General features: G+C 60.8%; 51 protein-coding genes, 3 tRNA genes and 1 riboswitch (2 of these 55 only partly in view). Of the genes, 43 read left to right on the top strand and 11 right to left on the bottom strand.

Annotated elements, in window-relative coordinates; genetic code table 11:
• Positions 1 to 794, bottom strand: partial view of a class I SAM-dependent methyltransferase gene (locus AC1DIJ_RS19675; RefSeq protein WP_112389649.1) — the 5' portion only. The gene continues 52 nt to the left of window position 1, outside the view; 794 of the gene's 846 nt are visible here — the first part of the coding sequence; the start codon lies at positions 792 to 794; its stop codon lies off the left edge, out of view.
• A 122-nt stretch (positions 795 to 916) separates the two neighbouring features.
• Here AC1DIJ_RS19675 and AC1DIJ_RS19670 point away from each other — a divergent pair, with 122 nt between their 5' ends.
• The 3 genes from AC1DIJ_RS19670 (at position 917) to AC1DIJ_RS19660 (ending at position 3944) form a co-directional block, all read left to right on the top strand.
• Positions 917 to 2896 carry a transcriptional regulator gene (locus AC1DIJ_RS19670; protein ID WP_477831521.1) on the top strand — a complete coding sequence of 660 codons (1980 nt, stop codon included), beginning with the start codon at positions 917 to 919 and terminating at the stop codon, positions 2894 to 2896.
• 77 nt (positions 2897 to 2973) lie between these two features.
• A complete protein-coding gene (locus AC1DIJ_RS19665) occupies positions 2974 to 3591 on the top strand; it encodes a LysE family transporter (RefSeq protein ID WP_112389651.1) in 618 nt (205 codons plus the stop codon).
• An 8-nt stretch (positions 3592 to 3599) separates the two neighbouring features.
• A complete protein-coding gene (locus AC1DIJ_RS19660) occupies positions 3600 to 3944 on the top strand; it encodes a cupin domain-containing protein (RefSeq protein WP_112389652.1) in 345 nt (114 codons plus the stop codon).
• Between the two features lie 10 nt (positions 3945 to 3954).
• Here AC1DIJ_RS19660 and AC1DIJ_RS19655 read toward each other — a convergent pair whose 3' ends face one another.
• Entirely contained in the window at positions 3955 to 4416 is a 462-nt protein-coding gene (locus tag AC1DIJ_RS19655) for a MarR family transcriptional regulator (RefSeq protein WP_112389653.1), read from the bottom strand.
• A gap of 149 nt (positions 4417 to 4565) precedes the next feature.
• Between AC1DIJ_RS19655 and AC1DIJ_RS19650 the strand changes: the two genes are divergently transcribed.
• The 6 genes from AC1DIJ_RS19650 to AC1DIJ_RS19625 all read left to right on the top strand — a co-directional run bounded on the left by AC1DIJ_RS19650 (position 4566) and on the right by AC1DIJ_RS19625 (position 10269).
• Positions 4566 to 5363 (top strand): SDR family NAD(P)-dependent oxidoreductase, encoded by a 798-nt coding sequence (locus AC1DIJ_RS19650; protein ID WP_112389654.1) that lies wholly within the window; start codon positions 4566 to 4568, stop codon positions 5361 to 5363.
• A gap of 288 nt (positions 5364 to 5651) precedes the next feature.
• Positions 5652 to 6674 carry a phosphate ABC transporter substrate-binding protein PstS gene (gene pstS, locus AC1DIJ_RS19645; protein WP_112389655.1) on the top strand — a complete coding sequence of 341 codons (1023 nt, stop codon included), beginning with the start codon at positions 5652 to 5654 and terminating at the stop codon, positions 6672 to 6674.
• Positions 6675 to 6757: 83 nt separating this feature from the next.
• Positions 6758 to 7735, top strand: coding sequence for a phosphate ABC transporter permease subunit PstC (gene pstC, locus AC1DIJ_RS19640; protein WP_112389656.1), 978 nt, complete (start codon positions 6758 to 6760; stop codon positions 7733 to 7735).
• Position 7736: 1 nt separating this feature from the next.
• Positions 7737 to 8588 (top strand): phosphate ABC transporter permease PstA, encoded by an 852-nt coding sequence (gene pstA / locus AC1DIJ_RS19635; protein ID WP_112389657.1) that lies wholly within the window; start codon positions 7737 to 7739, stop codon positions 8586 to 8588.
• Positions 8588 to 9394 carry a phosphate ABC transporter ATP-binding protein PstB gene (gene pstB, locus AC1DIJ_RS19630; RefSeq protein WP_477831520.1) on the top strand — a complete coding sequence of 269 codons (807 nt, stop codon included), beginning with the start codon at positions 8588 to 8590 and terminating at the stop codon, positions 9392 to 9394. Before pstA ends, pstB begins: the two co-directional genes overlap by 1 nt.
• 119 nt (positions 9395 to 9513) lie before the next feature.
• Positions 9514 to 10269: a DUF1194 domain-containing protein gene (locus AC1DIJ_RS19625; protein WP_162706059.1), complete on the top strand. Its 756-nt coding sequence runs from the start codon at positions 9514 to 9516 to the stop codon at positions 10267 to 10269.
• Positions 10270 to 10271: 2 nt separating this feature from the next.
• On the opposite strand, the gene AC1DIJ_RS19620 is transcribed toward AC1DIJ_RS19625, so the two are convergent.
• Together AC1DIJ_RS19620 and AC1DIJ_RS19615 are read right to left on the bottom strand one after the other, a co-directional pair.
• Positions 10272 to 11516 carry a cytochrome P450 gene (locus tag AC1DIJ_RS19620; RefSeq protein ID WP_112389660.1) on the bottom strand — a complete coding sequence of 415 codons (1245 nt, stop codon included), beginning with the start codon at positions 11514 to 11516 and terminating at the stop codon, positions 10272 to 10274.
• 57 nt (positions 11517 to 11573) lie between these two features.
• The gene (locus tag AC1DIJ_RS19615) at positions 11574 to 12827 is read right to left on the bottom strand and encodes a GGDEF domain-containing protein (RefSeq protein WP_112389748.1); all 1254 of its coding nucleotides are present in this window, start codon (positions 12825 to 12827) and stop codon (positions 11574 to 11576) included.
• A 378-nt stretch (positions 12828 to 13205) separates the two neighbouring features.
• Between AC1DIJ_RS19615 and clpP the strand changes: the two genes are divergently transcribed.
• The 6 genes from clpP (at position 13206) to AC1DIJ_RS19585 (ending at position 22275) form a co-directional block, all read left to right on the top strand.
• Positions 13206 to 13838 carry an ATP-dependent Clp endopeptidase proteolytic subunit ClpP gene (gene clpP / locus AC1DIJ_RS19610; RefSeq protein WP_112389661.1) on the top strand — a complete coding sequence of 211 codons (633 nt, stop codon included), beginning with the start codon at positions 13206 to 13208 and terminating at the stop codon, positions 13836 to 13838.
• A gap of 303 nt (positions 13839 to 14141) precedes the next feature.
• Positions 14142 to 15419: an ATP-dependent Clp protease ATP-binding subunit ClpX gene (gene clpX / locus AC1DIJ_RS19605; protein ID WP_112389662.1), complete on the top strand. Its 1278-nt coding sequence runs from the start codon at positions 14142 to 14144 to the stop codon at positions 15417 to 15419.
• 404 nt (positions 15420 to 15823) lie between these two features.
• Positions 15824 to 18241: an endopeptidase La gene (gene lon, locus AC1DIJ_RS19600; protein WP_112389663.1), complete on the top strand. Its 2418-nt coding sequence runs from the start codon at positions 15824 to 15826 to the stop codon at positions 18239 to 18241.
• 204 nt (positions 18242 to 18445) lie between these two features.
• Entirely contained in the window at positions 18446 to 18721 is a 276-nt protein-coding gene (gene hupB, locus AC1DIJ_RS19595; protein WP_112389664.1) for a DNA-binding protein HupB, read from the top strand.
• A 123-nt stretch (positions 18722 to 18844) separates the two neighbouring features.
• Positions 18845 to 18993, top strand: a riboswitch (FMN riboswitch).
• Positions 18994 to 19072: 79 nt separating this feature from the next.
• Complete coding sequence (locus tag AC1DIJ_RS19590) at positions 19073 to 19981, top strand: DMT family transporter (RefSeq protein WP_112389665.1); 909 nt, start codon at positions 19073 to 19075, stop codon at positions 19979 to 19981.
• A gap of 83 nt (positions 19982 to 20064) precedes the next feature.
• Entirely contained in the window at positions 20065 to 22275 is a 2211-nt protein-coding gene (locus AC1DIJ_RS19585) for an esterase-like activity of phytase family protein (protein WP_477831519.1), read from the top strand.
• 308 nt (positions 22276 to 22583) lie between these two features.
• Here AC1DIJ_RS19585 and AC1DIJ_RS19580 read toward each other — a convergent pair whose 3' ends face one another.
• Positions 22584 to 23570 carry an aldo/keto reductase gene (locus AC1DIJ_RS19580; protein ID WP_112389666.1) on the bottom strand — a complete coding sequence of 329 codons (987 nt, stop codon included), beginning with the start codon at positions 23568 to 23570 and terminating at the stop codon, positions 22584 to 22586.
• A gap of 91 nt (positions 23571 to 23661) precedes the next feature.
• Positions 23662 to 24168, bottom strand: a complete 507-nt coding sequence (locus AC1DIJ_RS19575) for a DUF3833 family protein (protein WP_112389667.1) — start codon at positions 24166 to 24168, stop codon at positions 23662 to 23664.
• 79 nt (positions 24169 to 24247) lie between these two features.
• Here AC1DIJ_RS19575 and AC1DIJ_RS19570 point away from each other — a divergent pair, with 79 nt between their 5' ends.
• Positions 24248 to 24670: a (R)-mandelonitrile lyase gene (locus tag AC1DIJ_RS19570; RefSeq protein WP_112389668.1), complete on the top strand. Its 423-nt coding sequence runs from the start codon at positions 24248 to 24250 to the stop codon at positions 24668 to 24670.
• A gap of 41 nt (positions 24671 to 24711) precedes the next feature.
• On the opposite strand, the gene AC1DIJ_RS19565 is transcribed toward AC1DIJ_RS19570, so the two are convergent.
• The gene (locus tag AC1DIJ_RS19565; protein WP_112389669.1) at positions 24712 to 25317 is read right to left on the bottom strand and encodes a class I SAM-dependent methyltransferase; all 606 of its coding nucleotides are present in this window, start codon (positions 25315 to 25317) and stop codon (positions 24712 to 24714) included.
• A gap of 123 nt (positions 25318 to 25440) precedes the next feature.
• A tRNA-Val gene (locus tag AC1DIJ_RS19560) sits at positions 25441 to 25516 on the bottom strand.
• Positions 25517 to 25915: 399 nt separating this feature from the next.
• Between AC1DIJ_RS19560 and AC1DIJ_RS19555 the strand changes: the two genes are divergently transcribed.
• The 25 genes from AC1DIJ_RS19555 (at position 25916) to AC1DIJ_RS19435 (ending at position 49683) form a co-directional block, all read left to right on the top strand.
• A tRNA-Asp gene (locus tag AC1DIJ_RS19555) sits at positions 25916 to 25992 on the top strand.
• Positions 25993 to 26042: 50 nt separating this feature from the next.
• Positions 26043 to 26119: transfer RNA gene (locus AC1DIJ_RS19550), tRNA-Asp, on the top strand.
• Positions 26120 to 26365: 246 nt separating this feature from the next.
• Complete coding sequence (locus AC1DIJ_RS19545; protein WP_112389750.1) at positions 26366 to 26731, top strand: NADH-quinone oxidoreductase subunit A; 366 nt, start codon at positions 26366 to 26368, stop codon at positions 26729 to 26731.
• Positions 26722 to 27306: a NuoB/complex I 20 kDa subunit family protein gene (locus tag AC1DIJ_RS19540; RefSeq protein ID WP_112389670.1), complete on the top strand. Its 585-nt coding sequence runs from the start codon at positions 26722 to 26724 to the stop codon at positions 27304 to 27306. Before AC1DIJ_RS19545 ends, AC1DIJ_RS19540 begins: the two co-directional genes overlap by 10 nt.
• 18 nt (positions 27307 to 27324) lie before the next feature.
• The gene (locus tag AC1DIJ_RS19535; protein WP_112389671.1) at positions 27325 to 27927 is read left to right on the top strand and encodes an NADH-quinone oxidoreductase subunit C; all 603 of its coding nucleotides are present in this window, start codon (positions 27325 to 27327) and stop codon (positions 27925 to 27927) included.
• 68 nt (positions 27928 to 27995) lie between these two features.
• Positions 27996 to 29186, top strand: coding sequence for an NADH-quinone oxidoreductase subunit D (locus AC1DIJ_RS19530; protein WP_112389672.1), 1191 nt, complete (start codon positions 27996 to 27998; stop codon positions 29184 to 29186).
• Positions 29186 to 29461 (top strand): hypothetical protein, encoded by a 276-nt coding sequence (locus AC1DIJ_RS19525; RefSeq protein ID WP_112389673.1) that lies wholly within the window; start codon positions 29186 to 29188, stop codon positions 29459 to 29461. Before AC1DIJ_RS19530 ends, AC1DIJ_RS19525 begins: the two co-directional genes overlap by 1 nt.
• A gap of 16 nt (positions 29462 to 29477) precedes the next feature.
• Positions 29478 to 30605, top strand: a complete 1128-nt coding sequence (locus AC1DIJ_RS19520) for an NADH-quinone oxidoreductase subunit E (protein ID WP_112389674.1) — start codon at positions 29478 to 29480, stop codon at positions 30603 to 30605.
• Between the two features lie 10 nt (positions 30606 to 30615).
• Positions 30616 to 31920 carry an NADH-quinone oxidoreductase subunit NuoF gene (gene nuoF / locus AC1DIJ_RS19515; RefSeq protein WP_112389675.1) on the top strand — a complete coding sequence of 435 codons (1305 nt, stop codon included), beginning with the start codon at positions 30616 to 30618 and terminating at the stop codon, positions 31918 to 31920.
• Positions 31921 to 32538: a 5' DNA nuclease gene (locus AC1DIJ_RS19510; protein ID WP_112389676.1), complete on the top strand. Its 618-nt coding sequence runs from the start codon at positions 31921 to 31923 to the stop codon at positions 32536 to 32538. It abuts the gene before it with no gap.
• 224 nt (positions 32539 to 32762) lie between these two features.
• Positions 32763 to 34844 carry an NADH-quinone oxidoreductase subunit NuoG gene (gene nuoG, locus AC1DIJ_RS19505; RefSeq protein WP_112389677.1) on the top strand — a complete coding sequence of 694 codons (2082 nt, stop codon included), beginning with the start codon at positions 32763 to 32765 and terminating at the stop codon, positions 34842 to 34844.
• Between the two features lie 12 nt (positions 34845 to 34856).
• Positions 34857 to 35900: an NADH-quinone oxidoreductase subunit NuoH gene (gene nuoH, locus AC1DIJ_RS19500; protein WP_112389678.1), complete on the top strand. Its 1044-nt coding sequence runs from the start codon at positions 34857 to 34859 to the stop codon at positions 35898 to 35900.
• Positions 35901 to 35940: 40 nt separating this feature from the next.
• On the top strand, positions 35941 to 36432 hold the full coding sequence (gene nuoI, locus AC1DIJ_RS19495) for an NADH-quinone oxidoreductase subunit NuoI (protein WP_112389679.1): 492 nt from the start codon (positions 35941 to 35943) through the stop codon (positions 36430 to 36432).
• A 143-nt stretch (positions 36433 to 36575) separates the two neighbouring features.
• Positions 36576 to 37190 carry an NADH-quinone oxidoreductase subunit J gene (locus AC1DIJ_RS19490; RefSeq protein WP_112389680.1) on the top strand — a complete coding sequence of 205 codons (615 nt, stop codon included), beginning with the start codon at positions 36576 to 36578 and terminating at the stop codon, positions 37188 to 37190.
• A 24-nt stretch (positions 37191 to 37214) separates the two neighbouring features.
• On the top strand, positions 37215 to 37523 hold the full coding sequence (gene nuoK, locus AC1DIJ_RS19485; RefSeq protein WP_018900202.1) for an NADH-quinone oxidoreductase subunit NuoK: 309 nt from the start codon (positions 37215 to 37217) through the stop codon (positions 37521 to 37523).
• 7 nt (positions 37524 to 37530) lie between these two features.
• The gene (gene nuoL / locus AC1DIJ_RS19480) at positions 37531 to 39528 is read left to right on the top strand and encodes an NADH-quinone oxidoreductase subunit L (RefSeq protein WP_112389681.1); all 1998 of its coding nucleotides are present in this window, start codon (positions 37531 to 37533) and stop codon (positions 39526 to 39528) included.
• Positions 39528 to 41039 carry an NADH-quinone oxidoreductase subunit M gene (locus AC1DIJ_RS19475; protein WP_112389682.1) on the top strand — a complete coding sequence of 504 codons (1512 nt, stop codon included), beginning with the start codon at positions 39528 to 39530 and terminating at the stop codon, positions 41037 to 41039. The genes nuoL and AC1DIJ_RS19475 overlap by 1 nt, the downstream gene beginning before the upstream one ends.
• Before the next feature lie 18 nt (positions 41040 to 41057).
• Entirely contained in the window at positions 41058 to 42503 is a 1446-nt protein-coding gene (gene nuoN, locus AC1DIJ_RS19470) for an NADH-quinone oxidoreductase subunit NuoN (protein WP_112389751.1), read from the top strand.
• Positions 42503 to 43267, top strand: a complete 765-nt coding sequence (locus AC1DIJ_RS19465; RefSeq protein ID WP_112389683.1) for a biotin--[acetyl-CoA-carboxylase] ligase — start codon at positions 42503 to 42505, stop codon at positions 43265 to 43267. The genes nuoN and AC1DIJ_RS19465 overlap by 1 nt, the downstream gene beginning before the upstream one ends.
• Before the next feature lie 9 nt (positions 43268 to 43276).
• Positions 43277 to 44947 (top strand): ribonuclease J, encoded by a 1671-nt coding sequence (locus AC1DIJ_RS19460; protein ID WP_112389684.1) that lies wholly within the window; start codon positions 43277 to 43279, stop codon positions 44945 to 44947.
• A gap of 4 nt (positions 44948 to 44951) precedes the next feature.
• Positions 44952 to 45356, top strand: a complete 405-nt coding sequence (gene mce / locus AC1DIJ_RS19455) for a methylmalonyl-CoA epimerase (protein ID WP_112389685.1) — start codon at positions 44952 to 44954, stop codon at positions 45354 to 45356.
• A gap of 118 nt (positions 45357 to 45474) precedes the next feature.
• Positions 45475 to 45756: a DUF1467 family protein gene (locus tag AC1DIJ_RS19450; RefSeq protein ID WP_112389686.1), complete on the top strand. Its 282-nt coding sequence runs from the start codon at positions 45475 to 45477 to the stop codon at positions 45754 to 45756.
• A gap of 584 nt (positions 45757 to 46340) precedes the next feature.
• On the top strand, positions 46341 to 47663 hold the full coding sequence (proS, locus tag AC1DIJ_RS19445; RefSeq protein ID WP_112389687.1) for a proline--tRNA ligase: 1323 nt from the start codon (positions 46341 to 46343) through the stop codon (positions 47661 to 47663).
• Positions 47664 to 47676: 13 nt separating this feature from the next.
• Positions 47677 to 48984, top strand: a complete 1308-nt coding sequence (locus AC1DIJ_RS19440; protein WP_112389688.1) for a lipoprotein-releasing ABC transporter permease subunit — start codon at positions 47677 to 47679, stop codon at positions 48982 to 48984.
• 15 nt (positions 48985 to 48999) lie between these two features.
• Positions 49000 to 49683, top strand: a complete 684-nt coding sequence (locus tag AC1DIJ_RS19435; RefSeq protein WP_112389752.1) for an ABC transporter ATP-binding protein — start codon at positions 49000 to 49002, stop codon at positions 49681 to 49683.
• Here AC1DIJ_RS19435 and AC1DIJ_RS19430 read toward each other — a convergent pair.
• Together AC1DIJ_RS19430 and AC1DIJ_RS19425 are read right to left on the bottom strand one after the other, a co-directional pair.
• Positions 49680 to 50144 (bottom strand): DUF5680 domain-containing protein, encoded by a 465-nt coding sequence (locus AC1DIJ_RS19430; protein ID WP_112389689.1) that lies wholly within the window; start codon positions 50142 to 50144, stop codon positions 49680 to 49682. The two genes, AC1DIJ_RS19435 and AC1DIJ_RS19430, sit on opposite strands and share 4 nt — an antisense overlap.
• 65 nt (positions 50145 to 50209) lie before the next feature.
• Entirely contained in the window at positions 50210 to 50785 is a 576-nt protein-coding gene (locus tag AC1DIJ_RS19425; protein ID WP_112389690.1) for a hypothetical protein, read from the bottom strand.
• A gap of 302 nt (positions 50786 to 51087) precedes the next feature.
• Between AC1DIJ_RS19425 and dnaE the strand changes: the two genes are divergently transcribed.
• On the top strand, positions 51088 to 54573 hold the full coding sequence (gene dnaE / locus AC1DIJ_RS19420; RefSeq protein ID WP_112389691.1) for a DNA polymerase III subunit alpha: 3486 nt from the start codon (positions 51088 to 51090) through the stop codon (positions 54571 to 54573).
• Here the strand turns inward: dnaE and AC1DIJ_RS19415 are convergent.
• Positions 54570 to 55808, bottom strand: a complete 1239-nt coding sequence (locus tag AC1DIJ_RS19415; RefSeq protein WP_112389692.1) for a L,D-transpeptidase family protein — start codon at positions 55806 to 55808, stop codon at positions 54570 to 54572. The genes dnaE and AC1DIJ_RS19415 overlap by 4 nt on opposite strands.
• Positions 55809 to 55981: 173 nt before the next feature.
• Here AC1DIJ_RS19415 and AC1DIJ_RS19410 point away from each other — a divergent pair, with 173 nt between their 5' ends.
• Positions 55982 to 56713, top strand: the beginning of a protein-coding gene (locus AC1DIJ_RS19410; RefSeq protein ID WP_162706060.1) for a GNAT family N-acetyltransferase. 1002 nt of this gene lie beyond the right edge of the window; only the first 732 of its 1734 coding nucleotides appear in the window; its start codon is at positions 55982 to 55984; the stop codon falls past the right edge of the window.

Raw genomic sequence — 56713 nt, 5'->3', positions numbered from 1 at the left:
CCGTCCTCGGCCCGGTTGAAACGGGCAGCAAGCTCCATGAGCTCGGCCGCCAGCGCCTTTTGCCCGGTGGCATCGAGCGTGCCGAAGGCCTTGAGAACCGGCCCGTAGAACGTCCGGAAGACATCCAGCCAATGCGCTGAGGACTTGTAGCGAAATACGAACTGGCGCGGCGTCGCGACGACCGATGCCTTGCTTGATGGAAACAGCTCCTCAAGCCGGGCACGCGTGCCCCAAAGCGCAGGCGAGCGGGCGCCTGTTGGTGGCGGCACGTGGCGTCCGATGGTCTTGAACAGCTGTCCGATGAAGCCGTCGGGCGTCCAGTTCGCAAGGCCGATCGATCCGCCGCTCTTGCAAACCCGCAGCAGTTCGGCGGCCGCGCGCTCCTGATCGGGGGTGAACATCACCCCGAAGATCGACATCGCATAGTCGAAGCTCTGGTCCGCGAAGGGCAGGTTCTCGGCATCCGCCTCCTGAAACTCCATCATCAGGCGATCGGCCTTTGCCCGTTCCTTCGCCTTTTCCAGGAGAGCCGGGACATAGTCGGTCGCCGTCACCGCACACCAGCGGCGCGCGGCGGCCAGCGAGCCGTTGCCGTTGCCGGCAGCGACGTCGAGAACCGTGGACCCGGCGCGCAGATCCAGCGCCTCGCACAGGCTTTCGCCGACGATCTGCAAGGTGGTGCCGACGACGGCGTAATCGCCCGAAGACCAGGCGCCCCGCTGGCGGGCCTTCAGGGCTGCGAGATCGGCCATCGGTTGAGCGGGTGTGCCGGCAAGAGCCGCGGAAGTGGACATTCTTCTCTCCCTGGATCAGATTGTTGAATTGTGAATGCCGCCGCCGTGCATCAAGCCGCCGGACGCTTCCGGTATAGGCGGTGACCATGGGGGACGCCGTGTCATCAGGCGTGGGAACAACCGTGGAAATATCCGGGCGGCACGAACGGCCGCCACTGGAAATCTGCCTTCTCGGGCCGATGACGGTCCGCCGCGACGGTGCCGAGGTGAAGCTGCCGGGGTCGCGAAAAGTCCGCGCCTTGCTCGCCTATCTGATCCTTTTGCCCTATGCGCAGGGCAGGGCACAGCTCTGCGACCTCTTCTGGGATGTCGCCGACGATCCGCGCGGCGAGTTGCGCTGGTGCCTGAGCCGCATCCGCGCCCTGATCGGCGAGCGCGTGATCGTGCAGGGCGATACGGTTGCCCTCGATCTCACCGGCTGTGCCATCGATGCGGTCGAGGTCGCCCTGGCGGCCCGCGCCGGGTTCGACGGCGTGCCGGTCGCAGCGCTGGCGTCACTTGCCGATCGCGCCTCGGGCGAGTTCCTGGATGGCCTCGCGATCGACAGACTTCCGGCCTTCGAAACATGGCTGAATTCCCAGCGCCGCCGCTTCCGCGACATGCAGGCGGATATCCTCGCCCATATCGTCGAGGTTTTGGCCGGTGCCGAACGGCTGCCTTATCTCGACCGCTGGATCGAGCTGGCACCCTTCGATCTCCGGCCTCACGAGTTGTTGTTGTCAACGCTCGCGACCGAGGGGCGGCTTCGCGATGCTGGCGAACATTTTGAGGCCACGTTGCGATCTTTTGCCACCGAGGGCATCGAGACCGCGTCTCTGCGCGCTCTCTGGGAAGACCTTCGCAGAAAACCTGCCAAACCTGCCGCCGTGGCATCCACGGCGCCTGAAACACCGCCATCGGAAACGCCTGCCGATAACCGCCGCCGCGCTTCGATCGCCGTCATGCCCTTCAACGACATGTCGGTGCTCGCCATACCCGGCGGCACGTCGGATGCGCTTGTCTATGACATCATTTCCCGGCTCGCGAAGCTCCGGACGCTAAAAGTCATTGCCCAGGGAACGATGTTTGCGCTGCGGGAGCGGATGCGCTCGCCCGAAGACATCGCCGCTGCCCTCAACGTCGATTACGTGGTCAACGGTATCTTCGAGCGCACCGGAACCCGCATCATCATCAGGCTGGAACTGATCGAGGCGCGGTCCAACACGATCGTATGGTCCGACGCGTTCGACCAGAATGCCGGAGAGACCCTTCTGCTGCTGGAGGAGATCGGTAGCCGCGTCGTCGCCTCGATCGAGCGGGAGATCGAAACGCAGGAGCGCAACCGCGCCTTCCTCAAACCGCCCAATTCGCTGGATGCCTGGGAAGCGCATCATCGCGGTCTCTGGCACATGTTCCGTTTCACCAAGGCCGACAACGATCAGGCGCAACAGTTTTTCGAACGGGCGATCAGCCTCGATCCCACCTTCGCCCGCGCCCATGCCGGGCTTTCTTTCACCCATTTCCAGAACGCCTTCCAGCATTGGGCGGACCGCGATGAACAGGCGGAACTGGCCTACCGGACGGCCAGCCAAGCATTGCTTGCCGACGACCGCGATCCGGCCGCCCACCTGTCGATCGGCCGGGCGCTATGGCTGCGCAAACTGCATGACCAGTCGATTGAGGAATTGCGCCAGTCCGTCGATCTCAGCCCGAGCTTTGCCTTCGCGCATTATTCACTGGCCTTCGTGCACTGCCAGTCCGGGGATCCGCAGGCCGCCATCCTTTCTGCAGACCAGTCGCAGTCCCTCAGCCCCTACGATCCGATGCTGTTTGGAATGCTGGCAAGCCGGGCGATCGCTCTGGTGCGCCTTGGTCGATACGAGGAGGCTGCCGATTGGGCCGCAAAGGCCGCGATGCGCCCCAACGCGCACGTGCATATCATGGCCATCGCCGCGCTCTGCCTTGCCGTTGGCGGGCGGCTTGATGAGGGGCGGGCGTATGTCGCGGCGATCCGCCGGCGGTATTCCGGCTATCATCTGGCCGATTTCTTCGCCGCTTTTCATCTCGTGCCGGTTGACCAGGCCTTGTTCCGGGAAGCCGCGACGCGCATCGGGCTGACGTGATTCCGTCCCACTTGGCCAAGCCATCCAAAGCCTCTAAGGTTCTGGTCTGAAACCATTTCCGCGAGTCTCATCAATCCATGTTTCTTCTCTCCGTTGCCGCAATCTGGGCGGTCGCCGCCATCACGCCGGGTCCGAATTTCTTCATCGTCGTGCGCACGGCGCTGGAGGGCTCGACGCGTGCCGCGGTCGCGGTCATCGCCGGGGTCATCCTCGGCACGGTCTGCTGGGGACTGGCCGGCTGGCTCGGCATCAGCGCCTTGTTCTCGGCCGCACCCTTTGCCTACCTGTTCCTGAAAATCGCCGGTGGTGCCTATCTTCTCTGGCTCGGCACCAAGCTTTTGTGGAAGACCTACAGCAAGTCCGCAACGCTGGGCGAACCTGTGGTCCGCCCCGCCATGAGCAGCCGGCAGGCCTTCTATTCCGGCCTGATAACCAATCTCGCCAATCCGAAATCGGCCGTCTTCGTCGCCAGTCTCTTTGCCGCCACCCTGCCTGCCGACCATTCCTGGGTGCATGGCGCTCTGGCCGTGGTGACGATGGTTCTGGTGTCCTCGCTTTGGTACACCTTCGTTCTGACGGTGTTGCGCAACCCCGCAGTCTCAGGCGCCTACGCGCGGGGACGCCGGCGCATCGACGCGATGGCCGGCATCATTTTCATGGGATTCGGCGTCAAGCTTCTGACATCTGCCCGATAGGAGACCGCATGCCGCATCAACTCGTATTCGACCCGGCGTCCGTCGAGCCCGAAGTGGGCGCGCCCGCCGCCGACCGCATCGTTTCCGGCAATCCGCAATTCCGCACCTGGAACCTGGAAGAAGCCGAAGGCGGACTCTACGCCGGCATTTGGGAAGCGACACCCGGTAAATGGCGGATTTCCTACGATGAGTGGGAATATTTCAACGTGCTGTCAGGCCATTCGATCGTCACAGAGGACGGCGGCGAGCCCGTGCATCTCAAGGCCGGCGACCGGATGATCCTCAAGCCCGGCTTCAACGGAACCTGGGAAGTCGTTGAAACGACTCGCAAGGATTATGTGATCCGGGTCTGAGTGCCGAACCTCAGCGCCTGAAACTCTCCGCGAAAGCAGGGGAGGAAATGCGGTTCAGGGTTTTGCGCAATTCTTCCGACGCTTCAGCGCCGAAGGCGTTTTCGAAGCGGTCGCGTGCTTCGGCCCAGAGACGGTTGGCTTCTTCCCATTTTGCCCGTCCGGCCTCCGTCAGCGTGGCCCGTTTGACGCGCTTGTCCTTTTCGTCGGGCACCAGCTCCACCAGCCCGTCCCGGATTAGCGGCTTCAGCGTGTGTCCGAGGGCGGAGAGGTCCATCACCAGCCCGTCGGCCAGGAATTTCAGCGACGGCTTGCCGTTCATATGGATCTGCGTCAGCAGCCCGAACTGCGTGCCTCTCAGCCCGCTTGGTGCAAAGACCTCCTCATAGAGCTGCCCGAGCTGGCGTGTCGCGCGGCGAAGCGCGCTGTTGCTGCAAACGGTCCAGCTTTCGAAGCCCGGTATTTTTTCGTCCATCGTCGTTCTCCTGATCCGGTGTCACCGGATTGCTGCCGGCCGTCAATCGTCTTCGATAATTTCTTCGGTGCGCCCTTGCGCAAGATGTCGTTGATCTCAATATAGTGGTATATGCCACTAATTGCCAACGCATCGAAAAGGATTTCACGATGTCAACTTCCTCCCTTGGTACAGCTCTCGTTACCGGCGCCTCCTCGGGTATCGGCGCCACCTATGCCGATCGTCTCGCAATGCGCGGATACGATCTGCTGCTGGTCGCCCGTGATGCAGCCCGTCTGAATGCCCTGGCTGAAAAGCTCACCACCGCTCACGGCATCAAGGCCGAGGTCCTGCAGGCGGATCTGACGAACAGGGAAGACGTGCGAAAGGTCGAGAAGCGCCTGCGCGAGGACGAGGCGATTACGCTGCTCGTCAACAATGCCGGTATCGGCCCTAAAGGCGCATTGCTCGAAGATGATATCGACTATCTCGAAACGATGATCGAGATCAACGTCGTGGCCGTCAATCGCCTCGGTGTCGCAGCGGCGCAGACCTTCGCGAAGCGCGGCAAGGGCGCCATCATCAACATTGCCTCGGTGGTCGCATTCCTCGCCGAACGCTTCCACGGCACTTACAATGCCAGCAAGGCCTTCGTGCTCAACCTGACCCAGTCGATTCATGCCGAGGCCAGCGCGAAGGGCGTCAAGGTTCAGGCCGTTCTTCCGGGCCTGACCCGCACCGAGATCTTCGAACGCGCTGGCGGCTCGGTTGATCAGCTGCCGCCGTCGATGGTGATGGACGTCACCGATCTCGTCGATGCGGCCCTTGCCGGCTTCGACCAGGGCGAACTCGTGACCATCCCGTCGCTGCCAGATCCTGCCGATTTCGAAGCGCTGAACGCCGCCCGCTATGCGCTCGGACCCAACCTCTCACACAACAAGCCGGCGAGCCGCTACGGCATCGCATAAGGCTCCGGTTTTTGCCGGGCTGCGTCAAACCAACGCAGTCCGACATTAACATTTTGTAATGTTTACAGAGCCTTACAGGTTAAATCCTTGATTTAGTGAACGAACAATCCTGCACGCTATGTGGGGCATCGGAGGCCGACTTCGAACTGTCGCAGAAATGTCATCAAACTGTAATGTGCAGCGCCTAGCCCGCCTTTGCGACGGGAATTTCAGCGCCCTTTGCCAGTGGATACCCCCTCCATGGCGCCGGTCTCGTCGATTGTTCGTTCCATTCAGGGAAGAGACCATATGCTCACCAAGACACTTCTTTCGGCCTGCCTCGGCGCCGGCCTGGTTGCTGCGCTCGCAGTGTCCGCTTCCGCCGCCGATATTACCGGCGCCGGCTCGACCTTCGTCTATCCGGTTCTGTCCAAGTGGTCCGCGGACTACAACAAGCAGACCGGTGACAAGCTGAACTACCAGTCGATCGGCTCGGGCGGCGGCATCGCCCAGATCAAGGCTGCGACCGTCGATTTCGGCGCTTCCGACGCCCCGATGAAGCCTGAAGACCTCAGCGCTGGCGGCTTCGGCCAGTTCCCGGTCGTCGTCGGCGGCATCGTCCCCGTCATCAACGTCAAGGGCATCAAGTCGGGCGAGCTGAAGCTCTCCGGCAAGGTTCTGGCCGACATCTATCTCGGCAACGTTACCAAGTGGAACGACAAGGCGATCGCCGACCTGAACCCGGGCCTCAAGCTGCCCGACAGCCAGATCGCTGTCGTTCACCGCTCGGACGGTTCGGGCACCTCGTTCAACTGGACGAACTTCTTCTCCAAGGTCAACCCGGACTGGAAGTCCAAGGTCGGTGAAGGCACTGCCGTCAACTGGCCGGTCGGCATCGGCGGCAAGGGCAACGAAGGCGTCGCTGCCTACGTCACCCGCGTGAAGGATTCGATCGGTTACGTCGAATACGCCTACGCCCTGCAGAACAAGCTGCCCTTCGTTCTCGTTCAGAACGCCTCCGGTCAGTATCCGAAGCCGAATGCAGATAGCTTCTCGGCTGCTGCTGCCAGCGCCGAATGGGGCAAGGCCCAGGACTTCTACCTGATCATGACCAACGCGCCTGGCGAAAAGGCCTGGCCGATCACCGCCACCACCTGGGCGATCATGTACAAGGAGCCGAAGGATGCCGAGCGCTCCAAGGCTGCTTTCGCCTTCTTCAAGTGGGCACTCGAGAACGGTCAGAAGGAAGCCTCTTCCCTCGATTACGTTCCGCTGCCGGCCACGCTGGTGAAGCAGATCGAAGACTACTGGACGGCGTCCTTCAAGGGTTAAGTCCTGGAAATGCCGGGGCAGGGAGCATTCGCTTTCTGCCCCGTTTGCTTTGACGCCCCCTCAAAAGCAAGTCGAGTATCGATATGAGTGAAGCACTGGCATCGCTGCCGGCCGTCGTGCCGGATGTGAAGCGCCGCGACGGCGCCAACGGCGACCGCATTTTCCATTGGATCGTGATGGGCTGCGGCCTGTTCGTTCTCGCCGCGCTCCTGGCGGCGGCAATCTCCATGGCATGGGGCGGCCTTCTCGCCTTCCGCACCTTCGGCTTCGGCTTCATCACCGGCACCGAATGGGATCCCGTTGCTCAGCATTTCGCAGGTCTGGTGCCGATCTACGGCACGCTGGTGACCTCCGCGCTCGCCATGCTGATCGGCGTCCCGATCAGTCTCGGTATTGCCGTCTTCGTCACCGAGGTGGCGCCGCGCTGGCTGCGCGGACCGATCGGCGGCGCCATTGAACTGCTCGCCGGCATTCCCTCGATCATCTACGGCATGTGGGGCCTCTTCACTTTCGCGCCCTTTATGTCGGATTACGTCCAGCCGGCGCTGATCGACTGGCTCGGCCCGATTCCCGGCATCGGCCTGCTGTTCTCGGGCGCCCCAATGGGCATCGGCATGCTGACGTCAGGCATCGTGCTGGCGATCATGATCATCCCCTACATCTCCTCGGTCATGCGCGATGTCTTCCTGGTCGTCCCGGCGCAGCTGAAGGAATCGGCCTATGCGCTGGGCTCGACCCGCTGGGAAGTGGTGCGCGACATCGTCATCCCGCACACCCGCACCGCCGTCGTCGGCGGCATCTTCCTCGGCCTCGGCCGTGCGCTCGGCGAAACGATGGCCGTCACCTTCGTGCTCGGTAATACCCACAATATCGCGGTCTCGCTGATGGAGCCCGGCAACTCGATCGCCGCCGCGATCGCCAACGAATTTACCGAAGCCGATACCGACATCTATCTCTCGTCGCTGATCGCGCTCGGTTTCATCCTCTTCGTCGTGACCTTCATCGTCCTTGCCGCTGCCAAGCTGATGCTGCTGCGCATGGCAAAGCAGAGAGGCGAATAAGATGACCGGCTCCAACTCCATCTATCGCAGCCGCCAGATCAAGAGCGGCATTGCACTGACGCTCTGCACCGGCGCCACCGGCCTCGGCCTGATCTTCCTCGTCTGGATCCTCTGGACAACGCTGGTCAACGGTCTCTTGGCGCTCAGCCTGAAGCTCGTCACCGAAATGACGCCGCCCCCTGGTGAAGACGGCGGCCTCGCCAATGCCTTCGCAGGCAGCCTGATGATGGTCGTGCTCGCCGTCATCATCGGCACGCCGATCGGCATTCTGGCCGGCACCTACCTGGCTGAATTCAGCCGCGGCAAGAAGATCGGCGCGGTCATCCGCTTCATGAACGACATTCTGCTTTCGGCGCCGTCGATCATCATCGGCCTGTTCGTCTATGAGCTCGTCGTCCGCCAGACTGGACACTTCTCGGGTTATGCCGGCGGCATCGCGCTCGCCTTCATCTTCCTGCCGGTGGTCGTGCGTACCACCGACGAGATGTTGCGCCTTGTACCGGACGTGATGCGCGAGGCAGCTCTTTCGCTCGGCATTCCGCGCTGGAAGGTCACGGTCGCCGTGCTCTATCGCGCCGCCTCGGCAGGTATCCTCACCGGCATTCTGCTCGCCGTCGCCCGCATCTCCGGCGAGACGGCGCCGCTGCTCTTCACTGCGTTGAACAACCAGTATTGGAGCACGGATATGTCCGAGCCGATGGCCAACATCCCGGTGGTGATCTTCCAGTACGCGATGAGCCCCTACGACGAATGGCATGTGCTCGCCTGGGCGGGCGCCTTCGTCATGACCGCAATTGTGCTGCTTCTGAGCGTGGGCTCCCGCGCCATTCTGAACCGTAAAGGTGGCAAATGATGCTGCAATCTTCCTCCACATTAGACACCCGCAGGACCGTGATGCCGATGGCCAACGACAAGCTCACCCTCGAAGATGTCAATTTCTACTATGGCGACGCGCATGCGATCCGTGGCGTCAGCCTGAATTTCCCCGAACGCCAGGTCTCGGCGCTGATCGGCCCGTCCGGCTGCGGCAAGTCCACGCTGCTGCGCATCCTCAACCGCATCTACATGCTCTATCCGAAGATGCGCGCGACGGGCACGGTGAAGCTCGATGGCGAAAACATCCTTGACCCGCGCTATTCGATGAACGAGCTGCGCGCCCGGGTCGGCATGGTGTTCCAGAAGCCGGTGCCGTTCCCGATGTCGATCTACGACAACATCGTCTACGGCATCCGCCATCACGAGCGGCTCGGCAAAGCTGACATGGATGTCCGTGTCGAGCAGGCGCTGCGCCAGGCAGCCCTCTGGGACGAGGTCAAGGACAAGCTGAAGGGCAGCGGTCTTGGCCTGTCCGGCGGGCAGCAGCAGCGTCTCTGCATTGCCCGCGCGGTGGCATTGCGCCCCGAAGTCCTGCTGCTCGACGAGCCGACCTCGGCACTCGATCCGATCTCGACGGCGAAGGTCGAGGAACTGGTGTCGCAGCTGAAGACCGATTTCACCATCGTCATCGTCACGCACAACATGCAGCAGGCGAGCCGCATCTCCGACAACACCGCCTTCATGTATCTGGGCGAACTCGTCGAATACGGCCCGACCTCGCAGATCTTCCAGGCACCGAAGAACAAGCGGACCGAGGATTACATTACCGGACGTTATGGCTGATACGCCCGGTAGCCCTTTTGCCCAATCCCTTTAGGTGTATCCGAATACGCTAATTTACCGGCGCCGGTCCTTTCCGGTAAGAGAGCCCGGTCGCGAGCGGCGCGATGCGGGAGGGCTTCATGTCTTCGGGAATGATCGGGCGGTGGCTTCCACAGGGAGCCATCGCGGGGCTTCTGTTTGCTATCTGCATGTCATCGGTCGCCTTTGCCGGCGAGAGGATCGATCTCGCGCTGGTGATCGCCGCCGACGTCTCGACGTCGATGGATCCGCGCGAGAAGGCGATGCAACAGGACGGCTTCGTCGCCGCCTTCCGCCAGCCCGAGATCATCGACGCGATCGGCAGCGGCAAATATGGCCGCATCGCCGTCACCTATATCGAATGGGGCGGCGACCGCGGTCAGCGGATGGTGGTTCCCTGGACATTGCTCAAGGATGAGGCCGATTGCTGGATGTTCTCGCTGCGGCTTGCCGAGAATTCTCCGACCAAATTGCGCCGCGGCACCTCGATCAGTGAGGCGCTTTCCTATTCGGCATCCCTGCTGCGCCAGAGCGGCTACGCATCCGACAGGCTGGTCGTCAATATCTCCAGCGACGGCGTCAACAGCATCGGCCGGGAGGTCGCGCCCGTGCGCCGGGAACTAATCGCCGACGGCATGACGATCAACGCCCTCGTCATCAGCGCCCAGGGCGAAGAAGACGATGAGGAGCCGAACCTCTCTCCGGAAGCACTGTTTTCCTATTTTCACCGCGAGGTCATCGGCGGCCCGGGCGCATTCGCCATGCCGGTCCGGTCCGCCGCCGACTACCCAAGCGCCATCTACCGCAAGCTACTGCGCGAGATCGGCGGCTTCGGCGAGATTGCAGAAAACCGCTGAAATCACCACGCTAAATCAAGTCGCTCCAGCCCGTGGAAGTGATAGACATCCTTCACCGCGGGCACCTTCGCCATCCGCAGGCCCGGCAGGCGCTTGAAGAGGATCGGCAGGACGACGTTGAGCTCCAGACGCGCCAGCGGCGCGCCGATGCAGAAGTGGATGCCGGCGCCGAAGGAAAGGTTGGGTGCCTCGTTGCGGCCGGGTTGGAAGGTGAGGGGATCGGTGAATTTCGCAGGGTCGAGATTGGCGGCCGCGAGAATGAGGCTCACCTTGTCGCCGCGCTGGAACGAAATGCCGTCGATCTCGACCGGCTCGAGCGCCCAGCGCTGGAAGATGTGAACCGGCGCGCAGATGCGCAGCGTCTCCTCGACCGTCCGCTCCGTCGTCGGCTCATTCTTGAAGAGTTCTGTAGGATTGCAGCCGTTGTCGAGGATGACGCGTACCGAATTGCCGATCTGGTGCACTGTCGCCTCGTGGCCGGCATTGAGCAGCACGATCGTCGTCGAGACGAGCTCCTCCTCGGTTAGATACTGACCCTTGTGCTCGGTATGGATCATGTGGCTGAGCAGATCGTCGCGCGGTTCGGCGCGGCGTTCGGCGATGACCGTCTTCACATAGTCGGAGAATTCCTTGGCGGCCTTCTCGGCACCGTCCTCGTCCTCGCGGGTGCGGCCAAAGAGATACATGCGGATATAGGCATGCGACCAGTCGAGAAGCTGCGGCCCCATCTCTTCGGGAATGCCGATCATCCGGGCGATCATCGTCACCGGAATGATATCGGCAAAAGCCGATAGTAGCTCGACCTCGCCCTTGTCCGCGAAGCCGTCGATCAGCCGGTTGGCGAGTTCTTCCAGCTCCGGCTTCATCCGCTCGACATGGCGGGAGACGAAGGCGCGGTTGACCAGCGTGCGCAGACGGGTGTGTTCAGGCGGCTCCAACTCAAGCAGGGAATAGCGCTCGGCCAGATCGAAATTGGCCACATGCTGGTCTGGCTCCGGCAGTCCTAGCTCTTCGCGGCTGGCGATGTGCAGGATCTGGCGGCCGAAGCGGCGGTCGCGCAACAGGCTGTTCACATGGTCGTAGCCTGTGCAGAACCACTGCTTCTGCTGTTCCCAATAGAAGGTCGGACAATGCTGGTGCAGCGCCGAATAGACGGCGTTCGGATTGCTATAGAACGCCGGATCGCTGCTATCGAGAGAAACGCGGCGGGTGGCGGGATCGATCGAGAGGAAGGGTGCTATCATCATGGCTTCGAGGCTTAGCGGATTTGCCAAGCCTCGAAAAGATGCAGCAACGGACGTGCGTCAACCGGCGCGGGAAAGCGAGCCCATGCGGCGCAACGCCTCGACCTGATCGTCGACGGTCGGAACCAGTTCGCCGGCATTCTGGTCCATCTTCGCCGGTGGCGGGGCAGCCGTTTCCTTTTCGCCGAAGATGACGCTGCAATTGCGCCCGGCGCCTTTGGCGGCGTAGAGCGCCCGGTCGGCGGCCGAGATCATCTTGTCGACATTGGCCTCGATCGGCGAGGCGATGGCCACGCCGATGCTGACGGTTGCCGGAACGATCGCTTCGCCGGTCGATATCGGCAGGCGGCAGAATTCGGTGCGGATCGACTCGGCCAGCGCTTCGGCTTCCGTCTGGTCGGCAACCGTTGCGAAGGCGGCGAATTCCTCGCCGCCCATGCGGCCGAAGACGTGGTTTGGCACGAACTGGCGGGCCGACAGCGCGAAAGCCGAGAGCACCGCGTCGCCTGCCTGATGGCCGAAGCGGTCGTTGACGCGCTTGAAATGGTCGAGGTCGAAGAGGAGCACTGCCACCTGACGCTTTTCGTCGAAGGCCTTTTCCTGGATGGCGCCGAAGCGGGCAAACAGGCCGCGGCGGTTCCAGACGCCGGTCAGCGAATCCGTGAGGCTCAACACGCGCAAGTGCCTTTCAGAGCGTTCCATGATCATGCGGCAAGTCAGTGCAAAGGCGATCGTCAGCAGGAAGGCGCTCACCATTGCTGCCACGCCGCCGTAATTGGTGGCCTGAGCATCGGTTGGCAAGGTCAGCGCCATCATCAATGCCACGGCAAAGCAAAACACGCCCTGGATGACGAACACGGCTGCCAGCTTGTTGCGCGTTCTTTCCTGGCGCATGTTGCCGGTGGCAACCGCCATGGCGAGCGCTGTCGCACCCGTGGCCGAGGCGAGATTATAGAGAATGACGCGGTTGCCGTAGTCGCCGCCGACCCATGGCAGGAAGACGCCGGCCAGCCAGATCGCGGGCGGCAGCAGCGCCCACCACTCGATCTTCCGGCGGTCGAGCGCCATGAAACCGGCGACCCAGGCGCTTTGGCCGGCCAGTGCCACGGCATTGCCGCCTTCGATAGAGAGAATATTCGGGATTTCACCGCGCAGCGCCACCATGGCAAAGCCCGCGCCGCTGAGCAGAAAGCCGAAGCTCCACAGCAGATAGGCCTTGTTGCGCGTATTATGGCGCCAGGCCATCAGCAGCAGCAAAGCGAGCGTCATGGCCTCCGAGCACCAGATCGCCAATCCTGTCGTAACACTAAACACGGCAATACCCCTTGAAGTCAGGGGCATACTCATCCGCCAATCTTCGCCAGTTGATTAATCGGGGGATCGGTGGCGGGGGATATTCGCGGTTAGGCTTTGTAAAGGGTAAACGTTTGAAAGCACTTGCCGATGGATTAAGCTTCCCTTCATCCTGTCGCCGAGAAAAGCTGTGCGGGTGCTTGCAGGTCACTCGCCGTTAAGCGGCAATTCGCAGATAGACGCTACATCGCAGCACAAGGCTTTTTCCACCGGTCCCCTTGCTTCTTAACGTTATCCTTATGCGTGTCTTGAAGTAGAGGGCAGGGACACTCTATGTAGGGATAAGGCATTTTTCTTTGATTCCCGGCCCGGCCGGCAAGACGTTGACAAAGGACGCACATGAGAAATCCAGTCGATACCGCTATGGCCCTCGTGCCGATGGTTGTTGAACAGACCAATCGCGGTGAACGCTCCTACGACATCTACTCCCGCCTGCTGAAGGAACGCATCATCTTCCTGACGGGTCCTGTCGAGGATCACATGGCGACGCTCGTCTGCGCCCAGCTGCTCTTCCTCGAGGCCGAAAACCCGAAGAAGGAAATCGCGCTTTACATCAATTCGCCAGGTGGCGTCGTCACCGCCGGCATGGCGATCTACGACACGATGCAGTTCATCAAGCCTGCCGTTTCGACGCTTTGCATCGGTCAGGCCGCTTCGATGGGTTCGCTGCTGCTGTGCGCCGGCGACAAGGACATGCGCTTCGCAACGCCGAACGCCCGCATCATGGTTCACCAGCCATCTGGCGGTTTCCAGGGCCAGGCTTCGGATATCGAGCGCCATGCACGCGACATCCTGAAGATGAAGCGCCGCCTGAACGAGGTTTATGTCAAGCATACCGGCCGCTCCTACGAGGAAGTCGAAAAGACGCTCGACCGCGATCACTTCATGACCGCTGACGAAGCCCGCGAATGGGGCGTCGTCGATAAGGTTCTGACGTCGCGCACCGAGATGGAAGGCGATGCTGCGGCATAGTGATTAATTGGGATGGTGTTTTCGCTGCCACAGTTCTATCCCAATTGTGATTGAACAAGGGGTTTAATCTCGGAGCGGACACGCTAAGAGTAAGTATTAATGCTATGTTGAATTTTCATGACATAGCATTCGGCATTCGAAGGGGAATTCGTTGCCGCCGGAACTTGAGCGTGTTTGGTTGAGTTCCGGTTCTTACCCCTTGAAGCTAGGCCGGCTGATGCTCCGGTGGCGGAGCGGGCTGGCGGGCCATTGAGTGGACCGCGATTTCACCTTTGAAATGCGGCGTGCTGGAAGGAAAGTGAAATGAGCAAGGTCAGCGGCAGCAACGGCGGCGACTCCAAAAATACCCTGTACTGCTCCTTCTGCGGAAAGAGCCAGCACGAAGTCCGGAAGCTGATTGCCGGGCCGACGGTGTTCATCTGCGATGAATGCGTCGAATTGTGCATGGACATCATTCGCGAGGAGAACAAGTCCTCGATGGTCAAGTCACGCGACGGCGTTCCGACGCCCCAGGACATCATCAAGGTTCTCGACGAATACGTCATCGGCCAGCGCCAGGCGAAGAAGATCCTGTCGGTTGCCGTTCACAACCATTACAAGCGCCTCGCGCATGCGACCAAGAACGGCGAAATCGAACTGGCGAAGTCGAACATCATGCTGGTCGGTCCGACCGGCTGCGGCAAGACCTATCTTGCCCAGACGCTCGCCCGCATCATCGACGTTCCCTTCACGATGGCCGATGCGACGACGCTGACGGAAGCCGGCTATGTCGGTGAAGACGTCGAAAACATCATCCTGAAGCTGCTGCAGTCTGCCGACTACAATGTCGAGCGCGCTCAGCGCGGTATCGTCTACATCGACGAAGTCGACAAGATTTCCCGCAAGTCGGACAATCCTTCGATCACCCGCGATGTGTCGGGCGAGGGCGTACAGCAGGCGCTTCTGAAGATCATGGAAGGCACCGTTGCCTCGGTACCGCCGCAGGGCGGCCGCAAGCATCCTCAGCAGGAATTCCTGCAGGTCGATACCACGAACATCCTGTTCATCTGCGGTGGCGCTTTCGCCGGCCTCGACAAGATCATCTCCGCCCGTGGCGAGAAGACCTCGATCGGCTTCGGCGCCAGTGTCAAGGCGCAGGATGACCGCCGCGTCGGCGAAGTGCTGCGCGAGCTCGAGCCCGAGGATCTGGTCAAGTTCGGCCTGATCCCCGAGTTCATCGGCCGTCTGCCGGTTCTGGCAACGCTCGAAGACCTCGATGAGGACGCGCTGATCCAGATCCTGTCGGAGCCGAAGAACGCGCTCATCAAGCAGTATCAGCGCCTGTTCGAGATGGAAGACGTGGAACTGACATTCCACGAGGATGCCCTTCGCGAAATCGCCCGCAAGGCGATCGTCCGCAAGACCGGCGCCCGCGGCCTTCGCTCGATCATGGAAAAGATCCTGCTCGACACGATGTTCGAACTGCCGGCGCTGGAAGGTGTCCGCGAAGTGGTCATCTCCGAGGAAGTGGCGCGCGGCTCGGCCCGCCCGCTCTACATCTACGCTGACCGTCAGGACGAGAAGGCCAACGCTTCTGCCTGATAGTCGTAGACGGCATGGTTAGATTTAGGGGCTTGCCTGCGGCGAGCCCCTTTCTATTTTGTGAACCGGGAGCCCTCCTGTTAATTATTGCAGAAGAAGCTTGAAAACGCTGTTCCTGACGTTGCGGAATGCTGCGTCCCCGGCAATGATGGAATGATTCCGTAGCGTGTTTTCCGGCCCAGTATTTTAGCCGGTTCGGAATTGGTAAGCGCCACTACAGTTACACGCGTCATAGTGTGGGCGTTCCTTTGTAATAAGTCTGTCACAAGCAGGGAGCGCGAGCGTTGGCGTGGCTTGAAAAGGGTAAGAAGAACCTCCACTTGTAACCCAAGTGAGAGTGCCGGCCGGGTCCCAAGCGGCCGCGCCAGAGAGCCCGGAAACGGGACGATGGAAAGGAATAAGAAATGACGAAGAAAACGTCTGTAGCGAGCAGTGTTGCCTATCCTGTTTTGCCCCTGCGCGACATCGTAGTCTTCCCACATATGATCGTGCCGCTGTTCGTCGGCCGCGAGAAGTCGATCCGTGCGCTTGAAGAAGTCATGGGCTCCGACAAGCAGATCATGCTCGTAACCCAGATCAACGCCAGCGACGACGATCCGGATCCGTCCGCGATCCACAATGTCGGCACCGTGGCCAATGTTCTGCAGTTGCTGAAGCTCCCCGACGGCACAGTCAAGGTTCTGGTCGAAGGCCGCGCGCGCGCCGAGATCGATGCCTATACGGCCCGCGAAGATTTCTACGAAGCCCTCGGCCATGTGCTCGAAGAGCCGCATGACGATCCGGTCGAGCTGGAAGCGCTGTCGCGCTCCGTCGTCTCGGAATTCGAGAGCTATGTGAAGCTCAACAAGAAGATCTCTCCTGAAGTCGTTGGCGCCGCCAGCCAGATCGACGACTACTCGAAGCTTGCCGATACGGTCGCATCGCATCTGTCGATCAAGATCACCGAGAAGCAGGAGATGCTGGAAACCACCAGCGTCAAGGCTCGCCTCGAAAAGGCGCTCGGCTTCATGGAAGGTGAGATTTCGGTTCTCCAGGTCGAGAAGCGCATTCGCTCGCGCGTCAAGCGCCAGATGGAGAAGACCCAGCGCGAATACTATCTGAACGAACAGATGAAGGCGATCCAGAAGGAGCTTGGCGACGGCGAGGAAGGCCGCGACGAGATGGCCGAACTGGAAGAGCGCATCTCCAAGACCAAGCTTTCGAAGGAAGCCAAGGAAAAGGCTGACGCCGAGCTGAAGAAGCTGCGCCAGATGAGCCCGATGTCGGCCGAAGCCACCGTCGTGCGCAATTATCTGGACTGGCTGCTCGGTATTCCCTGGGGCAAGAAGTCAAAGATCAAGTCCGATCTGAACAATGCCGAGAAGATCCTCGAAGCCGATCACTTCGGTCTCGACAAGGTCAAGGAACGCATCGTCGAGTATCTGGCAGTGCAGGCCCGTGCCACAAAGATCAAGGGTCCGATCCTGTGCCTCGTCGGCCCTCCGGGCGTCGGCAAGACCTCTCTCGCCCAGTCGATCGCCAAGGCGACCGGCCGCGAATACGTGCGCATGGCGCTCGGCGGCGTTCGTGACGAAGCTGAAATCCGCGGTCACCGCCGCACCTATATCGGTTCGATGCCCGGCAAGGTCATCCAGTCGATGAAGAAGGCGAAGAAGTCCAACCCGCTCTTCCTGCTCGATGAAATCGACAAGATGGGCCAGGATTTCCGCGGCGATCCGTCTTCGGCTCTGCTCGAAGTGCTCGATCCGGCGCAGAACTCGACCTTCATGGATCACTACCTGGAAGTCGAATACGACCTTTCGGACGTGATGTTCATCACCACGGCGAACACGCTGAATATCCCTGCGCCCCTGATGGATCGCATGGAAGTCATCCGTATCGCCGGCTATACCGAAGACGAAAAGCGCGAGATCGCCAAGCGGCACTTGCTGCCGAAGGCAATCAAGGAACATGCGCTGCAGCCGCAGGAATTCTCGGTCAGCGACGATGCCCTGATGGCGATCAGCCAGCAGTACACCCGCGAAGCCGGTGTTCGTAACTTCGAACGCGAACTGATGAAGCTCGCCCGCAAGGCGGTCACCGAGATCATCAAGGGCAAGACGAAGTCGGTTCATGTCACGGCTGAAAACATCGACACCTATCTGGGCGTCCCGCGCTTCCGCCATGGCGAAGCCGAACGCGAAGATCAGGTCGGCGTTGTCACCGGTCTTGCATGGACCGAGGTCGGCGGCGAATTGCTGACGATCGAAGGCGTGATGATGCCGGGCAAGGGCCGCATGACGGTCACCGGCAATCTGAAGGAAGTGATGAAGGAGTCGATTTCGGCTGCTGCATCCTACGTCCGCTCACGCGCCGTCGATTTCGGCATCGAGCCCCCGCGCTTCGACAAGTCGGACATTCACGTCCACGTGCCTGAGGGTGCGACGCCGAAGGATGGTCCGTCGGCTGGTGTTGCGATGGCAACCGCGATCGTCTCGATCATGACCGGTATTCCGGTCGACAAGAACGTGGCGATGACGGGTGAAATCACCCTGCGCGGCCGTGTCCTGCCGATCGGCGGTCTGAAGGAAAAGCTGCTCGCAGCACTTCGCGGCGGCATCAAAAAGGTGCTCATTCCGGAAGAGAACGCCAAGGATCTGGCGGAGATTCCGGATAACGTGAAGAACAACATGGAGATCATCCCGGTATCCCGCATGGGCGAGGTGATCAAACATGCTCTGATCCGCAGGCCGGAGCCGATCGAGTGGGATGGAACGGTTGAAACGCCGGTCATCGCAACGGTCGAAGGCCTTGACGACACAGGTGCTGGCATCGCTCATTGAGCGGCATTCGCCACATTTATGTCAAATTGCTGCAAATCCCCGAAAAGGCTGGCGTAAATCGCCAGCCTTTTTTGTGAAAACCTTATGGAGGTGCTTGCTTTTCCTTGATTTGCAGGGCTTTTGGGTTGCGGCGGGCCTGATGAAACCTATTCTGTGCCTGGCTTACAGATTGAGTCGTTTCAAACCATTGAAAGGGGTGGAAACATGAACAAGAATGAACTCGTGTCCGCAGTTGCTGAAAAAGCTGGCCTGACCAAGGCAGACGCTGCCTCTGCTGTCGACGCTGTTTTCGACGTTGTCCAGGGCGAACTGAAGAGCAAGGGTGACGTACGTCTCGCTGGCTTCGGCAGCTTCACCGTTTCTCATCGCGCTGCCACCAAGGGCCGCAATCCGTCCACCGGCGCTGAAGTCAATATTCCGGCTCGCAACGTGCCGAAGTTCACGCCCGGCAAGGGCCTGAAGGACGCCGTCAACGGCTAATCCGGTTTTGCTTGGCCGCCGGATAACGAGACCGGCAGGCGAAGTTTTGAAGGGTTCGGCGATAGCCGGACCCTTTTTGCATTTAGGACGGCTTGCAGGCGGAAGACCTTTGAACTACGGATCGGTTGTTCTCAGGGCGGGGTGAAAGTCCCCACCGGCGGTAAGGGTTTCGGCCCAAGCCCGCGAGCGCTTTGCCCCCAAAAGGGGCAGGGGTCAGCAGATCCGGTGCGATTCCGGAGCCGACGGTATAGTCCGGATGAAAGAGAATGATCGCGAGCCGTATGCGGGGCAGGGTCTGCCCGGCAGCCGTCTTGCGATCATGCGTCCTGATTTGTGTTGGTCCCTTTCTGGATGAAAGACATGAATCAGACTTCCCTCAGCTTTTCCTCGTCGCGTGCGATGGCCGGTGCCGCCTTCATGGTGCTGGCGGGCATCGCCTTTTCCATTCTTAATGTCGTCACCCAATGGGTGACGATGAAGATGGGTTTCTCCGCTGCGTCGGCCGCCTTCTGGCAATATGCTTTTGCGCTGGTCTTCTCGCTGCCGTTTCTGAAGCGCACTGGTCTGTCGGCCATGCGCACCGCCTATCCCTGGCGCCACATCGTTCGCGTGGGGCTCGCCGCACTCGGCGTCGAAGCCTGGGTCTCCGGCCTCGCCACAGTGCCGATCTGGCAAGCGATCGCGCTGGTCATGACCTCGCCATTCTTCATCATTCTCGGTGCCCGCCTGTTTCTCGGCGAGCGTGTCGGCCCGGCGCGCTGGGCAGCCACCGCCGCCGGTTTCGCCGGCGCGATGATCATCCTGCAGCCCTGGTCGGATGCCTTCACCTGGGCCGCCTTGCTGCCGATCCTCTCGGCGCTCTTCTGGGGCGCCTCGTCGCTGATTACCAAGAGCCTGACCGGCATCGAGAAGCCCGAAACGATCACTGTCTGGCTGCTGGTGCTGCTGACACCGATCAATGGCGTGCTTGCCGCTGCCGTTGGCTTCGAGTTGCCTGAGGGGTTCACCCTCGCGCTCTTTGTCTTTGCAGGTCTGCTGACGGTCTTTGCGCAATATCTGCTTACGCTCGCCTATACGGTGGCGGATGCCGCCTACGTTCAGCCCTTCGACGATCTGAAGCTGCCGCTCAATGTGCTCGCGGGCTGGCTGTTCTTCGGTTATGCGCCGGCAGGTTATCTCTGGCTCGGTGCAGCGCTGATTTTGACGGCTTCGCTGTTCATCATGCGCAACGAGATCAGACGCGAGCGGGCAGGGGCTTGATGCAAAGCGGTGCAAAACGCATCGCCTGTCATCCCTCTGTCATCCGCTTCCCTCAAAACCCCCATGTTTCGATTTTTCGACGCATGGGGGATTTCATGACTATTTCATCGCGCAAGGCAGCGCTCGCTGCCGTGCTTCTGGCTTCCGTTGCCTTTCCGGCAGCCGCCGAGCCTGTTTTCAACCGCATCGCATCCTTTCCGGTCGCCTCGAACCTGCCGGAAGGCAAGGACAAGCTTTCGACGACCTCTGCCGAAATCATCACCGCTACCGATGACGGCAACACGCTTGTCTACAGCGACAGCCCGCTCGGCGCGATCGGCTTCGTCGATATCACCGACGCCAAGGCCCCGAAGGCTCTTGGCGCGCTGATGATGGACGGTGAACCGACGTCGGTCACTTCGACGGCTGGCAAGGCGCTCGTCGCCGTCAACACCAGCGAGAGCAAGGTGAAGCCGTCGGGCCGTCTGGCGATCGTCGACGTTGCCACCAAGAAGATCGAGAACACATGTGATCTCGGCGGTCAGCCGGACTCGATCGCCCTCAACAAGGACAAGACGCTCGGCACCATCGCCATCGAAAACGAGCGTGATGAAGACGTCAACGACGGCAAGATCCCGCAGATGCCGGCAGGCGACCTGGTGATCTTCGAGGTCAAGGCCGGCGCCGTCGATTGCGGCACCATCAAGCACGTCACGCTGACGGGTCTCTCGGCTGTTGCGCCTGAGGATCCGGAGCCCGAATTCGTATCCTTCAACAGCCAGGACGAGATCGCCCTGACGCTGCAGGAAAACAACGAAATCGTCATCATCGACGGCAAGACCGGCACGGTGAAGACGCATTTCACCGCCGGCAGCACCGATCTCTCTGGTATCGACACCAAGAAGGACGGCCAGCTGAAGTTCACCGGCGAAGCGAAGGGCGTCCTTCGCGAGCCCGACGCCGTCAAGTGGCTGGACGACAACCGTCTCGTCGTTGCCAACGAAGGCGACTATGAAGGCGGCTCGCGCGGCTTCACCATCTTCGACAAGACGGGCAAGGTCCTCTACGAATCGGGCGCCTCCTTCGAGCGCGCCGTTGCCCATCTCGGCCACTATCCCGAGGGACGCTCCTCCTCGAAGGGCGTCGAGCCTGAAGGTCTGGAAGCCGCCAAATTCGGCGACGACCAGCTGTTCTTCCTGCTCGCCGAGCGCGCTTCCGTCGTCGGCGTCTTCAAGGACACCGGCGCTGATCCGGAACTCCTGCAGATCCTGCCGTCGGGCGTTTCGCCTGAGGGCGCAGTCGCCATCCCGAGCCGCAACCTGTTTGCCACCGCCAACGAAGTCGATCTCGGCGAAGATGGCGGCCCGCGTTCGCACGTCATGATCTATGAGCGTGCCGAAGGCGAGAAGGCCTACCCGCAGATCGTTTCGGCGGAAAAGGACGGCAACCCGATCGGCTTTGCAGCTCTTTCCGGTCTTGCCGCTGTTCCTGAAAAGGCTGGCCAGCTCTTCGCCGTCTCCGACAGTGTCCTCGGCAACCAGCCGACGATCTACACGATCGACGCCACGAAGAAGCCCGCTCTCATCACTGACGCGCTGACAGTCAAGCGCGATGGTGCGGCTGCCCAGAAGCTCGACATCGAAGGCATTGCCGTCGATGAAAAGGGCTGGTTCTGGTTGGCCTCCGAAGGCAACAGCGAGAAGCTGCTGCCGCACGCTCTCTACCACGTCAACCCGAAGGGCGAGATCAAGGAAGAGATTGCGCTGCCGAAGGAACTGACGGATAACGAGATCCGCTACGGCTTCGAAGGCGTGACGATCATCGGCTCCGGCGACGACGCAACGCTGTGGATGGCCGTTCAGCGCGAGTGGAAGGACGACAAGAAGGGCTTCGTCAAGCTCGTCTCCTACAATCCGAAGAGCAAGGAATGGGGTGCTGTTCGCTACCCGCTCGACAAGTCTGAAAACGGCTGGGTCGGCCTCTCGGAAATCTCCGCTCATGGCGACAGCGTCTACATCATCGAGCGCGACAACCTCGTGGGCGATGCTGCCAAGTTGAAGAAGCTCTACAAGGTCGCCATCTCCGACCTGAAGCCCGCCAAGCTCGGCGGCGAGCTGCCAGTCGTCAAGAAGACCGAAGYCCACGACTTCCTCGACGAGCTGAAGACGGCAACCAATGGCTACGTCCTCGACAAGCTTGAAGGCTTCGCCTTCGACGCCTCGGGCAAGCCCTACGCCGTCACCGATAACGACGGCGTCAGCGACTCCTCCGGCGAGACCCTGTTCTTCCCGGTCAACCTGGTCGGCACGAACTGAGCTGGCGATAGCTGGATAAAATAGGAAGGCCGGGCGAGAGTCCGGCATTTTTCTATGTTTGGGCTGAGCCATACGCTGATGTGGGTGATGGAAACTCAACCGGCACATCCCCCTCAACGCCCTCATCTCTGTGCTTGTCACAGAGATCCAGCCGGCTCAAGTCCTTGGGCCGAAAGGACTCCTCTCGCCGCGCAGACGCGCGGCGACTGGATTCCTGTGACAAGCACAGGAATGAGGGAAGGGCGGGTGCAAACAAAAAAACGGCCGGCAAATAACCCGGCCGTTCCTCACTAAACTCTCGCCAAATCCTACCAGCGATGATGCACATGCGGTGCGATCAGCCGCTCGTAGATCTCGCGTGTCGCCGCCATGACGTCGTGTGAGAGCGGCGCGAGGCTGGCAGCCGCTGCGTTGGCCTTCGCCTGTTCGCCATTGCGCGCGCCGGGGATGACCACGGTGACTGCCTCATGCATCAGGATCCAGCGCAGTGCGAAAGCCGCCATCGTAGCGCCCTCGGGCACCAGCTTGCGCACTTCCTCAACCGCCTGCAGGCCAACCTCGAAGGGAACGCCGGCAAAGGTCTCGCCGACATCGAAAGCTTCGCCGTTGCGGTTGAAGTTGCGGTGGTCGTCGCTCGCAAACTTCGTGTCGCGGGTGATCTTGCCGGACAGCAGGCCGCTGGCCAGCGGTACGCGGGCGATTACCGCGACATTCTTGCGACGGGCTTCCTGGAAGAACAGGTGATCAGGACGCTGGCGGAAGATGTTGTAGATAATCTGAATGCTTTCGACGCCCGGGAATTCGATCGCCTTCAGCGCTTCCTCGACCTTTTCGACGCTGACGCCGTAACCCTTGATCTTGCCGGCCTTCTGCAGCTCGTTCAGCCCTTCGAAGACTTCGGCGCGGTAGAGCACTTCCGTCGGCGGGCAGTGCAGTTGCACCAGGTCGAGGCTGTCGACCTCGAGATTTTTCAGGCTGCGATCGATGAAGCCTTCGAGATTGGCCTTCGTGTAACCGTCGGCGACATGCGGGTTGAGGCGGCGGCCGGCCTTGGTGGCGACCATCGGCCGTTTGCCGCCGCGGCTCTTCAAGACGTCGGCGACGATCTTTTCCGAGCGGCCGTCGCCATAGACGTCTGCGGTGTCGATGAAGGTCATGCCGGCATCGAGCGCCGCGTTCAGCGCCGCGCGTCCGTCAGCCTCGCTGATATCGCCCCAGGAACCGCCGATCTGCCAGGCACCGAAGCCGACATTGGTGACCGAAAACGGCATGCGGCCGAAACTATGTTCTTTCATGGAAATCTCCCTCGTGATGAAACTGCATCGCAACTAGCAGCCGCCGCAAATGGCGGCAAGCGTGCGACCGCAAGGGAAATAGGGCAGGGCGTCACTTCTTCGAGAAGGTCACGCGGACGGTGGCGACCGGGAAACCGAATTTGCTGACCCAGGCGGTGTTCAGCAGCGTGCCGTCAGGCTGGCGCCGGATCGTGTCGTGGAAGCGCACGATGTTCTGGTTCGGCCCCGGCGCGATGTCGACGAGATAGCTGTAGCGCGCCACCTCGCCATTGATGGTAACCTCGGCGGGACCAACGACATCCTCGCGCGTGCCGCTGTAGCGGCCGGGTGCCGTTTTGACGAATCGCCAGGTTTTGCGCTCGCGAACGCCATCCGCGTAGACAAAGTCTTCGCGAAGCGTGAGCCGCTTTCCGTTCCAGCGGCCGGTGAGCGCCACGCGGAACTTGCGATCGACGCCGTTGATCGCCTTGAACTCGCCATCGGCCACGCTTCTGCCGGCAAAGAAGTCCTCGAGCGCGAAATCGCGCGCGCTTGCCAGATGCGGCAGGGCGAAGATGACAAGTATGGCGGCGACAATGATGAGACCGGTGCGGCGCATGGTCTTCCTCCACTTCAAATCAGCCTGTTCCTGACCTACGTTTCGGCTAACGCACCGGATCAATCGCAGGAGAATCAAAATGGACATCAAGCAGGCCGGATCGCGGCCCTCGACCAGGCCATCCGCCGACTATTTCACCGGCACCGTCCGCCTCGATCCGATCGTCGAAGGCCCGGATCCGGCGCGGGTGCGCGCCGCCACCGTCACCTTCGAACCGGGCGCCCGCACGGCTTGGCATACGCACCCCCTCGGACAGACGCTAATCGTGACCTCGGGACGAGGCCTGTTACAGGTCTGGGGGCAGGACACCCGCGAAATCCGCACTGGCGACGTCGTCTGGTTCGAGCCCGGCGAAAAGCATTGGCATGGTGCAGCACCCGACACGGCGATGAGCCACATCGCCATCCAGGAGGCGCTGAACGGTTCCCCGGTCGATTGGATGGAGCATGTCAGCGACGATCAATATGCAGGAAAGAGCTGGACCGTCTCGCGCCAGGCCTAAAGCAAGAGGGCGATCGGCGGTCTGCCGATCGCCGCGCGGCGTCAGAGCCGCTTCAGGCAGTAGGAAAAATGAGCATGTGATTCGACGGTCAGGAACTCGAACTGCCAGCCATAATCCTTGCAGAACTTGGTGACCGCCTCGACGACGCCATAGACGATCGGCTTCACGGTATTGCCGGTGCAGAAATCATGCCCGGCAATCCGCCCCGTCCGCTTCACTTTCTTCTCGCAAAGCAGCAATTCCTGCCAGGTCAGCTCGAAGGAATGGTCGGTGTCGATATAGGCCCAGTCGAGAAACCCGTCCTCGAATTCGGCCAGCTTCTCCAGCGAGGTACCCTGCATCAGCTTGACCTGACCAGAGGCGATTTCGGCCTCGAACTTCGTGTGGACGTCGTGCAGGCCGGAGCTATAGCGGTCCATCCCCCAGGGATCGATGAGGAAAAGCTGCGACGGCCGATTCTTTTCAATGATCTCGGCGGTATATTCACCGAAGGCAACGCCCACCTCGACGCCGATTCCGCCATTCGGGATGCGGTAGAGCAGCTCGCCGCGATCCGGGAGAAGCCTGGCATTCTCCATATGGTGGGCCAAAAGCTGGGTCCGCGGCATCGCCGCACGCTGCGCCTGCCGTTCTTCGCGTGTCTTCATGATTCTCGCCTTATCCGGGGCAATTCTGCTTCACTGACTGCCAAGTAGCCGAAAGACGCGGGAGCGCCAACATCGGAGCCGCGATGTGAGATCAAATATCTGAGATTTCACTTGGGAAAAGAATGGTGGGCGATGAGAGACTCGAACTCCCGACATCCTCGGTGTAAACGAGGCGCTCTACCAACTGAGCTAATCGCCCTCGCGTCACGAAGCCTGTTCGGCCCGCCGCGTCGGTGGCCGTGATCTATGCGGATCGGGAAAAAACCGCAAGAGTGTTTGTGAAGATTTTTTGATTTTTTTGGAAAGGGCGCGCCAACGCAGGCTTTTCGGCTTGTGGAAAAGGGAAGGGGAGTGCGCGGGTGGGTACCGCCCGGTGGATCTCTATATAAGGATCAGTGCGAGAAGGCCCCGCGCGGCGTCTGCTTCGCGCGAACTTTCAGACACTTGCGCGCTGCATCCAAAACAATTTCCGTGCTGTCATGGATTTGTCTCCAAACCTGCTTGACACTCAAATGCGAACCCCTTAGTTAGCCGCTCATCGAAGCGGCGAGCCCGCCTCGGTAAGGAAGCGAAAGCCTCCGGATTGCTTGAAATGAATGCGGGTGTAGCTCAGTTGGTTAGAGTGCCGGCCTGTCACGCCGGAGGTCGCGGGTTCGAGCCCCGTCACTCGCGCCATTTCAAAGCAAGTGCTGAAAGGCACATTCCGGTCATCGCCTCCGCAATGCGCGGGTGTAGCTCAGTCGGTTAGAGTGCCGGCCTGTCACGCCGGAGGTCGCGGGTTCGAGCCCCGTCACTCGCGCCATTTTCTCCTCCAAGCCATGCAGAATTTCGTGGGCTGCCATGCAGCCTTCCGCAACCTAAGCGGATTTGTCGCGACATCGTTGCATCTGCTTGATAATGTCGCATCATCGTAGCTTGAATTGGTCTTCTAAAAGTCTTGCGCCGTGGCTCAGCCTGCGCTAACCACGGCTTGTTGCAACGCACGTTCGCTTGCCGGGCATTTGCCCATTGCGCCGCCCGGCGCAGCCGGCAAGCAGGGATGAACATGATGACTGAACTGCTCGGTAATTACATTCCGATCGCTATTTTCATTGGTATCGCTCTCGTTATCGGCCTGGCGCTTCTGATTGCGCCGTTCGCCGTTGCCTTCAAGGCACCTGATTCGGAAAAGCTCTCTGCTTACGAATGCGGTTTCAATGCCTTCGACGATGCCCGCATGAAGTTCGACATCCGCTTCTATCTCGTGTCGATTCTCTTCATCATCTTCGACCTCGAAGTCGCCTTCCTCTTTCCTTGGGCCGTTTCCTTCGGCGCCATCGGCTGGTTCGGCTTCTGGTCCATGATGGTCTTCCTCTTCGTGCTGACCATCGGCTTTATCTATGAATGGAAGAAGGGAGCCCTGGAATGGGAGTGACCCCCGCCGGCAATCAGCCGCTCGTTTCTCAGGCCCCGAAGGGGATCATCGATCCTTCGACCGGCAAGCCGATCGGCGCCAATGACGCCTTCTTCGGCGAAATCAACAACGAGCTCGCCGACAAGGGCTTTCTCGTCACCTCGACCGACGAGCTGATCAACTGGGCCCGTACCGGATCGTTGATGTGGATGACCTTCGGTCTCGCCTGCTGCGCCGTCGAAATGATGCAGTTGTCGATGCCGCGTTACGACGTCGAGCGCTTCGGCTTTGCGCCGCGCGCTTCGCCCCGCCAGTCCGACGTCATGATCGTCGCCGGTACGCTGACCAACAAGATGGCGCCTGCGCTCCGCAAGGTCTATGACCAGATGCCCGAGCCGCGTTACGTCATCTCGATGGGCTCCTGCGCCAATGGCGGCGGCTACTATCACTATTCCTATTCGGTTGTTCGCGGCTGCGACCGTGTCGTGCCGATCGACATCTACGTGCCGGGCTGTCCCCCCACGGCAGAGGCTCTGCTTTACGGCGTGCTCCTGCTGCAGAAGAAGATCCGGCGCACCGGCACGATTGAGCGGTAAGGGTTAAGGACAAGACATATGAGCGAAGCCCTCACTGAGCTGTCGTCCTATATCTCGGAAGCACGTGGCAACCTGGTTGCCGCGTCGCAGCTGAAGTTCGGCGAATTGACCCTGACGACGACGGGTGAAAACCTGATCGCGCTGCTGACGTTCCTGCGTGACGATGCCAAGTGCGGCTTCGTCAACATGATCGATATCTGCGGCGTCGACTGGCCGCAGCGCGAGCTGCGCTTCGATGTCGTCTATCACCTTCTGTCTCCGAAGCAGAACCTGCGCATCCGCATCAAGGTCGCGACCGACGAAGACACGCCGGTCCCCTCGGCCTGCGCCGTTTATCCAGGCGCCGACTGGTTCGAGCGCGAGACCTGGGACATGTACGGCGTTCTCTTCACCGGCCATCCAGACCTGCGCCGCATCCTGACCGACTACGGTTTCGAAGGTCACCCGCTGCGCAAGGACTTCCCGACGACCGGTTTCGTCGAAGTCCGCTATGACGACGCCGCCAAGCGCGTCGTTTACGAGCCGGTGGAGCTGAAGCAGGAATTCCGCAACTTCGACTTCATGTCGCCATGGGAAGGCACGGATTATGTGCTGCCGGGCGATGAAAAAGCGAAGCAGTAAATTTTGATAGTGGCTGGTGGGCAATCCCCGCCAGCTGCTGATTATCTGAGAACGCGAGCCCGATCGCCATGACAGAACATAACGTCCGCAACTTCAACATCAATTTCGGACCGCAGCATCCGGCGGCGCACGGCGTTCTTCGTCTTGTCCTGGAGCTTGACGGCGAAATTGTGGAGCGTGTTGATCCGCATATCGGCCTGCTGCATCGCGGCACCGAGAAGCTGATCGAGACCAAGACCTATCTGCAGGCCGTTCCGTATTTCGACCGTCTCGATTACGTAGCGCCGATGAACCAGGAGCATGCTTATGCACTGGCCGTCGAAAAGCTGCTCGGCATCGATATCCCGATCCGCGGCCAGCTGATCCGCGTTCTCTACTCGGAAATCGGCCGTATCCTTTCGCATCTGCTGAACGTCACGACGCAGGCCATGGACGTCGGCGCGCTGACGCCGCCGCTCTGGGGCTTCGAAGAGCGCGAAAAGCTGATGGTGTTCTACGAGCGTGCCTGCGGCGCGCGCATGCATGCTGCCTATTTCCGTCCGGGCGGCGTCCACCAGGATCTGCCGGAAGATCTCGTCGAGGATATCGGCAAGTGGTGCGACCAGTTCCCGGGCAAGCTCGACGACATCGACGATCTGCTCACCGGCAACCGCATCTTCAAGCAGCGTAACGTCGATATCGGAGTCGTTTCGCTGGAAGACTGCTGGGCCTGGGGCTTCTCGGGCGTCATGGTGCGCGGTTCGGGTGCTGCCTGGGACCTGCGCCGTTCGCAGCCCTACGAGTGCTATTCCGATCTCGAGTTCGATATCCCGATCGGCAAGAACGGCGACTGCTACGACCGCTACCTGATCCGCATGATCGAAATGCGCGAATCGGTCCGTATCATGAAGCAGTGCGTCAATCGCCTGCTTTCCGACGCGAAGACCGGTCCGTTCTCCTCCATCGACGGCAAGGTCGTGCCGCCCAAGCGTGGACAGATGAAGCGCTCGATGGAAGCGCTGATCCACCACTTCAAGCTCTACACCGAAGGCTATCACGTCCCGGCCGGCGAAGTTTACGCCGCCGTCGAAGCGCCGAAGGGCGAGTTCGGCGTCTACGTGGTCTCCGATGGCAGCAACAAGCCGTACCGCTGCAAGATCCGCGCCCCGGGCTATGCCCACCTTCAGGCGATGGACTTCATGTGCCGCGGCCACCAGCTGGCCGACGTCGCAGCCGTTCTCGGCTCGCTCGACATCGTCTTCGGTGAGGTTGACCGCTGATGAAGCTCACCGTGCTCTCGTCCGCCGCATTCCTCGTTGCTGCCTCGGCCTTCGCCCAGGACAATACGCAGGGATTCGGCCCGAAGCTCGGTGCGGAAGAGATAACGCCGCCAAGCGGTCAGGCCACGATCGGGGAGCTCGTTTCCAAGGGCTACCAGATCAAGGCCGCCGTTCCGAACGGCAAGAAATTCGTAGTGTTTTTGCAGAAAGACCAGTCGGCCTACGCTTGTGAGATGCAGTCTTTGACGGCCTCGCGGTGTGGGACCCTAAACTGACAAGGCGTGAGGAAGAATGTCCGTTCGTCGACTAGCCGAAGATCAATTCCAGCCTGCCGCATTCGCCTTCAATGACGAAAACGCGGTCTGGGCGGATAAGACGATCCAGAAATATCCCGCAGGCCGTCAGCAGTCCGCGGTCATTCCGCTGCTGATGCGAGCGCAGGAGCAGGACGGTTGGGTCACGCGCGCGGCGATCGAGAAGGTCGCCGACATGCTTGACATGGCCTATATCCGCGTCCTCGAAGTGGCTACCTTCTACACGCAGTTCCAGCTGGGTCCGGTCGGTACGCGCGCCCACGTTCAGGTTTGCGGCACCACGCCCTGCATGCTGCGCGGTTCGGAAAAGCTGATGGGCGTTTGCCGCAGCAAGATCCACCAGCACCCGTTCGAGCGCAACGCCGAGGGCACGCTGTCCTGGGAAGAGGTCGAGTGTCTCGGGGCCTGCGTCAATGCACCGATGATCATGATCGGCAAGGACACCTACGAAGATCTGACGCCGGAGCGTCTCGAAGAGATCATCGACACGTTCAATGCCGGCAACGGCGCGAGCGTTAAGCCCGGTCCGCAGATCGATCGTCACTTCTCGTCGCCGGAAGGCGGCCCGACCTCGCTTCTGACCGAAGAGCCGAAGGCGAAGGCAAAGACCTCTGCGAAGAAGGCCGATGCCGATGCCGTCAGTGTTCCGCCGTCGGAAGCTGCGCGTCCGAAGAGCACCGATGCAGAGACCAATGCCGCGCTGAAGACGCCTGTCACGGCGCCGAAGGCTGCTGCCAAGAACGCCGCTGCCGAGGCTGCACCCGCTGCCAATGAAAAGCCTGCCAAGGCTGCCGCTGCTCCGATCGCTGCCAAGCCCTCGCTGGAAGACAAGAACCGTCCGGCTGGCATCGCAAAGCCTGCTGCGCCTGACGATCTGAAACTGATCTCCGGCGTCGGTCCGAAGATCGAAGCTATTTTGAACGAACTCGGCATCTTCACCTTCGCGCAAGTCGGCGCGTGGAAGAAGGCTGAACGCGAATGGGTCGATGGATACTTGAATTTCAAGGGCCGCATCGAGCGCGACGACTGGGTCAAGCAGGCCAAGGCGCTCGCCAAGGGCGGTGAAGCGGAATATATCAAGGTCTTCGGCAAGAAGCCGCGGTAAGAGGTGAAGCATGTTACAAGATAAAGACCGCATCTTTACCAATATCTACGGCCTCAAGGACAAGTCCCTGAAGGGCGCGATGAGCCGCGGCCACTGGGATGGCACCAAGCAGATTCTCGAAAAGGGTCGCGACTGGATCATCAACGAGATGAAGGCTTCCGGCCTTCGCGGCCGTGGCGGCGCAGGCTTCCCGACTGGCCTCAAGTGGTCCTTCATGCCGAAGGAATCCGACGGCCGGCCGCACTACCTCGTCGTCAACGCCGACGAATCGGAACCCGGTACCTGCAAAGACCGCGATATCATGCGCCACGATCCGCATACGCTGATCGAAGGCTGCGTTATCGCGAGCTTCGCCATGGGCGCCAATGCTGCCTATATCTACGTCCGCGGCGAATATATCCGCGAGCGTGAAGCTCTCCAGGCTGCAATCGACGAGTGCTACGATGCCGGTCTGCTCGGCAAGAGCAACAAGCTCGGCTACCCGATGGACATCTACGTCCACCACGGCGCCGGTGCCTATATCTGCGGTGAAGAAACCGCGCTGCTCGAAAGCCTTGAAGGCAAGAAGGGCCAGCCGCGCCTGAAGCCGCCGTTCCCGGCGAACATGGGTCTCTACGGCTGCCCGACGACCGTCAACAACGTCGAATCGATCGCCGTTGCGCCGACCATCCTGCGCCGCGGCGCCGGTTGGTTCTCCTCGATCGGCCGTCCGAACAATGTCGGCACCAAGCTGTTCATGCTGTCGGGCCACGTCAACAAGCCGTGCACAGTCGAAGAAGAGATGGGCATCACCTTCCGTGAGCTCGTCGATCGCCACGCCGGCGGTATCCGCGGCGGCTGGGACAACCTGCTCGCCGTCATTCCGGGCGGCGCATCGTGCCCGATCGTGCCTGCCAAGGACATCATCGACTGCCCGATGGACTTCGATGGCCTTCGCGCCGTCGGCTCGTCCTTCGGTACGGCCGCCGCGATCGTCATGGACAAGTCCACGGACGTCATCAAGGCGATCGCCCGTATCTCTGCCTTCTTCAAGCATGAGAGCTGCGGCCAGTGCACGCCGTGCCGCGAAGGCACCGGCTGGATGTGGCGCGTCATGGAGCGCATGGCCAAGGGCAACGCCCAGAAGCGCGAAATCGACATGCTGTTCCAGGTCACCAAGCAGATCGAAGGCCACACCATCTGTGCGCTCGGCGATGCTGCTGCATGGCCGGTCCAGGGTCTGATCCGCAATTTCCGTCCGGAAATCGAAGCGCGTATCGATCAGTACACGGCAAGCGCCATGGATCATGGTGCGGTTCTGGAAGCTGCGGAGTAAATGATGGCCAAGGCATCTGGCGGCAATGACAAGGAAGGGGCAGCCGATTTCTCGGCTGACTTCGGCCGTCTTGCTGCCGAGATGCTGGAGAACGCAAAGGCGATGCCGATCCACCCGCTGATGGCCCATCCGGCCGCGGCGATGGCTGCGGCAACCGCCGTCGGCATCGGTTTCTCGACGCAGATCGCCGGTGCCTTCTTCGGAGCGCTGCAGGGCGCCTTCGAGGCGACCAGCCGGATTGCCGAGGCGCTCGACGAAACGCCGCCGCAGGCCGCAAAGCCCGAGGTGCGCATCAAGCCGGAAAATATCCGTCCGGCCGCGGTGCGCAAGGCGAAGCTCTCGATCGTCGCGGCCGAGGAGCCCAAGGCTCTGGTTGCGAAAAAGCCGGTCAGCCGTGCGAAGAAGGCTGACGACCTGAAGCTGATTTCGGGCATCGGTCCGAAGCTGGAGCAGGTTCTGAACGCCAGGGGCATCCGCACGTTCGCGGCGATTGCCGCCTGGAGCGACGCGGAAGCGGCAGGCGTTGATGCCGATCTCGGCTTCGACGGCCGGATCGCCCGCGACGACTGGCGCGGCCAGGCAAAGGCGCTCGCGGCGAAGGGCCGCAAGCGAAGCTGAATTTTTCCGGCTGACCCAAGCGGCCGGAGGGAATAAGGCAGGCATGGCGGGGCAGGGGCCTCGTTCACGCAAGCCGATCGGGTCTCGGGTTCCCCGGGGCCGGGGAAAGACAATTTGGGCGACGCCGATGCCTGCGGGGACGAAATCCCGCCTGGCAGCGGTCATGTTGCAGAATAGGTTTGTTTGCCGCCATCCGGCGAACGGGAAACAGGACTTGAGTGACGATGGCAAAACTGAAGATTGACGGCAACGAGATCGAGGTCCCGGATCACTACACGCTCATCCAGGCGTGTGAGGAAGCCGGCGCTGAAGTTCCGCGCTTCTGCTTCCATGAGCGGCTGTCGGTCGCCGGCAATTGCCGTATGTGCCTCGTCGAGGTGAAGGGTGGCCCGCCGAAGCCGCAGGCTTCCTGCGCCATGGGTGTGCGCGATATCCGCGGCGGCCCGAACGGCGAACTGCCTGAAGTTTTCACCAACACGCCGATGGTCAAGAAGGCCCGCGAAGGCGTGATGGAATTCCTGCTGATCAACCATCCGCTAGATTGCCCGATCTGCGACCAGGGCGGCGAGTGCGACTTGCAGGACCAGGCGATGGCCTTCGGCATCGACACCTCGCGCTATCAGGAAGACAAGCGCGCGGTCGAAGACAAGTATATCGGACCGCTCGTCAAGACGGTCATGAACCGCTGCATCCACTGCACGCGCTGCGTCCGCTTCACCACGGAAGTTGCCGGTATCTCCGAGCTGGGCCTGATCGGCCGCGGCGAAGATGCCGAAATCACCACCTATCTCGAGCAGGCGATGACCTCCGAGTTGCAGGGTAACGTCGTTGACCTCTGCCCGGTCGGCGCGCTGACCTCCAAGCCCTTCGCCTTCACGGCCCGTCCGTGGGAACTGAACAAGACGGAATCGATCGACGTCATGGACGCGCTCGGTTCGGCGATCCGCGTCGATACCCGCGGCCGCGAAGTCATGCGCGTCATGCCGCGCGTCAACGACCAGATCAACGAAGAGTGGATCTCCGACAAGAGCCGCTTCATCTGGGACGGCCTGAAGACGCAGCGCCTCGATCGTCCTTACGTCCGCAAGAGCGGCCGCCTGCAGCCGGCAACCTGGGCCGAAGCCTTCGGCGCCATCAAGACGGCAGTGGCTGGCACGACCGGCGAGAAGATCGGCGCGATTGCCGGCGACCTCTCCACGGTCGAAGAAATGTACGCTCTGCAGGAACTGGTAAAGTCGCTCGGTTCCGAGAACCTCGACTGTCGCCAGGATGGGACGGCACTTGATCCGTCGCTCGGCCGCGCAAGCTACCTCTTCAACCCGACGATCCAGGGCATCGAAGAAGCCGACGCGCTGCTGATCATCGGCGCCAACCCGCGCTTCGAAGCAGCCGTTCTCAACGCCCGCATCCGCAAGCGCTGGCGCCGCGGCGGTTTCCCGATCGGTGTGATCGGCGAAGCCGGCGACATGCGCTACGATTACGAATATCTCGGCGCTGGCCCGGATACGCTGAAGGATCTCGTCGATGGCAACCATGCCTTCGCCAAGGTTCTCGCTGATGCCAAGAAGCCGCTGATCATTATCGGCCAGGGTGCTCTCTCGCGTGTTGATGGCGCCGGTGTCCTCGCCAGCGCTGCCAAGCTCGCGGGCACGGTTGGCGCTGTCGCCGACGGCTGGAACGGTTTTGCGGTCCTGCATACGGCTGCTGCCCGCGTCGGCGGCCTCGACCTCGGTTTCGTTCCGGGCGCCAAGGGCGTCAACGCTGCGGATATGCTGTCCTCCATGGACGTGCTCTTCCTGCTCGGCGCAGACGAGCTCGATTTCACCAAGAAGACCGCGAAGTTCACGGTCTATATCGGCTCGCATGGCGACCAGGGCGCGCATAACGCCGACGTCATCCTTCCGGCTGCTGCCTATACCGAAAAGTCCGGTACCTGGGTCAACACCGAAGGCCGCGTCCAGATGGGCAACCGCGCCGGTTTCGCACCGGGCGATGCCCGCGAAGACTGGGCGATCCTGCGTGCGCTTTCCGACGTGCTCGGCAAGAAGCTTCCCTTTGATTCGCTTGGCGAATTGCGCGGCAAGCTCTACGCGGCATTCCCGCATTTCGCAGCCGTCGACGAGATCGCCGAAAGCGACAGCGCCAAAATTGCCGCAGTTGCGAAAAAAGCCGGGAAGATGAACAAATCCGGGTTTGCTTCACCGGTCAAAGACTTCTATTTGACGAACCCGATCGCGCGCGCCTCGGCTGTCATGGCCGAGTGCTCGGCATTGGCCCGCAACAACTTCAAAGTCGCGGCAGAGTAAGGGCAGGGGACTATGGAATCGTTTGTTTCAACTTATGTCTTGCCTGGCCTCATCATGGTCGGTCAGTCGCTGCTCATGCTCGTCTGCCTGCTGGTCTTCATCGCATACATCCTGCTTGCCGACCGTAAGATCTGGGCTGCCGTTCAGCTGCGCCGTGGACCCAATGTGGTTGGTCCCTTCGGTCTTTTCCAGTCCTTCGCCGACCTTTTGAAGTTTGTCTTCAAGGAGCCGGTCATTCCGGCCGGCGCCAACAAGGTCGTCTTCCTGCTGGCCCCGCTGGTCACCGTGCTTCTGGCGCTGTCGACCTGGGCGGTCGTGCCGGTTGCCAACGGCTGGGTCATTGCCAACATCAATGTCGGCATTCTCTACATTCTGGCGATCTCGTCGCTCGAAGTGTACGGCATCATCATGGGCGGCTGGGCTTCGAACTCGAAGTACCCGTTCCTCGGCGCGCTCCGCTCGGCAGCGCAAATGGTTTCGTATGAAGTCTCGATCGGCTTCGTCATCGTCACCGTTCTTCTCTGCGTGGGTTCGCTGAACCTGACGGATATCGTCATGTCGCAGCAGACCGGTCTCGGCACCAAGCTCGGCCTGCCCAGCTCGTTCCTCGACTGGCACTGGCTGTCGCTGTTCCCGATGTTCATCATCTTTTTCATCTCGGCGCTCGCTGAAACCAACCGTCCGCCCTTCGACCTTCCGGAAGCGGAATCGGAACTGGTTGCTGGCTTCATGGTCGAATATGGCTCCTCGCCATACATGATGTTCATGCTCGGCGAATATGCTGCCATCTGCCTGATGTGCTCGCTGACGACGATCCTGTTCCTCGGCGGCTGGCTGCCTCCGGTCGATTTCTGGCTGATCAATTGGGTCCCGGGCATCATCTGGTTCATGCTGAAGTCGTGCTTCGTGTTCTTCATGTTCGCGATGGTCAAGGCTTTCGTGCCGCGCTACCGCTATGACCAGCTGATGCGCCTCGGCTGGAAGGTCTTCCTTCCTCTGTCGCTCGCCATGGTCGTCATTGTTGCATTCGTGCTGAAGCTGATGGGATGGGCATGATCATGTCCTTCCTCGTTTCCAGCAAATTTGGAGGTTGAAGATGGCCAGCTTGTCCAACGCCGTCAGCTCGCTGTTCCTCAAGGAATTCGTCGGCGCATTCTTTCTGTCGATGCGCTACTTCTTCAAGCAGAAGGCGACGATCAACTACCCGTTCGAAAAGGGTCCGGTTTCTCCGCGCTTCCGCGGCGAACACGCACTGCGCCGTTATCCCAACGGTGAAGAGCGCTGCATCGCCTGCAAGCTCTGCGAAGCGATCTGTCCCGCTCAGGCGATCACCATCGAAGCCGGTCCGCGCCGCAACGACGGCACGCGCCGCACGGTGCGCTACGACATCGACATGGTGAAGTGCATCTATTGCGGCTTCTGCCAGGAAGCTTGCCCTGTTGATGCGATCGTCGAAGGCCCGAATTTCGAATTCGCCACCGAGACCCGCGAAGAGCTTTACTTCGACAAGCAGCGGCTCCTCGACAATGGCGACCGGTGGGAACGCGAAATCGCGCGCAATATCGCGATCGACGCTCCGTACCGTTGATTGAAATTTGAAATGCCGCAGGGCTGGCACTCGCCGCCCGCGGTCAACATGCACCGGAGCTTTGCCGGCCCTTCACGGGTGACGAAGCTTCATCGGGCAGGGAAACTCCCGGCTGCCCGGGGGAAGATGAAAAAGGCACCAACATGGGTCTGCAGGCTCTATTTTTCTATCTTTTCGCCTTCGTCGCGATAGCGTCGGCGTTCATGGTCATCTGGGCAAAGAACCCGGTTCACTCGGTTCTGTTCCTGATCCTGACCTTCTTTAACGCCGCGGGCCTCTTCCTGCTGCTCGGCGCCGAATTCCTGGCGATGATCCTGCTCGTCGTCTATGTCGGCGCGGTGGCGGTTCTCTTCCTCTTCGTGGTCATGATGCTCGATATCGACTTTACGGAGCTCAGGGCAGGCGTTCTGGAATATGCGCCGATCGGCGCGCTGATCGGACTGATCCTCGCAGCCGAACTGATCGTCGTAGTCGGCGGCAGCGTGATTTCGCCCGAGATCGCCAAGACCGTCGCCATGCCGATCCCGGCGCTGACGGAACGCACCAATACGGCGGCACTCGGCGACGTGCTCTATACGAACTACGTCTACTTCTTCCAGATCGCCGGCCTGGTGCTTCTGGTCGCCATGATCGGCGCGATCGTGCTGACGCTGAAGCATCGCACCAATATCCGCCGCCAGAATATTTCCCAGCAGGTTGCCCGCACGCCGGCGACCGCCGTCGAGGTGGTCACCGTCAAGCCGGGGCAGGGTGTCTAAGGACAGGTACAAGGAACAAAGAACATGGTCATCGGTCTTTCCCACTACCTGACGGTCAGCGCCATCCTCTTCACGCTCGGCGTCTTCGGCATCTTCCTGAACCGCAAGAACATCATCGTCATCCTGATGTCGATCGAACTCATTCTGCTCGCGGTCAATATCAACATGGTCGCCTTCTCGTCGTTCCTCAACGACATCGTCGGCCAGGTCTTTGCACTTTTCATTCTGACCGTTGCGGCTGCAGAAGCGGCCATCGGTCTTGCAATTCTCGTTGTCTTCTACCGTAACCGCGGTTCGATCGCGGTCGAAGACGTCAATATGATGAAGGGCTGAGCGGCTCATGTTCCTCTATAAGGCTATCGTCTTTCTTCCCTTGATCGGCGCGATCATTGCCGGCCTTTTCGGCCGCGCGATCGGCGCCAAGGCATCGGAATACGTCACCAGCGGCCTGATGATCATCACCGCCGCTCTCTCCTGGTATGTGTTCTTCACGGTGGCGCTCGGTCATCCGGAAGGCGCCATCAAGGTGGAAGTGCTGCGCTGGATCCAGTCCGGCGGCATCGACGTCTCCTGGTCGCTGCGCATCGATACGCTCACCTCCGTCATGCTGATCGTCGTCAACACGGTCTCGACGCTGGTGCACGTCTACTCGATCGGATACATGCATCATGATCCGCATCGCCCGCGTTTCTTCGCCTATCTGTCGCTCTTTACCTTTGCCATGCTGATGCTGGTGACCTCCGACAACCTTCTGCAGATGTTCTTCGGCTGGGAAGGCGTGGGTCTGGCCTCGTATCTCCTGATCGGCTTCTGGTTCAAGAAGCCGTCTGCCTCGGCTGCGGCGATGAAGGCCTTCATCGTCAACCGCGTCGGCGACTTCGGCTTCGTGCTCGGCATTGCCGGTGTCTTCGTGCTGTTCGGCGCCATCAACTTCGATACGATCTTCGCCAACGCCGCGAACTTCGCGCCGCATGAAGGTGCTGAAGCTGCCAGCGAAGTGGTTCTGAACCTCTTCGGCATGCAACTCGACAAGACGCATGCGCTGACGGCCGTCTGCCTGCTGCTGTTCATGGGCGCCATGGGTAAGTCGGCGCAGTTCCTGCTGCACACCTGGCTCCCGGACGCCATGGAAGGCCCGACCCCGGTTTCGGCGCTCATTCATGCCGCAACCATGGTTACCGCCGGCGTCTTCCTCGTCGCCCGCATGTCGCCGCTGTTCGAACTGTCGCATGATGCCCTGACCGTCGTCACCATCATCGGCGCGATCACAGCCTTCTTCGCGGCAACGGTCGGTCTGGTCCAGAACGACATCAAGCGCGTCATCGCCTATTCCACCTGCTCGCAGCTCGGCTACATGTTCGTGGCGCTGGGAGTAGGGGCCTATGGTGCGGCGATCTTCCATCTCTTCACGCACGCTTTCTTCAAGGCTCTGCTGTTCCTTTGCGCCGGTTCGGTCATCCACGCCGTCGATGGCGAACAGGACATGCGTTACATGGGCGGCCTGCGTCCGCACATCAAGGTAACGTTCTGGATGATGATGATCGGCACGCTCGCCATCACCGGCGTCGGCATTCCGTTCACGCCATTCGGCTTTGCAGGCTTCTTCTCGAAGGACGTCATCATCGAAGCTGCCTACGCGTCGCATTCGCCGGCCGCAGGCTTCGCCTTCACCATGCTCGTCATCGCCGCGCTGTTCACCAGCTTCTATTCCTGGCGCCTGATCTTCATGACCTTCTTTGGCAAGCCGCGCGCTTCCCATGAAGTCATGCATCACGTCCATGAATCGCCGCAGGTCATGCTGGTGCCGCTCTATATCCTCGCGATCGGCGCCGTCTTCGCAGGCTTCCTCTTCGAAGGCCGCTTCTACGGCGAAGAGTATGCCGAGTTCTGGAAGGGCGCGCTGTTCACCTCCAAGGAGAATGAACTGCTGGAACACTTCCATCATGTTCCGGCCCTGGTGGCTCTGAGCCCCTTCATCGCCATGGTCGTCGGCTTCGTGATCGCCTGGTACATGTACATTAAGTCGCCTTCGACGCCGCGGGTTCTCGCCCAGCAGCATCGCGTGCTCTACCAGTTCCTCTTGAACAAGTGGTACTTCGACGAGCTCTACGACTTCCTCTTCGTCCGCTCGGCCAAGGCTCTTGGCAAGTTCCTGTGGCAGAAGGGTGATGTCGGCGTCATCGATACCTACGGTCCGAACGGCATTGCCGCCCGCGTCGTCGATGTGACGAACCGCGTGGTCCGCCTGCAGACCGGTTACCTCTATCACTACGCCTTCGCGATGCTGATCGGCATTGCAGCGCTCGTTACCTGGATGATGCTCGGGAGTTCCTTCTGATGACCGATTGGCCTATTCTTACAACGGTCACCTTCCTGCCGCTGGTCGGCGTGGTGCTTCTGCTGCTGATGAATGAAAACGGCCCGAACGGCCGCCGGAACGTGCTCAACATCTCGTTGTTCACGACCATCGTCACGTTCCTGCTGTCGCTTCTGATCTGGATCGGCTTCGATAACGCCAATCCGGGCTTCCAGATGATCGAGAAGCATGCCTGGCTCGGCACCGGCATCGGCTATCATGTCGGTATCGACGGCATCTCCATGCTGTTCGTCATCCTGTCGACCTTCCTCATGCCCTTCTGCGTCCTGGCCAGCTGGCTCTCGGTCGAGAAGCGCCTGAAGGAATACATGATCGCCTTCCTCATCCTCGAAGTGATGATGGTCGGTGTCTTCGTGTCGCTCGATATCGTGCTGTTCTACGTGTTCTTCGAAGCAGGCCTGATCCCGATGTTCCTGATCATCGGCGTCTGGGGCGGCGCGAACCGCGTCTATGCAAGCTACAAGTTCTTCCTCTACACGCTGCTCGGCTCGGTGCTGATGCTGCTCGCCATCATGGCAATGTACTGGCAGGCCGGCACGACCGATATTTCTGCGCTGCTCGCCTACAAGTTCCCGCCACAGATGCAGACGTGGTTATGGCTGGCCTTCTTCGCCTCCTTTGCAGTCAAGATGCCGATGTGGCCCGTCCATACCTGGCTTCCTGATGCGCACGTTCAGGCGCCGACGGCTGGTTCCGTCATCCTGGCGGGCGTGCTCCTGAAGCTCGGCGGCTACGGTCTCATCCGCTTCTCGCTCGGCATGTTCCCCGTGGCGTCCGATTTCTTCGCGCCGATGGTCTTTGCCTTGTCTGTCATCGCCATCATCTACACCTCGCTGGTGGCGATGATGCAGGACGACATCAAGAAGCTGATCGCCTATTCGTCGGTGGCGCACATGGGCTATGTCACCATGGGCATCTTTGCCGCCAACATGCAGGGCGTTCAGGGCTCGATCTTCCAGATGCTGTCGCACGGCATCGTCTCGGGCGCGCTCTTCCTCTGCGTCGGCGTTGTCTACGACCGTACTCATACCCGCGAGATCGCGGCCTATGGCGGCCTCGTCAACAACATGCCGAAATACGCGGTGGCGATGATGGTCTTCACCATGGCCAATGTCGGTCTTCCCGGCACCTCCGGCTTCATCGGTGAATTCCTGACCCTGATCGGCGTCTTCCGTGCCAACACCTGGGTTGCGCTGTTTGCGGCCACCGGTGTCATCCTTTCGGCTGCCTATGCTCTGTGGCTCTATCGCCGCGTGATCTTCGGTGCGCTGGAGAAGGAAAAGCTGAAGGCGCTTCTCGATCTTTCGCCGCGTGAGCAGCTGCTGCTCTACCCGCTGATTGCGCTGACCATCCTCTTCGGTGTCTATCCGGCACCGGTCTTCGATGCGACGGCCGCTTCGGTGGATCTGCTGGTGAATAATTATACGGCCGCCGTACACGCAGCGCAGAACGTTGCGCTGTCGATGAATTGATGACGGGACTATTTGGACATGACCGCTGAAACCATTCTTGCAAGTCTGCACCTCGCCGCGCCGGAGCTGATCCTCGCGGTAGGCGCCCTTGTCCTTCTGATGATCGGCGTCTTTGCGGGCGAGCGTTCCGGGCGCATGGTGAGCGTGCTCGCCATGATCCTGTTTGCCGCCTCAGCGCTCTGGCTGATCTTCATCCCGTCCACCGGCCTCGCCTTTGGCGGTGTCTATCAGGCGGACGGCTTCTCCCGCTTCATGAAGGTGACGGCACTGACCGGCTCCTTCGTGGCGCTCTTCATGTCGCTCGGCCTTGCCAAGGAAAACCAGCTCGACAAGTTCGAGTTCCCGGTTCTCCTCGTGCTCTGCACGCTCGGCATCATGCTGATGATCTCGGCAAACGATCTGATCGCGCTCTATCTCGGCCTCGAGCTGCAGTCGCTGGCGATCTATGTCGTCGCTGCGATCAACCGCGACAGCGTCAAGTCGACCGAAGCCGGCCTGAAGTATTTCGTCCTCGGCGCGCTCTCCTCGGGCATGCTGCTCTACGGCATGTCGCTGGTCTACGGCTTCACCGGCCACACGCATTTCGCCGACATCGCTCAGGCGTTGAACGTCGAAGGCGCCCGTTCGCTCGGCCTGATCTTCGGTCTGGTATTCATTCTCGCCGGTATCGCCTTCAAGATCTCGGCCGTGCCGTTCCACATGTGGACGCCTGACGTTTACGAGGGTGCACCGACCCCGGTGACCGCATTCCTCGCCAGCGCGCCGAAGGTTGCGGCGATGGCCATGATGACCCGTATCGTCATCACCGCCTTCCAGCCGATCATGGCGGACTGGCAGCAGGTCGTCGTGTTCATCTCGATCGCCTCGATGCTGCTCGGTTCCTTCGCCGCCATCGGGCAGAAGAACATCAAGCGACTGATGGCCTATTCGTCGATCGGTCACATGGGCTATGCGCTGGTCGGCCTCGCAGCCGGCAACCAGACGGGCGTCTCCGGCGTCATGCTTTACATGGTCATCTACATGGTCATGACGCTCGGTTCCTTCGCGATCATCATGTCGATGCGCCGCAAGGATGGCACCGTCGTCGAAGGTATCGATGATCTCGCAGGTCTCTCCAGCACCAACCCGTTTATGGCGACCGTGCTGACGATCCTGATGTTCTCGCTGGCCGGCATTCCGCCGATGGCAGGCTTCTTCGCGAAGTACTTCGTCTTCGTCGCCGCCATCGAAGCCAAGCTCTATGCGCTGGCGATCATCGGTGTTCTGGCTTCGGTCGTTGGCGCTTACTACTATCTGCGCGTCATCAAGCTGATGTGGTTCGATGAAGCCAAGGGTGAGTTTGCCCGCGTCTCCGGCGCTCTCAAGCTGGTCTACGGTCTCTCCGGCCTGTTCGTTCTCGCCTATGTTCTCATCGGCGGTCCGATCGGCGGTGCGGCTGAGCTCGCGGCAGCGACGCTGTTCTGATGGTATCTCCCATGCGCCGCCGGATATCGCTCGGCGATTTCCGGCATGAAGCGCTGCCGGAGACCCCGTCGACCAACACGGAATGCCTTGCCCAGGCCCGGGCAGGGGACAGCGGCCTCCTCTGGGTGACCGCAGTCAGGCAGACCGGCGGCCGCGGCCGCCGTGGACGCCCCTGGGTTTCCGAACCCGGCAATCTCTACGCCTCTCTTCTTCTGATCGATCCGGCGCCGATGGAGCGCATGGGCTCTATGCCGCTGGCGATTGCCGTCGCCGTGCATCAGGCCGTTCGCATGGTGCTGCCGCCGGCCGCCGAGCCGCTCGAAGTCAAGTGGCCGAACGACATCCTGATCGGTCGCAAGAAGACCTGCGGCATCCTCGTCGAAGGCGAACAGCTGCCGGATGGCCGCTACGCGCTGGTGATCGGCATCGGTATCAATGTCGCCGTTATGCCCGACAATCCGATGTATCCGGTGACCTGCATCAGGGAACAGGGCGGCAGGGCTTCCCCTGAGGAATTGTTTGCCCATCTCTATGCCTCGATGGCCGAGGTTCTGGATATCTGGAACGAGGGCCGCGGCATTAGAGAGATTACCGCGCGCTGGCGCGATGTCGCCTGCGGCATTGGCGAGAAGATTACGGTGAATTTGCCGGACAGGTCGATTTCCGGCCAATTCGCCGGAATTGATGATAATGGGCTGTTGATGCTCGATACCGGCGCAGGCAGGATGCTGCAGATCGCTGCCGGTGATGTTTTCTTTGGATAGTAGGACCTAATGGCGAAACAGGACGAACTGGTATTTCTTCCGCTGGGCGGCGTCGGCGAGATCGGCATGAATCTCGCGCTGTACGGCTACGGCCCCGCGGATCATCGCCAGTGGATCATGGTCGATTGCGGCGTGACCTTCCCGGGTCCCGATCTGCCAGGCGTCGATCTGGTGCTCCCTGATATCCGCTTTCTCGCCAAGGAGCGAAAGAGCCTCAAGGCGATCATCATCACCCATGCCCACGAGGACCACTACGGTGCGCTGGCCGATCTCTGGCCGGGCCTCAACGTTCCGGTCTACGCCTCGCCGTTCACGGCCGGGCTTCTCGAAGCCAAGCGCAATTTCGAGAAGGACGCGATCGGCGAAGTGCCGGTGACGATCTTCAAGGCGGGCGATACGATCAATGTCGGCCCCTTCAGCATCGAAGGCGTCGCCGTCAATCACTCGATCCCCGAGCCGATGTCGCTGATGATCCGCACGCCGCTCGGCAATGTCATCCATACCGGCGACTGGAAGATCGACCACGAGCCGTCGCTCGGGCCGCTGACAGACGAGACCCGCTTCCGCCAGCTCGGCGACGAAGGCGTCCTGGCGCTGATGTGCGATTCCACCAACGCGCTGCGCGATGGTGTCTCGCCATCCGAAAAGGATGTTTCCGCCAGCCTGCGCAAGATCATCGAGAATGCCGAAGGACGCGTGGCGATCACCACATTCTCCTCGAATGTCGGCCGTATCCGTACCGTCGCCGAGGCAGCAGAAGCCGCCGGCCGCGAGATCCTGCTGCTCGGTAGTTCGCTGAAGCGTGTCGTCGATGTCTCCCGCGAGCTGGGCCTGATGGAAGGCGTCAAGCCGTTCATCGCCGAAGACGAATACGGCTATATCCCGCGTGACAAGGTCGTGGTCATCCTGACCGGCAGCCAGGGCGAGCCGCGCGCAGCGCTCGCCAAGCTGTCGCGGGACGAGATGCGCAATGTGGCACTGGCCGCCGGCGATATCGTGGTCTTCTCCTCGCGCGCCATTCCCGGCAACGAGAAAGCCATTCAGGACATCAAGAACGGCCTCGTCGAGCAGGGCATTCACATCATCACTGACAGCGAAGCGCTGGTTCATGTCTCCGGCCATCCGCGCCGCAACGAACTGCAGAAGATGTACCAGCTGGTGCGGCCGAAGATTCTCGTGCCTGTGCACGGCGAGGCAACGCATCTGACGGCGCACAAGGAATTGGCCGAACAGTCGGGCATCGCAAGCGTTCCCCGTGTGCGTAACGGCGACGTGCTGCGCCTGGCGCCGGGTCCGGCCCAGGTTATCGACGAAGCGCCGCATGGCCGGATCTACAAGGACGGCTCACTGATCGGCGATTTCGAGGAAATGGGCATCGGCGATCGCAAGAAGCTCTCCTATGTCGGCCATGTCGCCGTCAACGTGCTGCTGGACAGCCGCTTCGACATCATCGGAGAGCCGGATGTCGTGGCGATCGGCCTGCCTGTTTACGACGACGAAGGTGATGAACTCGAGGATACGCTTTATGACGCTGTCGTCGGCGCCATCGAGAGCATTCCGCGCGCCCGTCGCAAGGATCTGGACATGGTGCAGGAGGCCGCGCGCCGCGCCGTGCGCTCTGCCGCAAACCATGCCTGGGGCAAGAAGCCGGTTGTGACTGTCTTCCTCAGCAAGGTCTGACCTTATGCTCGGCCGCGTCAATCACATCGCGCTTGCCGTCCCCGATCTCGCTGCGGCGAGCGCCAGCTATCGTGATACCCTGGGTGCCAGGGTGTCACAGCCGCAGGCCCTGCCTGACCACGGCGTCACCGTCGTATTCGTCGAGCTCGAGAACACCAAAGTCGAACTGCTGGAGCCGCTCGGCGATGCCTCGCCGATCGCAGCCTTCCTCGAAAAGAACCCTGCCGGCGGCATGCACCATATCTGCTACGAGGTGGCGGATATCATCGCTGCCCGCAACCGGCTTCTGGCGTCAGGGGCGAGAGTGCTGGGCAACGGCGAGCCGAAAACCGGCGCCCATGGCAAGCCGGTAGTCTTCCTGCACCCCAAGGATTTCTTCGGGACATTGATCGAGCTCGAGCAGGTTTAATTCTGCTGCGGCAGAGTGACCTATTCCCCGGCCTTGAACGTCAGGTGATTTGAGCTTCTTGCCATTCCGCTCTATAAGCGCGGCGTTGCGATGGTCGTAACGCGATTTGGAACCCACCATGCTGCAGATTTTCTTACAGGGCTTCGCCGTCTATTTCATCGTCTGGTGGATCACGCTTTTCGCCGTTCTGCCCATCGGTCTGCGCACGCAGGCGGATGACAACGAGGTGGTGCTCGGCACCATTCCAAGTGCGCCGACACGCTTCCGCGCGCTCTTCGTGTTCTCGACGACGACGGTGGTTTCAGCGATCGTCTATGGCGCTTGGTACTTCTCGTCGACCTACTTCGGCTGGGGGTTCGACGCCCTGCCGCAGATCGGCCCAGCCTTCAACATCGAATAGGGCTTTTGCTCAATCTTTGAGCATATGTGTTAACTGTCGAGAAAATGCCGTCATACGGCTGTCATCAAGATGATGCAAAGAGCTCACGCGGCGGCAGGAGCATCTGCCGTAACGTCAATTCTCTGATATTCACGTTAGGGAAGAGGCTGAAAAACCAAAAAAAAACAAGGCTAAAAGCCTTGTTTTAAGTATCGCGTGATCCGTAACCGTTACCGGGGCTGCGACAAGCGCGCCTAAGATCTGATCCTCCCAAGACTTGACCGCGAGTTGGCAAGAATTTATCTCCTTGCCTGTTTTGTGAGCTGAAACTAGCTCAAAGAATGGGCTTTGTCACCAGCTTTTTTTGCATTTTTGCTACAGTCGGGTAAAAAATTCCTGTTGACGAGATTTTGATGCAAGCCCTTATAAACACGCGATTTTTTCTGCATTCGCATTTTCCGGACGTTAACTTGCGTCTGCGGAAGGCTGCTTGCGTATCGCGCGGGTTTCTTTCCGGCTGCGAAGCAGATATGAACGCTGCCACTGTTAACGATTGCCGTCGATTCCGCGATTGATGTGGAATCCCAACTGCTCTGGAATCCGTCATGCGTCTGTCCCGCTACTTCCTGCCCATCCTGAAGGAAAACCCCAAGGAGGCGGAAATCGTCTCCCACCGGCTGATGCTGCGCGCCGGCATGATCCGCCAGCAGTCGCAGGGCATCTATTCCTGGCTGCCGCTCGGCAAGCGCGTCCTCGACAAGGTCAACAATATCATCCGCGAGGAGCAGAACCGCTCCGGCGCCATCGAGCTGTCGATGCCGACGCTGCAGTCTGCCGAGCTCTGGCAGGAAAGCGGCCGCTACGACGCCTATGGCAAGGAAATGCTGCGCATCAAGGACCGCCAGGACCGTCCGATGCTCTACGGCCCGACCAACGAAGAGATGGTCACCGACATCTTCCGGTCCTACGTCAAGTCCTACAAGGACCTGCCGCTGAACCTCTATCATATCCAGCTGAAGTTCCGCGACGAGATCCGTCCGCGTTTCGGCACCATGCGCTCGCGCGAGTTCATGATGAAGGATGCCTATTCCTTCGACCTGACGCGCGAAGGCGCCGAGCACTCCTATAAGAAGATGTTCGCCGCCTATCTGCGCACCTTCGATCGTCTCGGCCTGCGCGCCATTCCGATGCGTGCCGATACCGGCCCGATCGGCGGCGATCTCAGCCACGAATTCATCATCCTGGCCGACACCGGTGAATCCGAAGTCTACAGCCATAAGGACTTCGTGAATTTCGACATTCCCTCTGTCGATACCGATTTCGACGACGTCGCCGGTCTGGATGCGATCTTTAAGAAGTGGACGTCGGTCTACGCCGCCACCTCGGAAATGCACGACGAGGCCGCTTTCGACGCCATCCCCGAAAGCGACAGGCTCTCTGCGCGCGGTATCGAAGTCGGTCATATCTTCTATTTCGGCACGAAATATTCCGACCCGATGGGCGCCAAGGTCCAGGGACCTGACGGCAAGGAACACAATGTTCACATGGGTTCTTACGGCATCGGCCCGACACGCCTTGTTCCCGCCATCATCGAAGCATCGCATGATGAGAACGGAATCATCTGGCCGGCCTCCGTCGCGCCGTTCGATGCGATCGTGATCAACATGAAGGCCGGCGACGCCGCTTGCGACAGCGCCTGCGAAAAAATCTATGCCGCGCTCTCTAAGGCCGGCAAGGACGTCCTTTATGACGATACCGACGATCGCGCCGGAACGAAGTTCGCGACGGCAGACCTGATTGGCGTTCCGGTTCAGATCATTGCCGGCCCGCGTGCGGTCGCGAACGGCGAAGTCGAAGTCAAGGACCGCAAGACGGGCGCCCGCGAAACGATGACGATCGACGCGGCGATCAACAAGCTCTTGGGCTGATATCGGAGGCGAAATGGCAGACGCAGCAGTGGACCAGCGGGGTTCCAAATCCGGTTTCGGTTCGGCGAGTAAGCCATTTTCCACCTTCGAACGCATGGTCGCCTGGCGCTATCTGCGCGCCCGGCGAAAGGAAGCCTTCATTTCGGTGATCGCCGGCTTCTCCTTCGTCGGCATCATGCTCGGCGTCGCGACGCTGATCATCGTTATGGCCGTGATGAACGGGTTCCGCACCGAGCTGATCTCGCGCATTCTCGGCATCAATGGCCATATGATCGTCCAGCCGGTCGATGCGCCGTTCACCGACTATGCGGCGCTGACGGAGAAATTCGCCGCTGTGCCCGGTATCCGCATGGCGCTGCCGCTGGTCGAGGGCCAGACGCTGGCGTCGGGCCAGGGTGGGGCGGGCAGCGGCGCGCTGGTGCGCGGTATCCGCTCCGAAGACCTGACCAAGCTCAAAACCGTCTCCGACAACATCAAGTCCGGCGATCTGGTCGGCTTCATGTCCGGGCAGGGCGTGTTGATCGGCTCCGGCATGGCCAACCAGCTTGGGCTGCAGGCCGGCGATACGATCACGCTGATTTCGCCGGAAGGCGACGTCACGCCGATGGGCGTCAATCCGCGTGTCAAGTCCTACACCATATCGGGTATCTTCGAGATCGGCATGTCGGAATATGATTCCGCCATCATCTACATGCCGCTCGAGGAGGCGCAGCTCTATTTCAATTCGGAAGGGCTGGTCCAGTCGATCGAGCTCTTCGCCAACAATCCCGATGATATCGACAATCTGAGGCCGAAGGTGGAGGCTGCCGCCGGCCGCCAGATCGCCATCACCGACTGGCGCCAGCGCAACCAGACCTTCTTCTCCGCCCTTCAGGTCGAGCGCAACGTCATGTTCATGATCCTGACGCTGATCGTTCTGGTCGCGGCGCTGAACATCATCTCCGGCCTGATCATGCTGGTGAAGGACAAGGGCAGCGATATCGCCATCCTGCGCACCATGGGCGCAAGCTCCGGTGCGATCATGCGCATCTTCTTCATGACCGGCGCCGCCATCGGCATCGTCGGTACGCTGGCAGGCGTTCTGCTCGGCGTCGTCGTCTGCATCAATATCGAGTCGATCCGCCAGTTCTTCTCCTGGATCACCGGCACCATTCTCTTCAATCCGCAGCTCTATTTCCTGAGCCAGCTGCCGGCACAGATGAGCGTCAGCGAGACGACCTCTGTCGTCATCATGGCGCTGACGCTGTCCTTCCTTGCGACCATCTTCCCGGCCTGGCGCGCCTCGCGCCTCGATCCGGTGCAAGCGCTACGCTACGAATAAGGAATGCTGAACTCCATGAAACGCAATGTCGTTCTCAAGCTTTCCGGCGTCGAGCGTCACTACGGGCAGGGCGATACGGTGCTCTCCATTCTGAAGGGCGCGGATTTCACGCTGCATAGCGGCGAAATCGTCGCTCTCGTTGCACCATCGGGCACCGGCAAATCGACCCTGCTGCATCTGGCGGGTCTGCTTGAACATCCTGATGATGGCGAGGTCAGCATCAACGGTCATGCCTGCAACGGGCTCTCCGATGACAAGCGCACCGCGATCCGCCGCAGCGAGATCGGCTTCGTCTATCAGTTTCATCACCTGCTGCCGGAATTCTCGGCGCAGGAAAACATCATGATGCCGCAGATGATCTCGGGCTTGGCGCGCAAGGAAGCCGCCGTCCGCGCCCAGCAGCTGCTCGAATACATGCGCATCGGCCATCGCGGTTCCCATCGCCCAGGCGAACTCTCCGGCGGCGAGCAGCAGCGCGTGGCGATCGCCCGCGCAGTTGCCAACGCGCCGAGCCTGCTTCTCGCCGACGAGCCGACCGGCAATCTCGACCCGGAAACCGCCAACTACGTCTTCGACGCGCTGGAAGCGCTGGTTCGCCAGTCCGGTCTCGCGGCCCTGATCGCCACCCACAATCACGATCTCGCCGCGCGCATGGACCGCCGTGTGACGATCACCGACGGCAAGGTCGTCGAATTCTAAAGGCGGATCAGACCGCCGCGATAATCGAGTTCGTAAGCGCGCCGTTCTTCGACGACAATCATCTCCATGCCGCGGAAATGCCCGCAATCACCCTCGCTTCGGTCGATATACAGGCCGAACGCGTGCTCATATTCCATGCCGCCGAGAAAGCGTTTTTCACCACCATAAAGCGCCGAGAGCGCTGCCTTGATCACGGCCCCGGCGCGGCTACCGTCGATCAGCCGCGGCTCGATGATGTGGCCGAAGTAGTTCATCGCCCAGACGGGCTCGCCATTCAACCAGACGGTCTCCTGGCCTGCGAAATCGGTGCCGCCGAAATAGCTGTCGAGATAGCGCCATTCGCCGCGCTCATAGCCGATATCCTGCGATCCCGGCCGGCAGGCCGCGATCTTTGCCCCGCCGCCGACATAGGTCTGCGATTTTGCCTCGACGATGAAGTCGTTCAAGAGAGTGAGATACATGCCGCGCCTCCTGCGATATGTCTCGCAGACGTCGCGCTTTTTGTAAAGAACAAAAAGAGAACAAATCAGTTGCCGCAGATCGACTGGCCGGTTTCGGCCTTCCAGTCGGTAATGGCGATAACGCGCGGCTCCGATGTCTGATCCTTGCCGGCTTTTTGCAATTTGCCCGTCAGCGCATTGTAGTCGCAGGTGCCACCGGCATCCGGGTCGAGCGTGTCGTAATCGCTGTAGGTATAGCCGGCGACGACGAACTGGCCGTTGCGATAGGCGAGCGTCAGTGTTTGCTCCCAGCGGTCCCGGCCGATGGCGCTGTTCTGCGAATGCACGGAGATCGACGATTTCCCGGCGGCCTTGATCGACGGCTCCTGGCCGTAGATCCCGTCAACAGCCGTGCTGCCCCAGATCTTGCCGGGTGCGCTGGCCGCAAGCCGCAGCAGATCGTGGTCGTCGCGCAGATAGATGTAGATGCCGAGCTGATCGTCTTCGGCATCCGCCGCAGCCTCGGCAAGCACTGCCAGATCAGGCTTGCCGTCGCCGTTCCAATCGCCCACGGCAGCATCCACGACGCGGGCGGGGCCGGCGTCGGCGGCAATAGCGGCCTGAGCCGAAAGCAGAGCGGCGGCAAGGATTGTGAGGCGCATGTTTCTCTCCTGTTCCGCGTTAACCAAACAGAAAACAATCCTGTTGACAACGGAACAATAGCGGAACAAACTAAAAACATAACGAGTAAAGGAGAGCCAAATGACTGACATGATCCGTGACGTCGCAGCATTCACCTCCATCGCAATGTTTGTTGCCAGCTTCTCTCTGATTCTGATGGCTATGTAATTTTTCAGGGGCCGCATGGCTGCCATGCGGTTCCGGACAGGGACTTCTTCTGGACATCTCGACGGGCAGGACCGACAATGGCACCGATTCATACGGGCGATTGAAGGGACGTGTCATGGCGGATGCAGAGGGCGGATTTATCGGCGGGACGCCGGGTTTCGTTCATCTGCGCGTACACTCGGCCTATTCGCTGCTCGAGGGTGCGCTGCCGCTGAAGAAGATCCTCTACAAGGCTTCGGGCGACAGCCAGCCGGCGATTGCCATCACCGATACCAACAATCTCTTCGTCGCCCTCGAATTCGCCCAGAAGGCGATGGACGAGGGGCTGCAGCCGATCATCGGCTGCCAGATCTCCGTCGATATGGAAGACGGACTGGAAGTTGAAAAGCGCGGCGGCCAGCAGATGATGGGCAAGCTGCCTGCGATCGTCGTGCTGGCGGCAACAGCTGCCGGTTACGAGCGGCTCGTCGATCTCGTGAGCCGCGCCTATCTCGGGGGTGAAGACAATCAGGCGGTCCACGTCCGCGCCTCCTGGCTGGAGGAAGCCGGCACCGAGGGGCTGATCGCGCTCACCGGTTCGCTGGGCGGCCCCATCGATATGGCCCTGAAGCAGGGGCACATGGCGCCTGCGGTTTCGCGCCTGCTGCGTCTCAAGGCGCTGTTCGGCGACCGGCTCTATGTCGAGCTGCAGCGCCATGGCACCTATGACAAGCGCCACGAGCAGAAGATGATCGGCCTTGCCTACGAGCACGATCTGCCGCTGGTGGCGACCAACGAGGCCTTCTTCCCGGCGCGGGACGACTACGACGCGCATGACGCCTTGATGGCCGTGGCGCACAACGCCATCGTCTCCGACGACAGCCGCTTCCGCCTGACGCCGGATCACTATCTGAAGAGCCGGGCGGAGATGGCCAAGCTGTTTGCCGATCTGCCGGAGGCGCTGGAAAGCACGCTGGAGATCGCCAGACGCTGCTCCTTCGTGCTGCAGACCCGCAAGCCGATCCTGCCGCGCTTTACCGGCGCCAGCGACGACGCCGACGAGGCCGATCGCGCCGAATCCGGCGAGCTGCGCCGTCAGGCCGTCGAAGGCCTCGATATGCGTCTGGCGACGCTCGGCATGTCACCGGGCTACGAGGAAAAGGACTATCGCGACCGGCTGGAATTCGAGCTCAGCGTCATCGAGAAGATGAAATTCCCCGGCTACTTCCTGATCGTTGCCGACTTCATCAAATGGGCCAAGCTGCAGGATATTCCGGTCGGCCCGGGCCGCGGTTCCGGTGCGGGTTCGCTGGTCGCCTATGCGCTGACGATTACCGACGTCGATCCGCTGCGCTTCTCGCTGCTGTTCGAACGCTTCCTCAATCCCGACCGCGTGTCGATGCCCGACTTCGATATCGACTTCTGCCAGGACCGCCGCGAAGAGGTGATCCGCTACGTGCAGAAGAAATACGGCCGCGAGCAGGTGGCGCAGATCATCACCTTCGGTTCGCTGCAGGCGCGTGCTGCACTGCGCGACGTCGGCCGCGTGCTCGAAATGCCCTATGGCCAGGTCGACAAGATCTGCAAGCTGGTGCCGAACAACCCGGCCAATCCGACGCCGCTGTCGAAGGCGATCGAGGAAGAGCCGAAGCTGCAGGAAGAGGCGGCCAAGGAGCCCGTCGTCGCCCGTCTGCTCGACATCGCCCAGAAGATCGAAGGCCTTTACCGCCATGCCTCGACCCACGCCGCCGGTATCGTCATCGGCGACCGTCCGCTGTCGAAGCTGGTGCCGATGTATCGCGATCCGCGCTCCGACATGCCGGTCACCCAGTTCAACATGAAATGGGTGGAACAGGCCGGCCTGGTGAAGTTCGACTTCCTCGGCCTGAAGACGCTGACCGTTCTGAAGGTCGCCGTCGATTTCGTCGCCAAGCGCGGTATCAAGGTTGATCTCGCCTCGATCCCGCTCGATGACAAGAAGACCTACGAGATGCTGTCGCGCGGCGAAACGGTCGGCGTGTTCCAGGTGGAAAGTGCCGGCATGCGCAAGGCGCTGATCGGCATGAAACCCGACTGCATCGAGGACATCATCGCGCTGGTGGCGCTCTACCGCCCGGGCCCGATGGAAAACATCCCGACCTACAACGCCCGCAAGCATGGCGAGGAAGAGGTCGAGTCGATCCATCCGACCATCGACTACCTGCTGAAGGAAACCCAGGGCGTTATCGTCTACCAGGAGCAGGTCATGCAGATCGCTCAGGTGCTCTCCGGCTACTCGCTGGGAGAGGCCGACCTTCTGCGCCGCGCCATGGGTAAGAAGATCAAGGCCGAGATGGACCAGCAGCGCGAGCGCTTCGTCAGCGGCGCCGTTAAGAATGGCGTGTCGAAGCCGCAGGCCGACAATATCTTCGAATTGCTCGCCAAGTTCGCCAATTACGGCTTCAACAAGTCACACGCCGCCGCCTACGCCATCGTCTCCTACCAGACGGCCTATATGAAGGCGCATTATCCGGTCGAGTTCCTCGCCGCCTCGATGACGCTCGATATGTCGAACACCGACAAGGTCAACGACTTCCGTCAGGACGCCAAGCGCCTCGGCATCGACGTGATCGCGCCCTCGGTCCAGACGTCGTTCCGGCATTTCGAGACGGGCGAGGAGCGGATCTATTATGCGCTGGCAGCGCTCAAGGGCGTCGGCGAAAATGCCGTCGAACACATCGTCGCGGTGCGTGGCGACAAGCCGTTTTCCAGTATCGAGGACTTCTGCCTGCGCATCGATCCGCGTCAGGTGAACCGCCGCGTGCTGGAAAGCCTGATCTATGCCGGCGCCTTCGATTGCTTCAATCTCGACCGGGCGCAGCTTTCGGCTGGTCTCGATCGCGTGCTCGGCTATGCGCAGCGCGCCCAGGAAAACAAGCTGAGCGGCCAGTCCGATATCTTCGGTGGCGCGCTGTCGTCGGGACCGGAAAAGATCGCCCTGCCGCCTTATTCGCCTTGGCTCGCCTCGGAGCGGCTGCTGAAGGAGTTCCAGGTTCTCGGTTTCTATCTGACGGCGCATCCGCTCGACAGCTACAACAGCCTGCTGGACAAGATGCGCGTGCAGACCTTTGCCGATTTCTCGGCAGCCGTCAGGCAGGGGGCAGCCAATGGCCGGCTGGCCGGTACGGTGATCTCCAAGCAGGAGCGCAAGACGCGCACCGGCAACAAGATGGGCATCATCGTCTTCTCGGATTCGTCTGGCCAATACGAAGCCGTGCTGTTTTCCGAGATGCTGAACCAGTATCGCGATATACTGGAATCAGGAAAATCCTTCGTCATCACCGCCACCGGCGAAGAGCGCCCAGAAGGCATCGGGCTGCGGATCCAGACCATCCAGTCGCTGGAAGAAAAATCGCTGCAGATGCAGAAGACGCTGCGCGTCTATGTCCGCGATTCCGGCCCTCTGAAGGCGGTTGCCGCTCATCTGAATGCCAAGGGCGAGGGGCTGGTGTCCTTCATCGTCATCAAGGAAGATGGCAAGCGCGAGGTCGAGGTGGCGCTGCAGCAGAAATACCGCATCACCCCGGAGATCGCCGCGGCGCTGCGCGCAGCACCCGGCATTGTCGATGTCGAGCTCGTCTAGCGCGTCACGGTGATGAAGTCGGTTCCGGCGCCGGTCTCGGGGCCGAGGCCGGTATCGGAAATCGTCATCGTCGAACCGGCGGCCAGCATCATGTCCACCTTGCGCCTGGTGTCGTCGGGGATCTGGATCCGCGACAGCGCGTTGGCGATCGGGCTGCCCATGATGATCGAGCCTTCCTGCGTCTTGATGCCGAGGCGCTTCATCGTCTGTGACGGCAGGTTGTTATCAAGCGTCAAGCCCAGCCAGTCGGCCGTGCCGTTTTCCTGATCCACGTTGTGCAGCGTGAAGAAATGCGTTCCGAGCGCCAGTTGCGGGTTCTCGATGGTAACGGGAGCCTCGAAGACAGGCTTGAAATCCTGGCGGATCATCAGCACGCCGTTCGGCGGCTCGCCTTTGCCTACCGCAGCGTAAACTTCCCTTAGGAGAGTATCGCTGGTCAGCGTTCGGTCGCCCTTGAACGCAGTGGGGCGCAAGGCCTTGAAAGCATTGATCGCCTGCACCGTCGATGGGCCGAGCAAACCATCCGGATTGCCGGCATTGAAGCCGAGCTGATTGAGGAAGGTCTGGATGTCGATGATCGATTCCCGCTGGGCGCGGCGGGTGATCAGGATGCGGATCGGCTCAAGGTTTTCAGCGGGGGTTGCCGTTGGCGGGATCAGCGATGCAGACACCGTGTTCATCGCCAGTTGCACCGGCTCGCCATCGGTGCTGCCGATGGATGGGCGCAGCTGGACGTCGGAGAGCAGCAATGCCGGTTCCGGCGCATTCGGGCGGAACAGCGACGGGTGGTCGATCGGCTCGGGCACGACGGCAGCATTGCTGATGATAACAGGAACGCTGAGATCCGTCATCTTGTAGAGCTCTTTGGCGAAGGCGGCGGGCATACGCACGCAGCCATGCGAGGCCGGATAGCGCGGCACCGAATTCGACTCGTGCAGCGCGATGCCGGACCATGTCAGCCGCTGCATCCACGGCATCGGTGCTGCCGAATAGAGATTGGACTCGTGATATTTCTTCTTCTCGAGCACCGAGAAGATGCCGCTCGGCGTCGTGTGGCCGGGCTTGCCGGTCGAGACTTTCGAGGTCGCCACGACCTCGGTGCCGTCATAGACCGCAAGCGACTGCTTGTCCTTGGAGACGATGATTTGCAGCGTCCTGGCATCCGCTGCCAGAGCAGGGTTCACCAGTGCGGTTGCCGACAGCAAGCCGAGGCCGAAAACAAAACGCGAGAACATGTTACCCAACCAATACGCAATACTCGAGGGGAACAATATTCAACGAAGTTTAAGGAAGGCTTGATCGCGAGCCTCCGGGGCGACCGTCACGCACTCGTGATCAAGCGGCCGCTTATTGTAGTGGGCGCGAATGTATGCAAATCTTGACGCTGTGGCGGTTGGGGAGCCGGGCTATGCACGTCGATATTGTGTCTGCGTTCGACGAACTCGAGAAATTGCAGGGCGACTGGGAGGCGGTCTATGACGCCGATCCGGAATCCAACTATTTCATGTCCTGGAACTGGATGCGGCGCTATCTGCAAACGCGCGCTAACTGGCATGTTCTGGCGGCAAAGCGCGCGGAAGCGGATGAGCATTACATCGCATTCCTGCCGCTGCAGATCCGCTTGGATTTCGAGCCGGGGAAGGGTTTTTTCAATGCCATCCATATGGCCGGCATGCCTTTCTCCGTTTACAGCGGCATTCTCTCACGGCCCGAATGGTCCGATGAGGCAATGGCGGCTTTCGCAGCCTGTCTGCAGACCTTCAACTGGCGCCGGTTCAATCTCGATGAGATCTATCTGTCGGACCAGCGTCTTTCCGCACTGATCGGCAGTTTCCCGCGCCAGGAATTCGTGCCGGCAAAGGTCGTCCGGGCTGACCATATCACCGATGCCGGCGAGAGCATCGATCACGACGCCTATGTGTATATTCCGCTGGCGGATGACTTCGAGACATTCCTCAGTACCCGCCTCAGCGCCAAGGCGCGCCGCAACGCCCGGGTCGCCATGCGCGATTTGGCGAGCGGAAAGCATGGGCTGCACGTCACCCATACGACGGCCGAGACATTCGAGCAGAATCTCGAGACCTTCTATGCGATGTGGAATGCGCAATGGGGTGTGCGTCAGCCGGATTATGCCGCCGGG

This window comes from Rhizobium sp. 10N427, from assembly GCF_056394605.1.
Note: the sequence above shows the minus strand (reverse complement) of the source record. Positions and strands in the feature narration are given on the sequence as shown.

Excerpts from the sequence above, each read along its gene's own strand:
- pstB (WP_477831520.1), top strand. The coding sequence starts at position 8,588 with ATGCTGCAATCTTCCTCCACATTAGACACCCGCAGGACCGTGATGCCG.
- AC1DIJ_RS19520 (WP_112389674.1), top strand. The coding sequence starts at position 29,478 with ATGTCCGTTCGTCGACTAGCCGAAGATCAATTCCAGCCTGCCGCATTC.
- AC1DIJ_RS19425 (WP_112389690.1), bottom strand. The coding sequence starts at position 50,785 with ATGCGCCTCACAATCCTTGCCGCCGCTCTGCTTTCGGCTCAGGCCGCT.
- clpP (WP_112389661.1), top strand. The coding sequence starts at position 13,206 with ATGAGAAATCCAGTCGATACCGCTATGGCCCTCGTGCCGATGGTTGTT.
- AC1DIJ_RS19665 (WP_112389651.1), top strand. The coding sequence starts at position 2,974 with ATGTTTCTTCTCTCCGTTGCCGCAATCTGGGCGGTCGCCGCCATCACG.
- AC1DIJ_RS19570 (WP_112389668.1), top strand. The coding sequence starts at position 24,248 with ATGGACATCAAGCAGGCCGGATCGCGGCCCTCGACCAGGCCATCCGCC.
- proS (WP_112389687.1), top strand. The coding sequence starts at position 46,341 with ATGCGTCTGTCCCGCTACTTCCTGCCCATCCTGAAGGAAAACCCCAAG.
- pstS (WP_112389655.1), top strand. The coding sequence starts at position 5,652 with ATGCTCACCAAGACACTTCTTTCGGCCTGCCTCGGCGCCGGCCTGGTT.
- nuoG (WP_112389677.1), top strand. The coding sequence starts at position 32,763 with ATGGCAAAACTGAAGATTGACGGCAACGAGATCGAGGTCCCGGATCAC.
- nuoL (WP_112389681.1), top strand. The coding sequence starts at position 37,531 with ATGTTCCTCTATAAGGCTATCGTCTTTCTTCCCTTGATCGGCGCGATC.
- AC1DIJ_RS19650 (WP_112389654.1), top strand. The coding sequence starts at position 4,566 with ATGTCAACTTCCTCCCTTGGTACAGCTCTCGTTACCGGCGCCTCCTCG.
- AC1DIJ_RS19540 (WP_112389670.1), top strand. The coding sequence starts at position 26,722 with ATGGGAGTGACCCCCGCCGGCAATCAGCCGCTCGTTTCTCAGGCCCCG.
- AC1DIJ_RS19655 (WP_112389653.1), bottom strand. The coding sequence starts at position 4,416 with ATGGACGAAAAAATACCGGGCTTCGAAAGCTGGACCGTTTGCAGCAAC.
- AC1DIJ_RS19510 (WP_112389676.1), top strand. The coding sequence starts at position 31,921 with ATGATGGCCAAGGCATCTGGCGGCAATGACAAGGAAGGGGCAGCCGAT.
- nuoH (WP_112389678.1), top strand. The coding sequence starts at position 34,857 with ATGGAATCGTTTGTTTCAACTTATGTCTTGCCTGGCCTCATCATGGTC.
- AC1DIJ_RS19580 (WP_112389666.1), bottom strand. The coding sequence starts at position 23,570 with ATGAAAGAACATAGTTTCGGCCGCATGCCGTTTTCGGTCACCAATGTC.
- AC1DIJ_RS19460 (WP_112389684.1), top strand. The coding sequence starts at position 43,277 with ATGGCGAAACAGGACGAACTGGTATTTCTTCCGCTGGGCGGCGTCGGC.
- AC1DIJ_RS19535 (WP_112389671.1), top strand. The coding sequence starts at position 27,325 with ATGAGCGAAGCCCTCACTGAGCTGTCGTCCTATATCTCGGAAGCACGT.
- AC1DIJ_RS19565 (WP_112389669.1), bottom strand. The coding sequence starts at position 25,317 with ATGAAGACACGCGAAGAACGGCAGGCGCAGCGTGCGGCGATGCCGCGG.
- AC1DIJ_RS19435 (WP_112389752.1), top strand. The coding sequence starts at position 49,000 with ATGAAACGCAATGTCGTTCTCAAGCTTTCCGGCGTCGAGCGTCACTAC.
- AC1DIJ_RS19490 (WP_112389680.1), top strand. The coding sequence starts at position 36,576 with ATGGGTCTGCAGGCTCTATTTTTCTATCTTTTCGCCTTCGTCGCGATA.
- dnaE (WP_112389691.1), top strand. The coding sequence starts at position 51,088 with ATGGCGGATGCAGAGGGCGGATTTATCGGCGGGACGCCGGGTTTCGTT.
- AC1DIJ_RS19575 (WP_112389667.1), bottom strand. The coding sequence starts at position 24,168 with ATGCGCCGCACCGGTCTCATCATTGTCGCCGCCATACTTGTCATCTTC.
- nuoN (WP_112389751.1), top strand. The coding sequence starts at position 41,058 with ATGACCGCTGAAACCATTCTTGCAAGTCTGCACCTCGCCGCGCCGGAG.
- nuoF (WP_112389675.1), top strand. The coding sequence starts at position 30,616 with ATGTTACAAGATAAAGACCGCATCTTTACCAATATCTACGGCCTCAAG.
- pstC (WP_112389656.1), top strand. The coding sequence starts at position 6,758 with ATGAGTGAAGCACTGGCATCGCTGCCGGCCGTCGTGCCGGATGTGAAG.
- pstA (WP_112389657.1), top strand. The coding sequence starts at position 7,737 with ATGACCGGCTCCAACTCCATCTATCGCAGCCGCCAGATCAAGAGCGGC.
- AC1DIJ_RS19545 (WP_112389750.1), top strand. The coding sequence starts at position 26,366 with ATGACTGAACTGCTCGGTAATTACATTCCGATCGCTATTTTCATTGGT.
- lon (WP_112389663.1), top strand. The coding sequence starts at position 15,824 with ATGACGAAGAAAACGTCTGTAGCGAGCAGTGTTGCCTATCCTGTTTTG.
- hupB (WP_112389664.1), top strand. The coding sequence starts at position 18,446 with ATGAACAAGAATGAACTCGTGTCCGCAGTTGCTGAAAAAGCTGGCCTG.
- AC1DIJ_RS19450 (WP_112389686.1), top strand. The coding sequence starts at position 45,475 with ATGCTGCAGATTTTCTTACAGGGCTTCGCCGTCTATTTCATCGTCTGG.
- clpX (WP_112389662.1), top strand. The coding sequence starts at position 14,142 with ATGAGCAAGGTCAGCGGCAGCAACGGCGGCGACTCCAAAAATACCCTG.
- AC1DIJ_RS19475 (WP_112389682.1), top strand. The coding sequence starts at position 39,528 with ATGACCGATTGGCCTATTCTTACAACGGTCACCTTCCTGCCGCTGGTC.
- AC1DIJ_RS19590 (WP_112389665.1), top strand. The coding sequence starts at position 19,073 with ATGAAAGACATGAATCAGACTTCCCTCAGCTTTTCCTCGTCGCGTGCG.
- AC1DIJ_RS19620 (WP_112389660.1), bottom strand. The coding sequence starts at position 11,516 with ATGATGATAGCACCCTTCCTCTCGATCGATCCCGCCACCCGCCGCGTT.
- AC1DIJ_RS19465 (WP_112389683.1), top strand. The coding sequence starts at position 42,503 with ATGGTATCTCCCATGCGCCGCCGGATATCGCTCGGCGATTTCCGGCAT.
- nuoI (WP_112389679.1), top strand. The coding sequence starts at position 35,941 with ATGGCCAGCTTGTCCAACGCCGTCAGCTCGCTGTTCCTCAAGGAATTC.
- AC1DIJ_RS19625 (WP_162706059.1), top strand. The coding sequence starts at position 9,514 with ATGTCTTCGGGAATGATCGGGCGGTGGCTTCCACAGGGAGCCATCGCG.
- AC1DIJ_RS19430 (WP_112389689.1), bottom strand. The coding sequence starts at position 50,144 with ATGTATCTCACTCTCTTGAACGACTTCATCGTCGAGGCAAAATCGCAG.
- AC1DIJ_RS19660 (WP_112389652.1), top strand. The coding sequence starts at position 3,600 with ATGCCGCATCAACTCGTATTCGACCCGGCGTCCGTCGAGCCCGAAGTG.
- AC1DIJ_RS19530 (WP_112389672.1), top strand. The coding sequence starts at position 27,996 with ATGACAGAACATAACGTCCGCAACTTCAACATCAATTTCGGACCGCAG.
- AC1DIJ_RS19440 (WP_112389688.1), top strand. The coding sequence starts at position 47,677 with ATGGCAGACGCAGCAGTGGACCAGCGGGGTTCCAAATCCGGTTTCGGT.
- AC1DIJ_RS19415 (WP_112389692.1), bottom strand. The coding sequence starts at position 55,808 with ATGTTCTCGCGTTTTGTTTTCGGCCTCGGCTTGCTGTCGGCAACCGCA.
- AC1DIJ_RS19525 (WP_112389673.1), top strand. The coding sequence starts at position 29,186 with ATGAAGCTCACCGTGCTCTCGTCCGCCGCATTCCTCGTTGCTGCCTCG.
- nuoK (WP_018900202.1), top strand. The coding sequence starts at position 37,215 with ATGGTCATCGGTCTTTCCCACTACCTGACGGTCAGCGCCATCCTCTTC.
- mce (WP_112389685.1), top strand. The coding sequence starts at position 44,952 with ATGCTCGGCCGCGTCAATCACATCGCGCTTGCCGTCCCCGATCTCGCT.